Annotated in this window: 53 protein-coding genes and 1 pseudogene (2 of these 54 only partly in view); 41 read left to right on the top strand and 13 right to left on the bottom strand. The window is 65.0% G+C overall.

Annotated features, from left to right (window positions below):
* The 8 genes from smc to A6A04_RS15070 all read left to right on the top strand — a co-directional run.
* Positions 1-1705 carry the final stretch of a chromosome segregation protein SMC gene (gene smc / locus A6A04_RS15105; RefSeq protein WP_068494312.1) on the top strand. The gene continues 1763 nt to the left of window position 1, outside the view, so only the last 1705 of its 3468 coding nucleotides appear in the window; its start codon lies beyond the left edge, outside the window; it ends in the stop codon at positions 1703-1705.
* 206 nt (positions 1706-1911) lie between these two features.
* Positions 1912-2265: an AtpZ/AtpI family protein gene (locus A6A04_RS15100; protein WP_068494310.1), complete on the top strand. Its 354-nt coding sequence runs from the start codon at positions 1912-1914 to the stop codon at positions 2263-2265.
* A 12-nt stretch (positions 2266-2277) separates the two neighbouring features.
* Positions 2278-3021, top strand: a complete 744-nt coding sequence (locus A6A04_RS15095; RefSeq protein WP_068494308.1) for a F0F1 ATP synthase subunit A — start codon at positions 2278-2280, stop codon at positions 3019-3021.
* A gap of 48 nt (positions 3022-3069) precedes the next feature.
* Positions 3070-3294, top strand: coding sequence for an ATP synthase subunit C family protein (locus A6A04_RS15090; protein WP_068494305.1), 225 nt, complete (start codon positions 3070-3072; stop codon positions 3292-3294).
* 129 nt (positions 3295-3423) lie between these two features.
* On the top strand, positions 3424-3918 hold the full coding sequence (locus tag A6A04_RS15085; RefSeq protein WP_068494303.1) for a F0F1 ATP synthase subunit B family protein: 495 nt from the start codon (positions 3424-3426) through the stop codon (positions 3916-3918).
* A complete protein-coding gene (locus A6A04_RS15080; protein ID WP_172822788.1) occupies positions 3915-4448 on the top strand; it encodes a F0F1 ATP synthase subunit B family protein in 534 nt (177 codons plus the stop codon). The genes A6A04_RS15085 and A6A04_RS15080 overlap by 4 nt, the downstream gene beginning before the upstream one ends.
* Before the next feature lie 210 nt (positions 4449-4658).
* Positions 4659-5003, top strand: a complete 345-nt coding sequence (locus tag A6A04_RS15075; protein ID WP_068494301.1) for a flagellar biosynthesis regulator FlaF — start codon at positions 4659-4661, stop codon at positions 5001-5003.
* 117 nt (positions 5004-5120) lie between these two features.
* A complete protein-coding gene (locus A6A04_RS15070) occupies positions 5121-6503 on the top strand; it encodes a GNAT family N-acetyltransferase (protein WP_068494299.1) in 1383 nt (460 codons plus the stop codon).
* A gap of 6 nt (positions 6504-6509) precedes the next feature.
* On the opposite strand, the gene ubiG is transcribed toward A6A04_RS15070, so the two are convergent.
* Positions 6510-7247, bottom strand: a complete 738-nt coding sequence (ubiG, locus tag A6A04_RS15065; RefSeq protein WP_068494297.1) for a bifunctional 2-polyprenyl-6-hydroxyphenol methylase/3-demethylubiquinol 3-O-methyltransferase UbiG — start codon at positions 7245-7247, stop codon at positions 6510-6512.
* 174 nt (positions 7248-7421) lie between these two features.
* Here ubiG and A6A04_RS15060 point away from each other — a divergent pair, with 174 nt between their 5' ends.
* The 17 genes from A6A04_RS15060 (at position 7422) to A6A04_RS14980 (ending at position 25440) form a co-directional block, all read left to right on the top strand.
* Positions 7422-8642: an aspartate kinase gene (locus tag A6A04_RS15060; protein WP_068494295.1), complete on the top strand. Its 1221-nt coding sequence runs from the start codon at positions 7422-7424 to the stop codon at positions 8640-8642.
* A gap of 29 nt (positions 8643-8671) precedes the next feature.
* Positions 8672-9712, top strand: coding sequence for an NAD(P)H-dependent flavin oxidoreductase (locus tag A6A04_RS15055; protein WP_068494293.1), 1041 nt, complete (start codon positions 8672-8674; stop codon positions 9710-9712).
* Complete coding sequence (gene ptsP / locus A6A04_RS15050) at positions 9706-11973, top strand: phosphoenolpyruvate--protein phosphotransferase (RefSeq protein ID WP_068494291.1); 2268 nt, start codon at positions 9706-9708, stop codon at positions 11971-11973. Before A6A04_RS15055 ends, ptsP begins: the two co-directional genes overlap by 7 nt.
* A 98-nt stretch (positions 11974-12071) precedes the next feature.
* On the top strand, positions 12072-13232 hold the full coding sequence (locus tag A6A04_RS15045) for a helix-turn-helix domain-containing protein (protein WP_068494289.1): 1161 nt from the start codon (positions 12072-12074) through the stop codon (positions 13230-13232).
* A 130-nt stretch (positions 13233-13362) separates the two neighbouring features.
* On the top strand, positions 13363-14475 hold the full coding sequence (gene ispG / locus A6A04_RS15040) for a flavodoxin-dependent (E)-4-hydroxy-3-methylbut-2-enyl-diphosphate synthase (protein WP_068494287.1): 1113 nt from the start codon (positions 13363-13365) through the stop codon (positions 14473-14475).
* Between the two features lie 4 nt (positions 14476-14479).
* A complete protein-coding gene (gene hisS / locus A6A04_RS15035; RefSeq protein ID WP_068494285.1) occupies positions 14480-15718 on the top strand; it encodes a histidine--tRNA ligase in 1239 nt (412 codons plus the stop codon).
* A gap of 13 nt (positions 15719-15731) precedes the next feature.
* Positions 15732-16979, top strand: a complete 1248-nt coding sequence (gene hemA / locus A6A04_RS15030) for a glutamyl-tRNA reductase (RefSeq protein WP_068494284.1) — start codon at positions 15732-15734, stop codon at positions 16977-16979.
* A 131-nt stretch (positions 16980-17110) separates the two neighbouring features.
* Positions 17111-18175, top strand: coding sequence for a peptide chain release factor 1 (gene prfA, locus A6A04_RS15025; protein ID WP_068494282.1), 1065 nt, complete (start codon positions 17111-17113; stop codon positions 18173-18175).
* Positions 18172-19029, top strand: coding sequence for a peptide chain release factor N(5)-glutamine methyltransferase (gene prmC / locus A6A04_RS15020; protein WP_068494280.1), 858 nt, complete (start codon positions 18172-18174; stop codon positions 19027-19029). The genes prfA and prmC overlap by 4 nt, the downstream gene beginning before the upstream one ends.
* A gap of 199 nt (positions 19030-19228) precedes the next feature.
* Entirely contained in the window at positions 19229-19723 is a 495-nt protein-coding gene (locus A6A04_RS15015; RefSeq protein WP_068494512.1) for a DUF4167 domain-containing protein, read from the top strand.
* Between the two features lie 4 nt (positions 19724-19727).
* Positions 19728-20111 carry a YbaN family protein gene (locus A6A04_RS15010; RefSeq protein WP_068494278.1) on the top strand — a complete coding sequence of 128 codons (384 nt, stop codon included), beginning with the start codon at positions 19728-19730 and terminating at the stop codon, positions 20109-20111.
* Positions 20112-20172: 61 nt separating this feature from the next.
* A complete protein-coding gene (locus A6A04_RS15005; RefSeq protein ID WP_068494276.1) occupies positions 20173-20469 on the top strand; it encodes a YggT family protein in 297 nt (98 codons plus the stop codon).
* A gap of 2 nt (positions 20470-20471) precedes the next feature.
* A complete protein-coding gene (locus tag A6A04_RS15000; protein WP_068494274.1) occupies positions 20472-20801 on the top strand; it encodes a DUF167 family protein in 330 nt (109 codons plus the stop codon).
* Positions 20794-21681, top strand: a complete 888-nt coding sequence (folD, locus tag A6A04_RS14995) for a bifunctional methylenetetrahydrofolate dehydrogenase/methenyltetrahydrofolate cyclohydrolase FolD (protein ID WP_068494272.1) — start codon at positions 20794-20796, stop codon at positions 21679-21681. Before A6A04_RS15000 ends, folD begins: the two co-directional genes overlap by 8 nt.
* Positions 21682-21808: 127 nt before the next feature.
* Positions 21809-22513 carry an NnrU family protein gene (locus A6A04_RS14990; protein WP_245651221.1) on the top strand — a complete coding sequence of 235 codons (705 nt, stop codon included), beginning with the start codon at positions 21809-21811 and terminating at the stop codon, positions 22511-22513.
* 73 nt (positions 22514-22586) lie between these two features.
* Positions 22587-23939 (top strand): TldD/PmbA family protein, encoded by a 1353-nt coding sequence (locus A6A04_RS14985; protein WP_068494269.1) that lies wholly within the window; start codon positions 22587-22589, stop codon positions 23937-23939.
* Positions 23940-23952: 13 nt separating this feature from the next.
* Entirely contained in the window at positions 23953-25440 is a 1488-nt protein-coding gene (locus A6A04_RS14980) for a cobyric acid synthase (protein WP_068494267.1), read from the top strand.
* Here A6A04_RS14980 and mutS read toward each other — a convergent pair.
* Entirely contained in the window at positions 25416-28073 is a 2658-nt protein-coding gene (gene mutS, locus A6A04_RS14975; protein WP_068494265.1) for a DNA mismatch repair protein MutS, read from the bottom strand. The two genes, A6A04_RS14980 and mutS, sit on opposite strands and share 25 nt — an antisense overlap.
* Positions 28074-28235: 162 nt before the next feature.
* On the opposite strand from mutS, the gene A6A04_RS14970 reads away from it, so the two are divergent.
* The 5 genes from A6A04_RS14970 (at position 28236) to A6A04_RS14950 (ending at position 33159) form a co-directional block, all read left to right on the top strand.
* Positions 28236-28454, top strand: coding sequence for an AbrB/MazE/SpoVT family DNA-binding domain-containing protein (locus A6A04_RS14970; RefSeq protein ID WP_068494264.1), 219 nt, complete (start codon positions 28236-28238; stop codon positions 28452-28454).
* Positions 28454-28828, top strand: a complete 375-nt coding sequence (locus A6A04_RS14965) for a type II toxin-antitoxin system VapC family toxin (RefSeq protein WP_068494263.1) — start codon at positions 28454-28456, stop codon at positions 28826-28828. Before A6A04_RS14970 ends, A6A04_RS14965 begins: the two co-directional genes overlap by 1 nt.
* A 69-nt stretch (positions 28829-28897) precedes the next feature.
* The gene (locus A6A04_RS14960; protein WP_068494261.1) at positions 28898-29416 is read left to right on the top strand and encodes a hypothetical protein; all 519 of its coding nucleotides are present in this window, start codon (positions 28898-28900) and stop codon (positions 29414-29416) included.
* A gap of 33 nt (positions 29417-29449) precedes the next feature.
* Positions 29450-31750, top strand: coding sequence for an NADP-dependent malic enzyme (locus A6A04_RS14955; protein WP_068494259.1), 2301 nt, complete (start codon positions 29450-29452; stop codon positions 31748-31750).
* 2 nt (positions 31751-31752) lie between these two features.
* Positions 31753-33159, top strand: coding sequence for an ATP-binding protein (locus A6A04_RS14950; RefSeq protein WP_068494257.1), 1407 nt, complete (start codon positions 31753-31755; stop codon positions 33157-33159).
* Here the strand turns inward: A6A04_RS14950 and A6A04_RS14945 are convergent.
* Together A6A04_RS14945 and A6A04_RS14940 are read right to left on the bottom strand one after the other, a co-directional pair.
* The gene (locus A6A04_RS14945; RefSeq protein ID WP_068494255.1) at positions 33128-34339 is read right to left on the bottom strand and encodes a multidrug effflux MFS transporter; all 1212 of its coding nucleotides are present in this window, start codon (positions 34337-34339) and stop codon (positions 33128-33130) included. The two genes, A6A04_RS14950 and A6A04_RS14945, sit on opposite strands and share 32 nt — an antisense overlap.
* Positions 34336-35037, bottom strand: a complete 702-nt coding sequence (locus tag A6A04_RS14940; protein WP_068494253.1) for a M48 family metallopeptidase — start codon at positions 35035-35037, stop codon at positions 34336-34338. The genes A6A04_RS14945 and A6A04_RS14940 overlap by 4 nt, the downstream gene beginning before the upstream one ends.
* A 76-nt stretch (positions 35038-35113) precedes the next feature.
* Between A6A04_RS14940 and addA the strand changes: the two genes are divergently transcribed.
* Positions 35114-38575: a double-strand break repair helicase AddA gene (addA, locus tag A6A04_RS14935; RefSeq protein ID WP_068494510.1), complete on the top strand. Its 3462-nt coding sequence runs from the start codon at positions 35114-35116 to the stop codon at positions 38573-38575.
* A gap of 70 nt (positions 38576-38645) precedes the next feature.
* Positions 38646-39056: a PaaI family thioesterase gene (locus A6A04_RS14930; RefSeq protein WP_068494251.1), complete on the top strand. Its 411-nt coding sequence runs from the start codon at positions 38646-38648 to the stop codon at positions 39054-39056.
* Positions 39057-39059: 3 nt separating this feature from the next.
* On the opposite strand, the gene A6A04_RS14925 is transcribed toward A6A04_RS14930, so the two are convergent.
* The 6 genes from A6A04_RS14925 to A6A04_RS14900 form a co-directional block, all read right to left on the bottom strand.
* Positions 39060-41099 carry an ATP-binding protein gene (locus tag A6A04_RS14925; RefSeq protein WP_068494250.1) on the bottom strand — a complete coding sequence of 680 codons (2040 nt, stop codon included), beginning with the start codon at positions 41097-41099 and terminating at the stop codon, positions 39060-39062.
* A 425-nt stretch (positions 41100-41524) separates the two neighbouring features.
* Positions 41525-42298: a 3'(2'),5'-bisphosphate nucleotidase CysQ gene (cysQ, locus tag A6A04_RS14920; RefSeq protein WP_068494248.1), complete on the bottom strand. Its 774-nt coding sequence runs from the start codon at positions 42296-42298 to the stop codon at positions 41525-41527.
* A complete protein-coding gene (locus A6A04_RS14915; protein WP_068494246.1) occupies positions 42295-44517 on the bottom strand; it encodes a xanthine dehydrogenase family protein molybdopterin-binding subunit in 2223 nt (740 codons plus the stop codon). Before A6A04_RS14915 ends, cysQ begins: the two co-directional genes overlap by 4 nt.
* Positions 44514-45884: an AmmeMemoRadiSam system protein B gene (gene amrB, locus A6A04_RS14910; protein WP_068494244.1), complete on the bottom strand. Its 1371-nt coding sequence runs from the start codon at positions 45882-45884 to the stop codon at positions 44514-44516. Before amrB ends, A6A04_RS14915 begins: the two co-directional genes overlap by 4 nt.
* Positions 45885-45929: 45 nt before the next feature.
* Entirely contained in the window at positions 45930-46304 is a 375-nt protein-coding gene (locus A6A04_RS14905; protein ID WP_068494242.1) for a type II toxin-antitoxin system VapC family toxin, read from the bottom strand.
* Positions 46301-46546, bottom strand: coding sequence for a type II toxin-antitoxin system Phd/YefM family antitoxin (locus tag A6A04_RS14900; RefSeq protein WP_068494240.1), 246 nt, complete (start codon positions 46544-46546; stop codon positions 46301-46303). Before A6A04_RS14900 ends, A6A04_RS14905 begins: the two co-directional genes overlap by 4 nt.
* Positions 46547-46617: 71 nt before the next feature.
* On the opposite strand from A6A04_RS14900, the pseudogene A6A04_RS14895 reads away from it, so the two are divergent.
* Together A6A04_RS14895 and A6A04_RS14890 are read left to right on the top strand one after the other, a co-directional pair.
* Positions 46618-46911: pseudogene (locus tag A6A04_RS14895) on the top strand (AmmeMemoRadiSam system radical SAM enzyme); the annotation flags it as partial.
* 66 nt (positions 46912-46977) lie between these two features.
* Positions 46978-48684, top strand: coding sequence for a tyrosine-type recombinase/integrase (locus A6A04_RS14890; RefSeq protein WP_156612635.1), 1707 nt, complete (start codon positions 46978-46980; stop codon positions 48682-48684).
* Between the two features lie 288 nt (positions 48685-48972).
* Here A6A04_RS14890 and A6A04_RS14885 read toward each other — a convergent pair whose 3' ends face one another.
* Positions 48973-49299 (bottom strand): DUF3768 domain-containing protein, encoded by a 327-nt coding sequence (locus tag A6A04_RS14885; RefSeq protein ID WP_068494234.1) that lies wholly within the window; start codon positions 49297-49299, stop codon positions 48973-48975.
* A 47-nt stretch (positions 49300-49346) separates the two neighbouring features.
* Positions 49347-49802, bottom strand: a complete 456-nt coding sequence (locus tag A6A04_RS14880; RefSeq protein ID WP_068494232.1) for a hypothetical protein — start codon at positions 49800-49802, stop codon at positions 49347-49349.
* 327 nt (positions 49803-50129) lie between these two features.
* On the opposite strand from A6A04_RS14880, the gene A6A04_RS22725 reads away from it, so the two are divergent.
* Genes A6A04_RS22725 through A6A04_RS22435 form a run of 3 tightly spaced genes read left to right on the top strand, consistent with a single transcriptional unit; the run spans position 50130 to position 51365 of the window.
* Entirely contained in the window at positions 50130-50630 is a 501-nt protein-coding gene (locus A6A04_RS22725; protein ID WP_172822786.1) for a hypothetical protein, read from the top strand.
* The gene (locus A6A04_RS22440; RefSeq protein ID WP_156612634.1) at positions 50548-51093 is read left to right on the top strand and encodes a hypothetical protein; all 546 of its coding nucleotides are present in this window, start codon (positions 50548-50550) and stop codon (positions 51091-51093) included. Before A6A04_RS22725 ends, A6A04_RS22440 begins: the two co-directional genes overlap by 83 nt.
* Positions 51090-51365, top strand: coding sequence for a hypothetical protein (locus A6A04_RS22435; protein ID WP_156612633.1), 276 nt, complete (start codon positions 51090-51092; stop codon positions 51363-51365). The genes A6A04_RS22440 and A6A04_RS22435 overlap by 4 nt, the downstream gene beginning before the upstream one ends.
* Positions 51366-51386: 21 nt before the next feature.
* Here A6A04_RS22435 and A6A04_RS14875 read toward each other — a convergent pair whose 3' ends face one another.
* A complete protein-coding gene (locus A6A04_RS14875; protein ID WP_156612632.1) occupies positions 51387-51854 on the bottom strand; it encodes a hypothetical protein in 468 nt (155 codons plus the stop codon).
* A gap of 116 nt (positions 51855-51970) precedes the next feature.
* Between A6A04_RS14875 and A6A04_RS14870 the strand changes: the two genes are divergently transcribed.
* The 4 genes in view from A6A04_RS14870 to A6A04_RS14860 are tightly spaced (each overlapping or abutting the next) and all read left to right on the top strand, a layout consistent with a single transcriptional unit that may run on beyond the window.
* Positions 51971-54760 carry a class I SAM-dependent DNA methyltransferase gene (locus A6A04_RS14870; RefSeq protein WP_068494509.1) on the top strand — a complete coding sequence of 930 codons (2790 nt, stop codon included), beginning with the start codon at positions 51971-51973 and terminating at the stop codon, positions 54758-54760.
* Positions 54757-55818 carry an AlbA family DNA-binding domain-containing protein gene (locus A6A04_RS21815; protein WP_082914957.1) on the top strand — a complete coding sequence of 354 codons (1062 nt, stop codon included), beginning with the start codon at positions 54757-54759 and terminating at the stop codon, positions 55816-55818. The genes A6A04_RS14870 and A6A04_RS21815 overlap by 4 nt, the downstream gene beginning before the upstream one ends.
* The gene (locus A6A04_RS22430; protein WP_156612631.1) at positions 55808-56017 is read left to right on the top strand and encodes a hypothetical protein; all 210 of its coding nucleotides are present in this window, start codon (positions 55808-55810) and stop codon (positions 56015-56017) included. Before A6A04_RS21815 ends, A6A04_RS22430 begins: the two co-directional genes overlap by 11 nt.
* Positions 55998-56609 carry the start of a DEAD/DEAH box helicase gene (locus tag A6A04_RS14860; RefSeq protein WP_068494226.1) on the top strand. Its footprint extends 1449 nt past the window's final position, so the window shows 612 of its 2061 coding nt (coding positions 1-612); its start codon is at positions 55998-56000; its stop codon lies off the right edge, out of view. The genes A6A04_RS22430 and A6A04_RS14860 overlap by 20 nt, the downstream gene beginning before the upstream one ends.

Below are 56609 nucleotides of genomic sequence, written 5' to 3'. Positions count from 1 at the left end.
TGCCGCCTCGGGCGGCACCCAGCGCCACGCCCTGGCGGTGGGGCAAAGACTGGTCAGCCGCGACGGCGATCTGTGGCGCTGGGACGGCTATACCGCCCGCGCCGGGGCGCCCAGCCCCATGGCGCTGCGTCTCGCCCAGCGCAACCGCCTGCGCGAGCTGGACGCCAGGCTGGAAGACGCCGATCTGGGGGTGGAGGAGGCGGAGGAAGCCGCCGGTGCCGCCACCCTGGCCGCCGAGGCGGCGGTGGAGGCCGAACGCCGGGCCAAGGAGGCGGTGCGCCAGGCCGAGGCCGAGACCGCCAAGGCCCGTGACGCCCACGCCAAGCTGTCGCAACGCTTCGCCGCCTTTGAATCCCGCCTGGACGCGGCACTGGCGCAGGTGACGGCGGTGAGTGCCGAGCTCATTCTGGCCGAGGCGGAATTGGACGAGGCCCGCCAGGCCGTGGCCGCCTTCCCCCAATCCACCGATGGCCGCGACCGTGTCGCCCTGTTGCGCGCCACCCTGGCCGAGCGGCGCTCGGAACTGGTGGAGGCCCGCTCCGGGCTCGACCGGCTGATCCGCGAGGGCGAGGAACGTCGCCGCCGCCTCGACGCCCTGGACAATGACATCCGCTCGTGGCGCAACCGTACCGAATCCGCCCGCTCCCACCTGGAGGAGTTGGAGGAGCGGCGCGAGACCCTGATGGCCGAGGTGGAACGGCTGTCGAGCCTGCCCGACACCATCGCCCGGCGCCGCGCCGAGTTGCTGGACCGGCTGGAGGAAGCCGAGGCCGCCCGCAAGGCGGCGGGCGACGCATTGGTGGCGGCCGAGCAGGGGCAGGCCGAGGCCGACCGGACCATGCGCGCCGCCGAGGGCTTGCTGGCCAGTGCCCGCGAGGAGCGCATCCGCCGCGAGGCCGCCGTCTCTGCTGCCGACCAGGCCTGCCGCACCGTCGCCGCCCGTATCGGCGAGCGCCTGGAGATGACGCCGGAGCAGTTGCGCGATGTGGCTGGGCTGGTGGAGACCGAACGCCCCGACCCCGAGGAGATGCAGCGCAAGCTCGACCGCCTGATGCGCGAGCGCGACAATATGGGGCCGGTCAATCTGCGCGCCGAGCAGGAAGTGGAAGAACTCGATGCCCGCATCACCGGCATGGTGGCGGAAAAGAATGACCTGTTGGGCGCCATCGCCAAGCTGCGCCACGCCATCGGAGAACTGAACCGCGAGGGCCGCGAGCGACTGCTGGCCAGCTTCCAGGCGGTTGACCAGCATTTCCGCGACCTGTTCGTCAAGCTGTTCGGCGGCGGCCGCGCCCATCTGGCGCTGACCGAATCCGCCGATCCGCTGCAGGCAGGCCTGGAAATCATGGCCAGCCCGCCGGGCAAGCGGCTGCAGCAATTGTCGCTGCTGTCGGGCGGCGAACAGGCCCTGACCGCCCTGGCCCTGCTGTTCGCGGTGTTCATGACCAATCCCGCCCCCATCTGCGTGCTGGACGAGGTCGACGCGCCGCTGGACGACGCCAATGTCGACCGCTTCTGCTCGCTGGTGGAAGGCATCGCCCGGACCACCAAGACCCGCTTCCTCATCGTCACCCATCACCGCATGTCCATGGCCCGCATGGATCGCCTCTACGGCGTCACCATGGCAGAACGCGGCGTATCGCAACTGGTCTCGGTCGACCTCGCCCAGGCCGAGGCCATCCGGGATAAAGCCCCGCTTGTCTGAGGCTGCCACCCCTTCGGGGAGGACGGTTTTTCTGGTGCGCCGCAGCATGTCTCCGGGGGAGGGCGGCGCAAAGTCACGGGAAACCCTGCAAAACAGCGGGCTGGTCCGGCGGGATTCCCACCTTGACACGGGTGGGTGCAGACCTTATGGTGCCCGCGCTTTTGGCACCTCAGGGCCAGAAGGGGGAATTTCGAGGATGCACGCTTATGGCTGAGCCCGAGACGCCCCCGTCGCTGGACGATCTCGATGCTCGTTTGCGCGCCGCGCGCGCAAGGGAGGAAGAGGACTCCGGACGCGGACCGGAAAGCCGGGGACGGCCGACCGGGATGGGTCTGGGCTTCCGCATCGGGGCCGAACTGGTGGCTGGTGTTATGGTGGGCGTGGGAATTGGTTGGGCCTTGGATGCCTGGCTGAAGACCGCCCCCTGGCTGATGGTGGTGTTCTTGCTCCTGGGTGGAGCGGCTGGTGTCATGAATGTCTATCGCTTGATGCGGGGCATGGATGACACGGTCGGTCTGGGGCAGGCGAGCCGAAGAGCGGAGCAGGCAAGGGACCATTGAAAGAGGCGCGCAGTGGCTAATCCGATCGAGCAATTCAAGATCCAGCCGTTTGTTCCGCTCAAGGTGGGGGGGCTGGACATTTCGTTCACCAACTCCTCGGCCATGATGGTGCTCTCCGTCTGTCTGATCACCTTGTTCCTGACCCTGTCGGTGCGGTCGCGCGCCCTGGTGCCGGGCCGGTGGCAGTCCATGGCGGAAATCTTCTACGAATTCATCGCGGGAATGCTGCGCGACAACGTGGGAGCCGAGGGGCGTAAATACTTCCCCTTCATCTTCTCCCTGTTCATGTTCGTGCTGTTCGGCAACCTGCTGGGCATGCTGCCCATCCCGGTGATCGGCTTCACCTATACCAGCCACGTCATCGTGACCTTCGCCATGGCGCTGGTGGTGTTCGTGGGCGTGACCGTCATCGGCTTCGCCCGCCACGGCACCCATTACCTCCGGATGTTCTTCCCGCATGGCGCGCCCATCGCGACCGCGGTCATCCTGATCCCCATCGAGCTGATCTCCTACTTCTCGCGTCCCTTCAGCCTCGCCGTCCGTCTGTTCGCCAACATGACGGTGGGTCACATCATCTTGAAGGTGATGGGCGGCTTCGTGGTGTCGCTGGGCGCGTTCTACATCGTTCCGGGCATCGTACCCTTCGCTTTCCTGGGCGCCATCACGGTGCTGGAATTCGGTATCGCCCTGTTGCAGGCCTATGTGTTCACGATCCTGTCGTGCATCTATCTGCACGATGCGATCCACATGCACTGAGTTTGAGTTCTTCGTTACTTCCCGTTTTGTCCTGAAGGAGTTGAGTAAATGGAAGCGAGCGCTGCTAAGTTGATCGGTGCCGGTCTGGCTGCCATCGGCATGATCGGTTCGGGTATCGGCGTGGGCAACATCTGGGCGAACCTGATCGCCACCGTTGGCCGCAACCCCTCCGCCAAGGCCAATGTCGAGCTGTACGGCTGGATCGGCTTCGCGGTGACCGAGGCGATCGCGCTGTTCGCCCTGGTCGTCGCCCTGATGATCCTCTTCGCCTAATCACGAAGAGAGTCTCCTTCGGAAGCGGTCGGTGCCGCGATCTGGCCTTAATCAGGGCCAGGTCGCGGGTCACCGGCCCGACCGACTGATTTTTCGGGTCCGAGTTCCTACCCGTCCAGGAGTCCTGGGATGCCTCAATTCGATCCCACCTTTTTCACGCCGCAGCTGTTCTGGCTGTTGCTGACCTTCGTCACCTTGTATTTCGTGATGACGACGGTGGCGCTGCCCAAGATTGGTGCCGTCCTGGACGAGCGCCAGCGCAAGATCGACGACAATCTCGACAAGGCCGCCCAATTGAAGGCCGAGGCCGAGGCTGCCGTGGCGGCATACGAGAAGGCCCTGGCCGAATCCCGCGCCCATGCCCATTCCGTCATCAAGGAAGCGTCTGATCGCCTCGCCGCCCAGGCGGAGGAGCGCAACAAGGCGCTGTCCGCCAAGCTGGCCGAGCAGATCAAGTCCGGCGAAGCCCGCATCGCGGAAGCCAAGGACAAGGCGCTGGCCAATGTCCGTGACGTGGCCATCGAGGTGGCCGGTTCCGTCTTCGACCGCCTGGTCGGCGCCTCCGCCGATGCGGCCAAGCTGGAAGCCGCCGTCGCCTCCGCCCTCAAGGAGCACGGCAAATGATCATTTCGACCGCTTATGCCGCCGGTGCCGCCGCCGCGCATGGTCCGTTCTACATGGAAGCCCATTTCTGGGTGGACGTGGCCTTCCTGCTGGTGGTCGCCCTGGCCTGGAAGCCGGTCTCGCGCGCCATCGCCGCCGGTCTCGACGCCCGTGCCGCCAAGATCAAGTCCCGCCTCGACGAGGCCCACAAGCTGCGCGAGGAGGCCCAGGAAATGCTGGCCACCTATCAGCGCAAGCAGCGTGACGCCATGAAGGAAGCCGAGGAGATCATCGCCCACGCCAAGGCCGAGGCCGAGCGCCTGGCCCAGCAGGCGGCCAAGGATCTCGACGCCGCCATCAAGCGTCGGGAACAGATGGCCATGGACCGGATTGCCCAGGCCGAAGCCCAGGCGACCCGCGAAGTGCAGAACCTCGCCGTCGATGTCGCCATCGGCGCGGCCCAGAAGGTGATCGGCGAAAGCCTGTCGCCCGCCCAGACCACCGCTCTGGTGGACAAGGCCATCACCGGCCTGTCAGGCAAGCTGCACTGATCCACGTGACGTTCCGGCAAACCCCCGTCGACCCCGGTCGGCGGGGGTTTTGTCATTCTTGCGACAGGATTTCCCCCAGACTCATGGGGGAGGTTGAATGTATATCAGATCGGCAGTAGGCTGAATTGAAGGATTATCCGCCTGAGACGCGGAATTGTCCTACGCGCATTTCGACCTATCAATTCCGGCGAAGAATTATCAGGAGGAACCATGTCTCAGCAGACTTCCCTCTCTCTGGCTGAGGAGCAGGCCTTTCAGTTGTCCCAGGCCGCCATTCAGCTGGATCAGGCCCGGGCCGAACGTGAAAAGAATATCGGTCCTTTCGCCGCCGCGCTGAAGGCCAATCTGGATACTTGGGTCGCTCTGTGCACCATCATTTCCCATGACGAGTGCACCTTGTCCGACGACGTGAAGCGCAATCTGCGCCGTCTGGCCCAGTTCGTCGCCGACAAGACCCTGGCCGGGGTCGAGACCATCAGCAACGAGACCATCGATTCCTTCATCAATATCAATCTCCAGATCTCGGAAGGCCTGCTGGAAGGCGCCAAGAACTGAGACCCGTTTCCCCCTCCCGTCCATTGGGGACGGAAGGGGGAACAGGCTTTGGGAATTCATCCGGTCGTTGCCCGGCGGCCAGGGCGCCATGACCCGCGCCAGCGAGGGAGTTCTCCGATGCTGCGCGAGCGGCCCAAGCCGGTCAGCGAGACTGACGCGGCCATTCTCGACATAATCGAGCGAGACAACCCCAGCCCCCAAGGGATGACGGGGGGATACATCCCGCCCGACCTTGTCCGCGCGCTGCAGAGCCTGGCCGAACAGAGCAAGGAAGTCGCGCCGTGGACCGTGCTGGCTGAAACCTTGGCGGCTCAGGGATTGAACGCCTCGGCCGTCGCCGCCTATCGCCGCCTGTCGGTGCTGGGCGACGACCCGGGCGAGCGGGCGGCGGTCTATACCACCCTGGCGGCACTGGAACGGCGCCTGCGCCTCGACTGGTCGGCCCAGATTGACGAGCGGGTGGCAAACCGCCTGCGCGGCATTCCCAACGCCTCGGCCATCATGCCCGAATTGGAAGAGGACGAGCTTTACGCCGAGGCCGCCATCAACAACCCCGAGGCCTTCCTGGAAACCATCGGCCAGTTGGGCGACTACTCCTTGTTGCACGACCCATTCCGGGACCCCTATCTCGCCAAGGCCAATTTCCTGCGGCCACCGCCCCTGGATGGATCGTTGGCGGTGGACGATTGTTCGTTCTTCATCCGGGACGGTGACGGAACGGTCCTGTTGCAGGTGGAGGCCGATGCCTATGGCGGCCGCCACCTGGGGTGTCGCGAAGCCGGCATCATCCTGACCCGGCTGGTGGACAGCCATCCGCGAATGGAGGTGGCGGAATACCTGGCGGTTCGCCAATTGCGGCTGGCGACGGAATGGGCGGGCTGTCCGGCGGCGCTGTTCGAGCGGCGGGAAAATGTCGCTTTGGCGCCGCCCCTGGCCATCTGGATCAACGACAGCAATGCCCACCCCATTCCCATCACCGCCGCCTGGATCGATCTGTCGTTGTCGCCCGATGAGATCGAGCGGGGCTATCGCGATGCCCATCGCCAAAGCCTGCGTTGGGGCAGGCGCAATATGCGGGTGGAATCTACCAAGGTGCCTGACCCGCGCATGATCGAGCTGTACAGCCAAGTCTATCTGGCCTGCTTCCGCACCCCCGGCACATTGGTGTCGGAGCTGGTGCATTTCATGGAAAAGGGGCTGTTCACCCTGTATATCGGCTGGCTGGGCGAGGATCCGGTGGTGGCGTTGCTGGCATCGCGACACGGCCGCACCACCTATTACTGGTCAAGCAGCAAGAAGATCGTCGGCAACAAGCCCCTGGGGCATGTGGTGCTGCATCAGGCGATCATGGATGCCCAGGCCGAGGGACAGAGCCGTTTCGACCTGGGTCATCTTCACACGGCCGACAGCTTCAATTCCAAGCTGCAGAATATCGCCCTCTACAAGAGGGGCTTCGCCAGCCATACCGAACAGATCTACCTGCATCCGGTTCGGCTGTGACCCATCCTACCCCTTGATCCCCAGAAGCATGTAGTTGACGTCCAGGCTCGGGGTTTCTCGCCAGCTGTCGGTCAGCGGCGAATAGGCCATGCCCGCCATCTGGCGGACCTCGATGCCTTCGTCGCGCAGCAGGGCGGCGAATTCGGACGGGCGCAGGAACTTCTTCCAGTCATGGGTGCCCTTGGGCAGCCAGCCCAGGACATATTCGGCCCCCACCACCGCCAGGGCATAGGCCTTCAGCGTGCGGTTCAGGGTGGCGCCCAGGAAGACGCCGCCCGGCTTCAGCCGCGCGGCGGCCTGATGCAGGAACTCGCCCACATCGGGGACGTGTTCCACCACTTCCATGCTCAGTACCACATCGAAACGGTCGGACTCCGGCATCTGTTCCGGGGTGGCGACGCGGTAATCCACATCCGCGCCAGTCTGCTCGGCATGCAGGCGGGCCACGGCGATGTTCTTGGCCCCGGCATCGATACCGGTGACGGCGAAGCCCATGCGCGACAGCGGTTCCGACAGCAAGCCGCCGCCGCAGCCAACATCCAGCAGCCGCAGGCCCTGGAAGGGCGCCATCTCCCGGGGATCGCGGCCGAAATGGGCGCATAGGTGGCGGCGCATGAAGTCGAGGCGCACGGGATTGAAGCGGTGCAGCGGCTTGAACTTGCCTTCCGGGTCCCACCAGGCCTCGGCCATGGCGGTGAAGCGGGCCACTTCCTCGGCCGATGCGGTGCCCTGATCTGAGTGCATGAAACCCTCTTTGTGGACGCGGCCCCCAAAGGGTGGGCCGCTCTTGCTTCCAAACTGGCGACAGAGTATGAATACGCGCCCTTCCGGCGGCAACCGGACATGCAATAGAATTTCGGAACCGACCGCAAGCGTCCTTCCTCCAGCGTCGGGCGCCCGGTCCAACAGGGTTTACTCATGGCTCGCATCGTTATGAAATTCGGCGGCACGTCCGTCGCCGATATCGAGCGGATCAAGAACGTCGCCAATCGCGTCAAGCGCGAGGTCGAGGCTGGCAACGAGGTGGCGGTGGTGGTTTCGGCCATGTCCGGCGCCACCAACCAGCTGGTGGCCTGGTGCTCGCAGATCGCGCCGTTGCATGATGCCCGCGAATATGACGCCGTGGTCGCCACCGGCGAACAGGTGACCATCGGCCTGCTGGCCATCGCGCTGCAGGAACTGGGGCAATCCGCCCGCTCCTGGTGCGGTTGGCAGTTGCCCATCCACACCGACGGTGTCCACGGCAAGGCCCGCATCATGTCCATCGAGACGGACGAGATGATCGCGCGCATGGCCAAGGGCGAGGTTGCGGTGGTGGCCGGGTTCCAGGGGCTTGGCCCCGACAACCGGATTTCGACCCTGGGCCGTGGCGGTTCGGATACCTCGGCGGTGGCGCTGGCGGCGGCCTTGAAGGCTGATCGTTGCGACATCTATACCGATGTGGACGGGGTCTATACCACCGACCCCCGGATCGTTGCCAAGGCGAAGAAGCTCGACAAGATCACCTATGAGGAAATGCTGGAGCTGGCCTCGGTTGGCGCCAAGGTGCTTCAGACCCGCTCGGTCGAGATGGCCATGAAGCACAGCGTGCGGGTGCAGGTTCTGTCCAGCTTCGAGGACAAGCCCGGGACTCTGGTTTGCGATGAGGATGAGATCGTGGAAAAGGAACTGGTAAGCGGTATCGCCTACAGCCGCGACGAGGCGAAGGTGACCCTGGTGCGCGTGTCGGACCGGCCCGGCGTGGCCGCCGCCATTTTCGGCCCGCTGGCCGAGGCCGCCGTCAATGTGGACATGATCGTCCAGAACGTGTCCGAGGACGGCAAGTCCACCGACCTGACCTTCACCGTCGGCAATGCCGACCTGGAGCGGGCCAAGAAGGTGCTGGACCAGCACAAGGCGACCCTAGGCTACGAGAAGCTGATCGCCGATCCCAACGTGGTCAAGGTTTCGGTCATCGGCGTGGGCATGCGCTCGCACGCGGGCATCGCCCAGAAGATGTTCCAGACCCTGGCGTCCGAGGGCATCAATATCCAGGTGATCTCTACCTCCGAGATCAAGATCAGCGTTCTGATCGAGGAGAAGTACACCGAATTGGCGCTCCGGGCTCTTCATACCGCCTACGGCCTCGACGCCGCCTGACCGCCCGGTCGCGCATTACAGGGGTATTTATGGACAAGGCCAGGCAAAGGCTTGAACACCTGTGGCGGCGGGGACGGGATTTTCTCGGCACCGAACTCGCCATCATGGGCGGGGCCATGTCTTGGATCTCCGAACGCCACCTTGTGGCCGCCATCTCCAATGGCGGCGGTTTCGGCGTGCTGGCCTGCGGCTCCATGTCGCCCGAACTGCTGGCCGAGGAAATCCACGCCACCCAGGAACGCACCTCCAAGCCGTTCGGCGTCAATCTGATCACGCTGCATCCCGAGCTGGATGCCCTGATCGATGTCTGCGGCGAGATGCAGGTGGGGCATATCGTGCTGGCCGGCGGCCTGCCCTCGGGCTCGGCCATCAAGCGGGCCAAGGATACCGGCGCCAAGGTAGTGTGCTTCGCCCCCGCCCTGGTGGCGGCCAAGAAGCTGCTGCGCTCGGGGGTTGACGCCCTGGTGATCGAGGGAACCGAGGCGGGCGGCCATATCGGCTCGGTCGCCACCAGCGTGCTGGCCCAGGAAATCCTGCCGGTGGTGGATCAGGTGCCGGTCTTCGTGGCGGGCGGCATCGGCCGCGGCGAGGCCATGCTGTCCTATCTGGAGATGGGGGCGGCGGGGTGCCAGTTGGGCACCCGCTTCGTCTGCGCCACCGAATGCATCGCGCACCCCAATTTCAAGCAGTCCTTCATCAAGGCCGCCGCCCGTGACGCGGTGCCATCGGTCCAGGTCGATCCGCAATTCCCGGTGATTCCGGTCCGCGCCCTCACCAACGCGGCGACCCGGAAATTCGTGCTGTTCCAGATGGACGTGATCGAAAAGGTCCGCTCCAGCCAACTGGACCAGAAGGAAGCGCAGCTTCAGATCGAGCATTACTGGGCGGGCGCGTTGCGCCGCGCCGTCATCGACGGTGATATCGAGAATGGCTCGCTGATGGCGGGCCAGAGCGTCGGCATGGTGACGCGCGAGCAGAGCACCGCCGAAATTCTGGGCGAACTGCTGGATCAGGCCCTGGCCGCCCTGGCGGCGCGGGACGAGTCCCGTTCGACGATGGCGCAATGCTGACGGCTGGGACTACCTCGGTTTCCCGGCGCCTGCTGGGGCGTCTGCGCGACGTCATGGCCGGGGGCGGATCGGCCCAGGAACGCCTGGACAAGGTGGTGACCCTGATCGCCGCCGACATGGTGGCCGAGGTGTGCTCGTGCTATGTCATGCGCGCGGGCGATATCCTGGAACTGTTCTCCACCGAGGGCCTGCGCAAGGACGCGGTGCACCAGACCCGGCTGCGGGTGGGCGAGGGCCTGGTGGGCGACATCGCCGCCCATGCCCGGCCCCTGGCCCTGGCCGATGCCCAATCCCATCCCAATTTCGCCTATCGCCCGGAAACCGGCGAAGAGATTTTCCATTCGCTGATGGGCGTGCCCATCATCCGGGGATCGCGCGTGGTCGGCGTCCTGGTGGTGCAGAACCGCACCATGCGCCACTACACCGACGAGGAGATCGAGACCCTCGAGACCGTCGCCATGGTGCTGGCGGAACTGGTGGCCTCGGGCGAGTTGGTCAACAAGTCCGAACTGGTGCCGGTGGACGGCAACGCCCTGCTGCCGCTCCGGCTCGAGGGGGTGCGGCTCAATGCCGGGGTGGGGCTTGGCGTCGCCGTGCTGCATCGCCCGCGCATCACCATCCGCAGGCTGGTGGCCGAGGACCCTGACGTGGAGACCGAGCGCCTGAAGAAGGCGCTGACCGGCATCAAGACCGCGCTGGAAGAGCTGTTCTCGCGTCCCGAGATGCGCGATGGCGAGCACCGCGACGTGCTCGAGACCTATCGCATGTTCACCGAGGACAAGGGCTGGATCAACCGCATCGGCGAGGCCATCCGTACCGGCCTCACCGCCGAGGCGGCGGTGCAGAAGGTCCACGACGACACCCGCGCCCGCATGAGCCAGATCACCGATCCGTATTTGCGCGAGCGCATGCATGATTTCGAGGATCTGGCCAACCGGCTGCTGCAATACCTGTCGGAAGGCGAGGGCGAGTCGGTGCGCGCCGAACTGCCCGAGAACGCCATCCTGATCGGCCGCAACATGGGGCCGATGGAACTGTTCGACTACGATCCCAAGCGCCTGCGTGGCCTGGTGCTGGAAGAAGGCTCGGCCACCGCCCATGTGGCCATCGTGGCCCGCGCCCTGGATATCCCGGTGGTGGGCCGCGTCAAGGATGTGCTCGACAAGATCGAGCCGCTGGACCCGGTGATCTGCGACGGCGACAACGGCCAAGTCTTCATCCGTCCGCCCGATGATATCCGGGAAAGCTTTGTCGAGGCCCTGTCCCAGCGGCAGTTGCGCCTGGCGGTCTATGCCCGGCTGCGCGACCTGCCCGCGGTGACCCGCGACGGGGTCAGGATTGCCATCCACATGAATGCGGGCCTGCTGCTGGATTTGCAGCATCTGCACGAGTCCGGCGCCGATGGGATCGGGCTGTATCGCACCGAGCTGCCGTTCATGGCCCGGTCCTCCCTGCCCGACGTGGCGGCCCAGACCCTGCTCTACAAGAAGATCCTGGATCAGGCCGAGGGCAAGCCGGTGGTGTTCCGCACCCTGGATGTGGGCGGCGACAAGGTTCTGCCCTACTGGAATCCCTATGAGGAAGACAACCCGGCCATGGGCTGGCGCTCCATCCGCATCACCCTGGACCGTCCGGCGGTGATGCGTCACCAACTGCGCGCCCTGCTGCGGGCGGCGGCGGGCCGCGAGCTGTCGGTGATGTTCCCCATGGTGGCCGAGGTGGCGGAACTGATCCATGCCCGCCAGATCCTGGACATGGAGATCGAGCGAGAAACCCGCTCCGGCCATCCCATGCCCACTCGGGTCAAGGTCGGTACCATGCTGGAAGTGCCCGCCCTGGCGCTGCAGCTCGATGCCTTGCTGCCCCGGGTCGATTTCGTCTCGGTGGGCACCAACGACCTGATGCAGTTCCTGTTCGCGGTGGACCGCGGCAATCCCCGTATCGCCGAGCGTTACGACCCCCTGGCCCCGACCATGATGCGCTTCATCCGCTATGTGGCGGCCAAGTGCCGGGAATACGATGTCCATCTGTCGGTGTGCGGCGAAATGGCCGGGCGGCCGCTGGAGGCCCTGGGCCTGATCGGTGTCGGCATCCGCTCGCTGTCGGTGTCGGCGCCCGCCATCGGGCCGGTCAAGACCATGCTGCGCAGTCTGGACGTGGCCGAGTTGCAGGCCTACATGGAATCGCTGCTGGAATCGCCCGATCATAGCCTGCGCCACAAACTGCGGTACTTTGCCCTCGACCACGGCGTCGCGCTCTGACCAGCCATCGGGCCGAGGTTGCCACCCGCCCGACGGATTTGATACACAGGGATGGCCTCTGACGGGGCGATCCGGTTTGCAGGAAAGGTTCACCCGCCGTGGATACCCCAGGCTCCGAGCCCAAGGCCGAAATCCCGGCCGACGACATCCCCGCCGCGCCCGCCGTGGAAGCGGCGCCGGAACCGTCCGCGCCGCCCCAGGCTCCGGCTCAGGAACCGGTGGCGCCGCTCGTCGAGCATGTGGCCCAGCCCTTCGGCGTCGGGCCGACGCTCCGCGCCGCCCGTGAACGCATGGGCAAGTCCCTGCCCGATTGCTCCAAGCAATTGCGCATCCGCCAGCCCTTCCTGGAAGCGCTGGAGGATGGCCGTCACCGCGACCTGCCGGGCGGCACCTATGCCGCCGGTTTCCTGCGCACCTATGCCGAATTCCTGCAGTTGGACGGCGAGGAAATGGTCCGCCGCTTCCGCCAGGAAGGGGCGGGGGGCTTCGCCACCCGCGCCGAGCTGTCCTTTCCCTCGCCGGTGACCGAGGGGCGGGTGCCCGGCGGCGCGGTGATCTTCCTGGGTATCCTGCTGGCCGCCGTGGCCTATGGCGGCTGGTATCTGCTGTCCACCCGCGAGTCCAAGGTGGCCGAGATCGTGCCGCCGCTGCCCGATCGCCTCTCCACCATCCTCAATCGCCAGGCGACCCTGACCGGCGACGCCAAGGATGCCGCCAAGCCGGGGGAAGAGCCGGTCAAGGCCAAGGAGGACGTGGTTCCGCCCCAGGAGACCGAGGAGGAAAAGCCCGCGCCGACCGCCGCCGCTCCCGCCGCGCCGCCCGAGCCGCCCAAGCCGGCGGAGCCCGCCAAGATCGCAGAGGCCTCCAAGCCCGAGCCGGTCAAGGTCGAGGCGCCCAAGCCGGTGGAACCGCCCAAGGTCGCCGAACCCGCCAAACCCGAACCCGCCAAGGTGGACATGGGCAATGACGGCAAGGTGTTCGGCACCGAACACGCCGATTCCCGCGTAGTGTTGAAGGCCGCCGGGGACGACTGCTGGATCCAGGTGCGCGAGATGGACGGATCGCTGCTCATGAGCCGTCTGCTGCGCAAGGGTGACAGCTATCGGGTCCCCAATCGGCCCGGTCTCAACCTGATGGTGGGAAATGCCGGATCGCTGGACGTCTCGGTGGATGGCCACAAGGCTCCCGCCCTGGGGGCGGTGGGACAGGTGCGCCGCGATATCCGCCTCGACCCCGACAAGCTGTCTTCGGGCGGCTGAGCGTTTCCCGCATAAGCCCCTGAAAAATGTGTCGCTTTCGGAGCTGCCGCCGGATGCGCTATAAACCCTCGCCGATGCCGGGACTGTCCCCGGTTTCGGCGAACCCGGTCCTGCCAGAGAGAGCATGTCCATGAGCCTGCGCCCTTATCGCGAAATCACCCGCCGCAAGTCCCGCCAGATTCATGTCGGTTCGGTGGCCGTTGGCGGCGACGCGCCCATTTCGGTGCAGACCATGACCAACACCCTGACCACGGATGTGGAGGGCACCCTGGCCCAGATCCGCCGCGCCGCCGACGCTGGCGCCGATCTGGTGCGGGTATCGTGCCCGGACGAGGACTCCACGGCGGCCTTCAAGGCCATCGCCAAGGGCTCGCCGGTGCCGCTGATCGCCGATATCCATTTCCACTACAAGCGCGCCATCGAGGCCGCCGCCGCCGGTGCCGCCTGCCTGCGCATCAATCCCGGCAATATCGGCTCGCACGAGCGGGTCAAGGAAGTGGTCAAGGCCGCCAAGGATCACGGCTGCTCCATGCGCATCGGCGTCAATGCCGGGTCGCTGGACAAGCATCTGCTGGACAAATACGGCGAACCCTGCCCGGAGGCGCTGGTGGAAAGCGCGCTGGAGCACGCCAAGCTTCTGGAAGACAACGACTTCTTCGAGTTCAAGATCGCGGTCAAGGCCTCGGACGTCTTCCTGGCGGTGGCGGCCTATCAGGGTCTGGCCAAGGCCTGCGACTATCCCCTGCATCTGGGTATCACCGAGGCGGGCGGCCTGATCGGCGGCACCGTGAAGTCGTCCATCGGCATCGGTTCGCTGTTGTGGCAGGGCATCGGCGATACCCTGCGGGTGTCCCTGTCGGCCGATGTGGCGGAAGAGGTCAAGGTCGGCTTCGAGATGCTGAAGGCCCTGGACCTGCGTCATCGCGGCGTTCGCATCGTGTCGTGCCCGTCCTGCGCCCGGCAGGGTTTCGACGTCATCAAGACGGTGGAGACCCTGGAAAATCGCCTGTCCCATATCCGCACCCCGGTGACGCTGTCCATCCTGGGCTGCGTGGTCAACGGCCCCGGTGAGGCGCGCGAGACCATGGTGGGCATCACCGGCGGCGGCAGCGACACTCACAAGGTCTATATCGGCGGCTCGCCCGACCACAATGTGGACGGCGGATCCATGATCGATCACATCGTCGAGCTGGTCGAGGCGCGCGCCGCCGAGATCGAGGCCGCCAAGCAGAAGGAAGGTTGATCCCGTGTCTTCGCTCCAGCCGGTACGCGGCACCCACGACCTGCTTCCCGAGGAATCCCGGCGTCATCGCTGGGTGGAGGAAGCCGCCTTCGCCGCCGCCCGGCGCTATGGCTTCGGCGAAGTGATGACCCCCATCTTCGAATTCACCGAGGTCTTCGCCCGCACCCTGGGCGAGACCTCGGACGTGGTCACCAAGGAGATGTACACCTTCGCCGACCGCTCGGGCGAGTCCATCACGCTCAGGCCCGAGGGCACCGCCGGGGTGGCGCGGGCCTTCATCTCGGGCGGGCTGGCGCAATCGCTGCCCCTGAAGCTGTTCTATCGTGGCCCCATGTTCCGCCACGAGCGCCCCCAAAAGGGGCGGCTGCGCCAGTTTCATCAGGTGGGCGTCGAGCTGCTGGGGGTGGAAAGCCCCCTGGCCGATATCGAGGTCATCGCCCTGGCCTGGCGGGTGCTGAGCGAGTTGGGGCTGGCGGGCAAGGTCCGCCTGGAGATCAATACCCTGGGCGATGCCGAAAGCCGCGAGGCCTACCGCAATACGCTCACCGCCTATCTGTCGCAGTTCCGCCTGTCGCTGTCCGAGGACAGCCGCAACCGGCTGGAGCGCAATCCGCTGCGCATCCTGGATTCCAAGGACGAGGGCGACAAGCGCATCGTCGAGGGCGCGCCGGTGATGACCGATTCGCTGACCCCGGCCGCGCGTGAATTCTTCCAGACCGTCACCAACGGCCTGGGCATGCTGGGCATTCCCTTCATCATCAATCCCCGGCTGGTGCGCGGCCTCGACTACTACTGCCATACCGCCTTCGAGTTCACCACCACCTCGCTCGGCGCCCAGGGCACCGTGCTGGCGGGCGGGCGCTATGACGAGCTGATCGCCACCATGGGCGGCCCGCGCACGCCCGGCATCGGCTGGGCGGCGGGGGTGGAACGGCTGTCCATGCTGGTGGACGAGCCCCCGGCCGCGGTGCGCCCCGTCGCCGTCATTCCCATGGGTGACGAGTTGGCGGCCATGCATGTGGCCGAACGCCTGCGCCGGGCGGGCCAGACGGTGGAGATGGGCTTTTCTGGCAATATGAAGAAGCGCATGGCGCGGGCCAACAAGGCCAATGCCCGCTTCGCCGTGATCCTGGGCGAGGAGGAGGCGCAGCGTCGCGCCGTCACCATCCGCGACCTGGATGGGGGCTCCCAGGAAGAGGTGCCGCTGGCGTCGCTGGAGGAACACCTCGGCCGCCTGCTGTAGCCGAGCCGAAGCCGTGGCGGCGTCCCATCACCGGCTGGTCATGGTCGGGGCCAATCACAAATCGGCCTCGCTGACCCTGCGTGACGCCCTGTTCGTGGACGATGCCGCCGCGCCCGCCTTCCTGGAAGGCTTGAAGCGGGCCGGTCTGGCCGAGGCCCTGGTGCTGTCCACCTGCGACCGGGTCGAGGTCTGGGCCATGGCCGGGGATGCCGACCATGCCGCCCAATTGGTGTGCGACGCCTGGGCCGCCCGCGCCGGTCTGGAGCCTGCCGCGGTGGCGGCCAATCTCACCACCCTGACGGGGGAGGACGCGGCGCGCCACGGCTTCGCCGTCACCGCCGCCCTCGACTCCCTGGTGATCGGCGAACCCCATGTGGCAGGTCAGGTCAAGGCCGCCCATCGTCTGGCCCGCGATGCCGGAACCCTGGGCAGTGGGCTTGACGCCTATGTCCAGGCCGCCTTCTCGGTGGCCAAGCGGGTCCGCACCGAGACCGCCATCGGCGAAGGTCCGGTCAGCATCGCCGCCGCCGCCGTGCAGGTGGCGCGCGACCTGCACGGTGATCCCGCCCGCCTGAAGGCGCTGCTGGTGGGGACCGGCGAGATGGGGGAACTGGTGGCGGAAAGCCTGCTGGCCGCCGGACTGAAGGACCTGTCGGTCACGGCGCCGCGCAGCAGCCGGGCCGAATCCCTGGCCAAGTCGCTGGGCTGCCACGTCCTGGCCTTCGAGGACATGAAGGAAGCCCTGGCCAGTGCCGATGTGGTGCTGACCTGTGTCGGCGGCCGCAATGTGGTGGTGGGGGCCGACGCCGTCGCCAACGCCATTCGGAAGCGCCGCCGCCGCCCCATCCTGCTGGTGGACGCGGGCATTCCCGGCGATGTGGAAACGGCGGTCAACCGGGTCGATGGCGCCTTCCTCTATGATCTGGCCGACCTGGAGAAGGTGGCCCTGGCCGGGCGCGCCACCCGCGAGACGGCGGCCCGTGCCGCCCGCGCCCTGGTCGAGGAGGAACTGGTCGCCTTTCTGCGGGGCCGGGCGGAGCGGGCGGCGGTGCCCGCCATCGTCGCGCTGCGCGCCCGTTTCGACGAGGCCCGCGAGGCGGTGCTGGCCGAACAGGGCCATGATGCCGCCGAGGCCACAAGGCTGCTGGTCAACCGGTTGCTGCACGCGCCTTCCGAGGTGCTGAAGGACAGCGCCGCCGACAGCCCCGACTGGCGCGCCATGGAAAAGACGCTGCGGACCCTGTTCCGCCTGGAGGACTAGAGTTTTTCCTTGTCATTCCGAGCAGAGCGAGGAATCTCCGCTTGGTGCCAAGGCATTGGTAATGGAACGACGGATCAGGACGAGATCCCTCCTCCCGATGATTGTCGGGATGACACTGTAAAGGCGGATTTATGAATCTCGACGCCCAATTCGACAAGGTGCTCTATCGCCACGACGAGATCGGAGCGCAACTGGCCTCGGGGGACGGCATCGACTCCCAGACCTTCCAGCGCCTGTCCAAGGAACTGGCCGAACTGGACCCGGTGGTGGCCGCCGTCCAGGCCTTCCGCAAGGCCCGGGAAGACATGGGCCAGGCCGCTGAGATGATGGCCGATCCCGACATGAAGGATCTGGCGGAAGAGGAATTCTACGCCCTGAAGGAACAGTTGCCGCTGCTGGAACGCCAGGTCCAGTTGATGCTGCTGCCCAAGGACGAAGCCGACGAGAAGAACGCCATCCTGGAAGTGCGCGCCGGGACCGGCGGCGACGAGGCCGCCCTGTTCGCCGCCGAGCTGTTCCGCATGTATGAGCGCTATGCCGGGCTGCATGGCTGGCGGTTCGAGGTGATGGACGTCAACGACACCGGCATCGGCGGCGTCAAGGAGGCCAGCGCCACCATCACGGGGCGCAACGTCTTCGCCCGCCTGAAATTCGAATCCGGCGTCCACCGGGTGCAGCGGGTGCCCGCCACCGAAAGCCAGGGCCGCATCCATACCTCGGCCGCCACCGTGGCCATCATGCCCGAGGCCGAGGAGGTGGACATCCAGATCGACGAGAAGGATCTGCGGGTCGATGTCTACCGCTCGCAGGGTTCGGGTGGCCAGAGCGTCAACACCACCGATTCGGCGGTGCGGGTCACTCATATTCCCACCGGCCTCGCCGTGGCCTGCCAGCAGGAAAAAAGCCAGCACAAGAACAAGGCCACCGCCATGAAGCTGCTGCGCGCCCGGCTCTACGAGCGGGAACGCTCGGCCAAGGACGCCGAGCGCGCCGCCAACCGCAAGAGCCAGGTCGGCTCCGGCGACCGCTCCGAACGCATCCGCACCTATAACTTCCCCCAGGGCCGCGTCACCGACCACCGCATCAATCTGACGCTGTACAAGATCGACGCGGTGATGACCGGCGATGCCCTGGACGAGGTGATCGAGGCGCTGATCGCTGCCCATCAGGCCGAGCGGCTGGCGGAAATGGAATGACGTTAACAGTTGGATCGGCCCTGCACCGGGCGGCCGAGCGGCTGGCGGCGGTGGGCATCGACACCGCCCGGCTCGACGCCCGGCTGCTGCTGGCCGAGGTGGTGGGGCTGTCGCCACAGGCGCTGTTCTCCAAGCCGCATCTGGAACTGACCGTCGGCGAGATCGAGCGCTTCGAAGGCCTGATGGCCCGGCGCGAAGCCCGCGAACCGGTGTCGCATCTGCTGGGGCGGCGCGGCTTCTGGACCCTGGACCTGACGGTCAGCGCCGCCGTGCTGGACCCGCGCCCCGATACCGAGACCCTGGTGGAGGCGGTGCTGGCCATGGTCCCCGACCGCGCCCGGCCGCTGCGGATCGTGGATTTCGGCACTGGATCGGGCTGCATCCTGCTGGCACTGCTGTCGGAATTGCGCTTCGCCACCGGCCTGGGCATCGACCGCAGTCCGGCGGCGCTGGCGGTGGCGCAGGCCAATGCCCATGCCGCCGGTCTCGCCGAACGGGCGGAGTTCCGCCAAGGCGATTGGGGGGAAGGACTGGACGGCAGCTTCGACGTGGTGGTGTCCAATCCGCCCTATATCCCCGAGGACGAGATCGACGGACTGGAACCCGAGGTCGCCCGGTTCGAGCCGCGTCTGGCCCTGGCGGGCGGCCCCGATGGGCTGGACTGCTACCGTGCCCTGGCGCCGCACATCTCTCGGCTGCTGGCGGCGGATGGGGTTGCCGCCCTGGAAGTGGGCATGGGACAGGCGGCGGATGTGGCCGCCATCCTGTCCGGGGCAGGGCTGGTGAATCAGGGTGTCCACCGCGATCTGGCGGGGGTGGAACGCTGCGTCTTGGCCGGTTCGCGAAAAAAGTAGTTGGAAAGAGGCGCTCGCCCGACTAGGGTGCAGGCCACACGCGCCATTTGAGCCGGGGATTCGCGTCGAGCCATTGGCTCCGCCTCGCGATCATGGGCCGTGACATCCCCCATCGCCGCCCGTCAGTCTGGCAGCGGATAGGCCGCACGATGGTGTCGGCGAACAGGATATTTCAACCATGCACATGAAGGCAGGTCCCGTGAATCCGAAGCAGCGCTCCCGCGGTCGTGGTCCCAATGGTGGTGGTGGTGGTGGCAAGAAGCACGGCGGTGGCGGCGGTGGTGGTGGTGGCGGAATTCCGCGCCCCAATCAGGTGTTCGATAGCAATGGCCCGGAAGGGCGCATTCGCGGCAATGCCCATCAGGTGCTGGAAAAGTACCTGTCCCTGGCCCGCGACGCCTCGTCCCAGGGCGACCGGGTGGCGGCCGAGAACTACTATCAGCACGCCGAGCACTATTTCCGGGTGATCAACGCCCAGAACCAGAACAACGGCCGCCCGCGCCAGCAACTGCCGACTCCCGCCGACGAACAGGGCATGTCCATGGACGGCGAGGACGGCAACAGCGGTGGCGGCGAGCACCAGGACCAGGATCAGGACCAGTCGGAGCAGTCGGATCAATCGGAACAGCCCCGGGCGGCGTCCGAGATGCCCGGCGAGGGACCGCAGCCGGTGATCGAACCGCAGGACGCCTGAGCCCATGCTGACCGGCCCGGCCCGTCTCGCGCTGCTGGGGCTGGGCTGGGTGTTCTTCGGCCTGGGCATGGTCGGCGTCTTCCTGCCGGTGATGCCCACCACGCCCTTCATGCTGGTGGCGCTGTGGTGCTTCGCCAAGAGCTCCGAGCGCTTCCACGCCTGGCTGTTCCATCATCGACTGTTCGGTCCGCCGCTGCGCCAGTGGGAACGGCACCGGGTGATCCCGCTTTACGCCAAGCTGGCGGCGCTGGGCTCCATGGCGGCCAGCATGGTCTATGTCATCGGCTTCACCGAGACCGCATGGCCGCTGCTGGCGGTGATGGCCACCAGTTGCACGGCGGGCGCCGTCTTCATCCTGACCAAGCCCAGCCGCGTGCGTGACCCTTGAAGCGCGACGCCTCTGCCGCTAGGTTTGGGGCGCCCGCTTGAACAACCCATAAGGTCCGACGATGCACGCAATCCTGTCCTCGCTGATCGACGTCGTGCTGCTGGCGTTGGAGATTTACTGGTACGTCATCCTGGCCTCGGTGATCATGAGCTGGCTGGTGACCTTCGGGGTCATCAACACCTACAACGCCACCGTGCGGACCATCATGGACGTGATCTACCGCCTGACCGAACCGGCGCTGCGCCCCATCCGGCGGGTGCTGCCCGATTTCGGCGCGGTTGACCTGTCGCCCATCGCGCTGTGGCTGATCATCTATTTCGCCATCAGCGTCCTGACCAAATTCAAATACGCCATTTGACCATGGTGACGGCCTCGCCCTTCGCCATCGCCGAGGGTGGGCTGCGGGTGATGGTGCGCCTGACGCCCAAGGCGTCGCGCGATCGCATCCAGGGGCTGGCAGATGAAGCCGACGGCAACAAGGTGGTCAAGGCCCAGGTGACGGCGGTGCCCGAGGATGGCAAGGCCAACGCGGCCCTGATCAAGCTGCTGTCCAAGCAGTGGCGGGTCCCCAAGACCGACATGGCGGTGGTGCAGGGCGCCGCCGACCGCCGCAAGGTGATTTTCATTTCCGGCGACGGGGCGGCCCTGGCCCTGCGCCTTGAGCAGTGGATGACGAGCAATCATGACTGACGCCCGCCTGATCGACGGCAACGCCTTTTCCGCCCGCCTGCGCGACACCATCGCCACCCATGTCCAGACCCTGCGCGACGAACACCACGTGGTGCCCGGCCTCGCCGTGGTGCTGGTGGGCGAGGACCCGGCCAGCCAGGTCTATGTGCGCACCAAGCACAAGCGCACCGTCGAGACGGGGATGAAGTCGTTCGAGCACAAGCTGCCCGCCGACACCCCGGAACGCGAGGTCCTGACCCTGATCGAGGGCCTGAACGACGATCCAGAGGTCCACGGCATCCTGGTGCAACTGCCGCTGCCCGGCCATATCGACAGCCAGAAGGTGATCGAGGCCATCGACCCGGCCAAGGATGTGGACGGTTTCCACCCGGTCAATGTGGGGCGGCTGTCCGCCGGTCTCGACGCCATGGTGCCCTGTACGCCGCTGGGCTCGCTGATGCTGCTGAAGGACGTTCTGGGCAAGCTCGACGGGTTGGACGCCGTGGTGGTGGGCCGCTCCAATATCGTCGGCAAGCCCATGGCGCAGCTGCTGATCAAGGAAAGCTGCACTGTCACCGTCGCCCATTCCCGCACCCGCGACCTGCCCGACGTGGTGCGCCGCGCCGATATCGTGGTGGCGGCGGTGGGACGGCCCGAGATGATCCGGGGCGACTGGCTGAAGCCGGGCTGCACCGTCATCGATGTGGGCATCAACCGGATCGAGGCCGCCGATGGCACCAAGAAGCTGGTGGGCGACGTCAATTTCGCCGAGGCGGTCAAGGTGGCGGGCGCCATCACTCCGGTGCCGGGCGGGGTCGGCCCCATGACCATCGCCTGCCTGCTGCGCAATACCCTGGTGGCCTGCGCCCGCCAGCACCGGCTGCCGGTGCCGCCGGTGTGAGGGACATCGCCGCCTGCTTGTCGTCATTCCCGCGCAAGCGGGAATCCACGTTGGAGGCAGGATCCATGGGTATCGGTAGCACCTCGTTGGGAAGTCCCATGGATCCCCGCATGCGCGGGGGTGACGGGTGGATAGAGATGTCGCGGCTTTCGCCATGACTCTGACCGGGACATACGGCCATCTGGTGGCGGCGGTGGTGGTGTTCCTGGTGGCCCACTCCCTGACCAATATCCGGCCCCTGCGCGAGGCGTCGCTGGCCCGGCTGGGCAAGGGCGGCTTCTACGGCGTCTATTCCGTCATCTCCACCGCCCTGCTGGTCTGGGTGGTGGCCGCCGCCCTGGCCGCCCCCATCATCCAGGTCTGGGAGCAGGCGCCCTGGATGCGCTGGGCGCCGTCCCTGGTCATGCCCTTGGCCTGCCTGCTGTGGGTGGCGGGCATGACCACTCCCAATCCGTTTTCCATCGGCCCCGGCGGCGCCCGGTTCGAGCCCGGCCGGCCGGGCATCCTGCGCCTGACCCGCCACCCCATCATCTGGGGGCTGGGGCTGTGGAGCGGCGCCCATCTGATTCCCAACGGCACCGTCGCCGGATTGCTGCTGTTCCTGCCGCTGTTCCTGCTGTGCCTGGTGGGCGGCCGGGTACTGGACGCCAAGCGCCAGCGCCAGTTGGGGCCCGAGCGCTGGCGGGAATTGGCCGAGGGGCTGGCCGGGCCGCTGGCCTGGACCCGGCTGCTGGCCGAGTTGGGGCCGTGGCGGATATTGGCCGGTCTGGGGCTGGTGCCGGTGCTGATGGCACTGCACCCCGTTGTGATCGGTCTGTCGCCCTACCCCTGATCCCCTCTTGTCCTGAGTCCGACTTCCGGGCTAGCCTTCTTGTCCCCTCAGGGCTGCTCAAGGAGCCTCCGCCATGCCCGGCCCGACTTCCCCTTCGCCGCTCGACCTCCTGGGCGATCTGGTCGCCAAGGCGCGCAAGGCCGGTGCCGAGGCCGCCGACGCGGTGCTGATCGATTCGGTGTCGCTGTCGGTGGGCATGCGGCTCGGCGAGCTGGAACGCCTGGAACGGGCCGAGGCCGGGGATGTGGGCCTTCGGGTGCTGATGGGCAAGCGCCAGGCCTTCGTCTCGTCGTCGGACCGTTCGCCCAAGGCCCTGGACGAGTTGGTGGAACGCTGCGTCGCCATGGCCCGCATCGTTCCCGAGGACCCCTGGTGCGGCCTGGCCGATCCCTCGCAACTGGCCACCGGCCTGCCCGATCTCGATGTCTGCGATCCCTCGGAACCCAGTGCCGACTGTCTGATCGACATGGTGCGGCGGGGCGAGGACGCCGCCCGCGCCGTTTCCGGCGTCACCAATTCCGATGGGTCGGAAGCGGGCTGGGGCCGCTCGGGCGTCGCCATCGTCGGCTCCAACGGCCAGTCCTTCAGCTATGGCGTCACCAGTTCCTCGCTGTCGGTGTCGGTGCTGGCGGGCGGCGGCAATCAGGGCATGGAACGCGATCACGACTATACCAGCGCCGTCTATCTGTCCGATCTGCGTCCCCCGGAGGATGTGGGGCACGAGGCGGGGCGCCGCGCCGTCCACCGGCTGGGCGGGCGCAAGGTGGCGACGCGCTCGGTGCCGGTGGTACTCGATCCCCGGGTGGCGCGCGGCCTGCTGTCCAGCCTGGCCGGGGCTATCAACGGCGCCGCCATCGCGCGCGGCACCAGCTTCCTCAAGGACCGCCTGGGCCAGCCGGTCTTCGCCAAGGGGGTGCGGGTGGTGGACGATCCCCACCGGCCGCGCGGCCTGCGCTCGCGCCCCTGCGACGGCGAGGGCCTCGCCACCATGCGCCGCGCCATCATCGAGGACGGGGTGCTGACCACCTGGCTGATGGATCTGCGCTCGGCCCGCCAACTGGGCCTGGCCTCCACCGGCCATGCCAGCCGCAGCACCGGCTCGCCGCCCTCGCCCTCGGCCAGCAATTTCTATCTGGAGGCGGGCGTGGTCACCCCGGCCGAGATGATCCACGACATCCCCGACGGCTTCTACATCACCGACCTGTTCGGCCAGGGCGTCAACGGCGTCACCGGCGACTATTCCCGGGGCGCCGCTGGATTCTGGATATCGGGGGGAGAGATCGCCTTCCCGGTGTCCGAGGTGACGGTGGCGGGCAATCTCAAGGACATGTTCCTCAACCTGACCCCGGCCAGCGACCTGGAACTGCGCCACGGCCTCGACAGCCCCACCGTGCGCATCGACGGCCTGACCGTGGCGGGGCGGTGATCGTTTCTCGTCGATGACTGATCCCACTCCCGCCGTGATGCTGCAAGGCACCGGCTCCGATGTCGGCAAGTCGTTGCTGGCCGCCGGGCTGTGCCGCCTGTTCGCCCGCCGCGGCCTCGCGGTGCGGCCGTTCAAGCCGCAGAACATGTCCAACAACGCCGCCGTGACCACGGACGGCGGCGAGATCGGTCGAGCCCAGGCGCTGCAGGCGCGCGCCTGCGGCGTGGCGGCCTGCTCCGACATGAATCCGGTGCTGCTCAAGCCGCAAAGCGAGACCGGCGCCCAGGTGGTGGTGCAGGGCAAGGTGCTGGCCAATGCCACGGCGCGGGATTACCACGCTCTGAAGCCAACCTTGCTGCCCCGGGTGCTGGAGAGCTATCGCCGCCTCGCCGCCGGGGCCGACCTGATGGTGGTGGAAGGGGCGGGCAGCGCTGCCGAGGTCAATCTGCGCGCCGCCGACATCGCCAATATGGGCTTCGCCGAGGCCGCCGACCTGCCGGTGGTGCTGGTGGCCGATATCGACCGGGGCGGCGTCATCGCCTCCGTCGTCGGGACGCACGCCCTGCTGCCCGAGGCCGAGCGGGCGCGTCTGGCCGGTTATGTCATCAACCGCTTTCGCGGCGACCCCGCCCTGTTCACTCCGGCCCTGGAGATCATCAAGGCCCATACCGGGCTCGACTGCCTGGGTATCGTGCCCTGGTTCGCCGATGCCGCGCTGCTGCCCGCCGAGGATGCCGCCTCGCTTAAGGGCCGGGCCAGTGCGGGCGAGGGCGTCAAGATCGCGGTGCCGCGGCTGTCGCGTATCGCCAATTTCGACGATTTCGACCCGCTGGCGGCGGAAAGTGATGTGCGGTTAGAGATGGTGGCGCCGGGACGCCCGCTGCCCGGCGATGCCGATCTGATCATCCTGCCCGGTTCGAAATCCACCATCGCCGATCTGGCCTTTCTGCGCGCCCAGGGCTGGGACATCGACATCCTGGCCCACTGGCGCCGGGGCGGCCGGGTGCTGGGCATCTGCGCCGGATACCAGATGCTGGGCAAGAGTGTCTCCGACCCGTTGGGGGTGGAGGGACCGGCGGGCGGCGTCGCCCCCGGCCTGGGGCTGCTCGACATCGAGACGGTGATGGCGGGCGACAAGGTGCTGACCGAGATCAGCGGCACCGACGCGGGCGGTTTGCCGGTGGCGGGCTATGAGATGCATATGGGCCGCACCACCGGCCCCGACACGGCGCGGCCCTTCCTGAGTCTGGACGGCCAGCCCGACGGCGCCGTGTCCGCCGATGGGCGGGTGATGGGCTGCTACCTGCACGGGCTGTTCGCCTCCGATCCCTTCCGCGCCGGGTTGCTGGAGAGCCTGCGGGCCGGGCGTGGGGCGGGTATCGCCTACGAGGCCCAGGTGGAGTCGGTGTTGGACCGCCTCGCCGACCATCTGTCGGCTCATCTGGACGTGGAGCGGCTGTGGCGGGTGGCGATCCGTCAAACCAGCCGCTTCAGCTCGTAGATCAGGTCCAGCGCCTGGCGGGCGGTGAGGTCGTCGGGATTGACGCCTTTCAGAGCGTCCTCCACCGCCGAGGGCTTGGGCGCGCTGGCCGGGGCGGGCTTGGGCCGGGGCGCCATGGCGGCGAACAACGGCAGATCGTCGGCGAGCCGCGCCATGCCCGAGGCCTGATCCGACTTTTCCAGGATGGCCAGCACCTCCTCGGCGCGGCCGACCACGGCGGGCGGCAGACCGGCGAGGCGGGCGACATGGATGCCGTAGGAGCGGTCGGCGGCGCCCGATCCCACCTCGTGCAGGAAGACCACGTCGCCCTGCCATTCCTTCACCTTCATCATGTGGCAGGACAGCGAGGGCAGCTTGGCCGAAAGGCGGGTCAGTTCGTGGTAATGGGTGGCGAACAGGGCGCGGCAGCGATTGACCTCGTGCAGGTGCTCCACCACCGCCCAGGCGATGGACAAGCCGTCGAAGGTGGCGGTGCCGCGCCCGATCTCGTCCAGGATCACCAGGGCGCGCGGGCCGGACTGGTTGAGGATGGCGGCGGTCTCTACCATCTCCACCATGAAGGTGGACCGCCCGCGCGCCAGATCGTCGGCGGCGCCGACCCGGGAGAACAGCCGGTCGACCACGCCGATGCGCGCCGACTCGGCGGGGACGTAGGAGCCCATCTGGGCCAGGATGGCCATGACGGCGTTCTGGCGCAGGAAGGTGCTCTTACCCGCCATGTTGGGGCCGGTGACCAGCCACAGCCGTTGGGCATCCGACAGGTCGCAGTCATTGGCGACGAAGGGGCCGGAACGAGCCGCCTCCAGCGCCGCTTCCACCACCGGATGGCGGCCGCCCCGGATGTCGAAGGCGTCGGTCTCGTCCACCTGGGGCCGGGTCCAGCGCTTCTCCTCCGCCAGATGGGCCAGCGACGCCGCCAGATCGAGCCGGGCCAGCGCCTCGGCCGTCCGGGCGATCTCGGGGGCGCGGGCCACCACCTCCTCCACCAGATCCTTGAACAGCTCGGCTTCCAGGGCCAGGGCGCGATCGGCGGCGCCGGTGATGCGCCCGGCCAGCTCGATCAGCTCCGGGGTGGTGTAGCGGGCGGATGTCGCCATGGTCTGGCGGTGGATGAAGCCGTCACCCAGCTTGTCGGCCTGCTTGCTCGGCACCTCGATGTGATAGCCGATGATGTTGTTATGGGCGATCTTCAGGTTGGTGACGCCGGTTTCCTCGGCGTAGCGCAGTTGCAGCCGGGCCAGCACGCCCTTGGTCTCCGAGCGCAGGCTCCGGGTCTCGTCCAGACCGGCGTGATAGCCCTCGGCGATGAAGCCGCCGTCCCTGGCCAGCAGCGGCAGGTCGGGGGCCAGGGCGCGGGCGAGGCGATCGGTCAGGGCCGAATGCTCGCCCAGATCGCGGGCGCAGTCGCCCAGGCCCGGCGGCGCGTCCAGGGCGGGCTCCGCCAGCAGGTTGCGCAAGCCCGGCACCTCGGCCAGGGCGTCCCGGATATTGGCGAGGTCGCGCGGCCCGCCGCGGCCCAAGGTCAGCCTTGAGAGGGCGCGTTCCACGTCGGGGCAGCGCTTCAGGGTCTCGCGCAGGGTCTCGCGCACGCCGTCGTGCTCCACCAGGAAGGACACCATGTCCAGGCGGTGGTCGATCTCGGCCGGGATGGTCAGCGGCGCCGCCAGATGGGCGGCCAGCAGTCGGGCGCCTGCCCCGGTGACGGTGCGGTCTATGGTGGCCAGCAGCGAGCCCCGGCGTTCGCCGGTCAGGGTCTCGGCCAGTTCCAGGTTGCGCCTCGTGGCGGCGTCGATCTCCATCACCGCGCCCTCGGCCAGGCGCTTTGGCGACGACAGGCGGGGCAGCCTGCCCTTCTGGGTCAGTTCGATGTAATCCACCAGGGCGCCACCGGCGGCCAGTTCCGGCCGGGTGAAGGCGCCGAACCCGTCCAGCGAGCCGACGCCGTACAGCGCCTCCAGCCGTCTGCGGCCATTCTCAGAATCGAAGCGGGCCGAGGGCAGCGGCGACAGCACCGGTTTCCACTCGGCCCAGACCTCGAACAGCGATTCGGTGCCCAGCAGGCGGTCGCCCGCCAGCAACTCACCGGGAGACAGCCGCGCCAGGGCGGCGCCCAGGGTCTTGGCGGCCACCGGCTGCATCCAGAACTCGCCGGTGGAGACGTCGACCCAGGCCAGGCCCAGCGCGCCTTGTGCCTCGGCCACCGCCGCCAGGTAGTTATGGGACCGTGCGTCGAGCAGGGTATCCTCGGTCAGGGTGCCGGCGGTGATGACCCGCACCACGTCCCGGGCCACCACCGATTTCGAGCCGCGCTTCTTGGCCTCGGCCGGGTCTTCCATCTGCTCGCCGATGGCGACCTTGAAGCCCTTGCGCACCAGCTTGGCCAGATAGGCCTCGTAGGCCCGCACCGGCACGCCGCACATGGAGATGTCCTCGCCCAGATGCTTGCCACGCTTGGTCAGGGCGATGTCCAGCGCCGCCGAGGCCTTGACCGCATCGTCGAAGAACAACTCGTAGAAATCGCCCATGCGGTAGAACAGCAGGCAGTCGGGATGGGCGTGCTTGATGGCCAGATACTGGGCCATCATGGGCGTGGCGTCGTCGGGAATGGAAGGCGGCTCGGCGGTCACGGACATTCGGGCACGGGCATTCGGGCGCGGGAATGAGGAAGCGGGCACAGTATCATGGGCGGCACTGGGCGCAAGGGCATCCATAGGCGTGTCCTCTGATCGGATGCAGACCATCGCGCCGAGCTCATGCTATATTCTTACGCAATACCTATCGATCAGGAGGCCGTAATGTCCGTCAAGGATACCGCCACGCTGTCCTCGAAGTTCCAGATTTCCATCCCCAAGGCGGTGAGAACCGCCAAGCAGTGGCAGGCCGGTCAGGTTTTCGCCTTCCTGCCCAAAGGGGATGGAGTCCTGCTGGTGCCGGTTCCCAGGCTGGAGGACCTGTCGGGATTGGCGCGCGGCGCCCGGGCCGAGGATTACCGCGACCGGACGGATAGGGTCTGATGCGGCTGGTGGATAGCTCGGCCTGGATCGAGTGGCTGATCGCCTCTCCCACCGGGCTAGGTCTGGCGCCCCACCTGCCCGAGCGCGACCAGTGGCTGGTGCCGACCATGGTGCAGTTGGAACTGGCCAAATGGTTGACCCGCGAGGTCGGCGAGGACAAGGCCGATCAGGTGATCGCCTTTACCCAGACCTGCGTCGTCGCCGATCTCGACACCGCCATCTCCCTTTCGGCGGCCGAGCTATGCGCCCGGCACAAGCTGGCGACCGCCGACGCCGTCATTTATGCGACCGCCCTGGCCTTCGGCGCCGACTTGCTGACCTGCGACAGCCATTTCGCCGGACTGCCCCGGGTCCATCTGATGCGCAAGGGCTGACACTGCCCCTAGCCAGACTCCCGGCCTTGGCGCACAATCACGGGCAGAGGATTTGTTCAGGAGACCATCATGACCGCCCAGACCAACCCGCACCCCGCCGCCCTGCGAGAGGTGGTGGGAACCTTCGCCGATCGCGGCCAGTTCGAGGCCGGGGTCAGCGCCCTGCTGGAGGCCGGTTTCGACCGGGGCCGCCTGTCGGTGCTGGCCTCCCATGACTCGCTGGATGCCGCCGGGGGCAAGGCCCAGAAGTGGCGCGACGGCCTGATCGCCCTGGTGGGCGAGGCCAAGTTCGAGGGGCCGCTGGTGGCCGCCGGGCTGATCGCCCTGGCCGCCGGGCCGGTGGGTGCCGTCATCGCCGGGCTGATCGCCGCCGGAGTGGGCGGCGTGGCGGTGAAGGAACTTCTGGACGAGGTGGCCGCCATTCCCGACACCGAGGATTTCACCCGTGCCCTGGCGGCGGGCAGCGTCATTCTTTGGGTCAGCGTCGAGACCCCCGCCGAGGAAGACCGGGCCAAGGCCGCCCTGGCCCAGGCTGGCGGGGCCAATATCCATATCTTCGAGCGGGCCAAGGGCAAGCGGCACGCCTGATAATCAAGAAACCAGGACAGGGATAGAAACGACATGGCTTCCACGTTCAATACCCCCGCCGCCCCTGGCGACGATGGCAAGGGTGTCAGCGCGCTCGAGCGCGACACCCTGCTGATGCATTCGTCGGGACGCCCCGGCAAGATCGAGATCGTCCCCACCAAGCCGCTGGCCACCCAGCGCGATCTGTCGCTGGCCTATTCGCCGGGCGTCGCCTTTCCTTGCCTGCACATCGCCCGCGATCCCTCGCTGGCCTATGACTATACCGCCAAGGGCAATCTGGTGGCGGTGATCTCCAACGGCACCGCCGTGCTGGGGCTGGGCGATCTCGGCGCCCTGGCCGGCAAGCCGGTGATGGAGGGCAAGGCGGTGCTGTTCAAGCGCTTCGCCGACGTGGATTCCATCGACCTGGAAGTGGATACCCGCGATGTCGAGGAATTCATCGGCGCGGTGCGCTATCTGGGGCCGAGCTTCGGCGGCATCAACCTGGAAGACATCAAGGCGCCGGAATGCTTCATCATCGAGCAGCGCCTGCGCGAGCTGATGCCGATCCCGGTCTTCCATGACGACCAACACGGCACCGCCATCATTTCCGCCGCCGGTCTGATCAACGCCCTGGAACTGACGGGCCGCGAGATGTCCAAGGTCAAGGTGGTGGTCAACGGCGCCGGGGCGGCGGGCATCGCCTGTATCGAGCTGGCCAAGTCCATGGGCGTGCGCCACGAGAACGTCATCCTGTGCGACACCAAGGGCGTCATCTTCCAGGGCCGCACCGAGGGCATGAACCAGTGGAAGTCGGCCCATGCCGTTCCCACCAAGGCCCGCACCCTGGCCGAGGCGCTGGACGGCGCCGACGTGTTTTACGGCCTGTCGGTCAAGGGGGCGGTGACGGCCGAGATGGTGGCCTCCATGGCGCCCAGGCCCATCATCTTCGCCATGGCCAATCCCGATCCGGAAATCACTCCCGAGGAGGTGAAGTCGGTGCGCGCCGACGCCATCGTCGCCACCGGCCGGTCCGACTATCCCAACCAGATCAACAATGTGCTGGGCTTCCCCTATATCTTCCGCGGCGCGCTGGACGTGCGGGCGTCGACCATCAACGACGCCATGAAGATCGCCGCCGCCCGGGCCATTGCCGCCCTGGCGCGGGAAGACGTGCCCGACGAGGTGGATGCCGCCTATTCCGGCCGCCGCCTGCGCTACGGCCCCGACTACATCATTCCGGTGCCGTTCGATCCCCGCCTGATTTCGTCGATTCCGCCCGCCGTGGCCAAGGCCGCCATGGACAGCGGCGTGGCCAGGAAGCCCATCATCGACATGGGCGCCTATAAGCGTGAACTGGCCGCCCGGCTCGATCCGGCTTCCGCCTCCATGGAGGCCATCACCGAGGCGGTGAAGGCCAACCCCAAGCGGGTGGTCTTCGCCGAGGGCGAGGAGGAAAAGCAGATCAGGGCCGCCGTCGCCTTCTCCAATGCCGGGCTGGGCCATCCTATCCTGATCGGCCGGGAAGAGCGCATCCGCGCCACCATGAAGAATATCGGCCTGCCCGCCGCCGAATCCCTGGAGATCATCAATTCCCGGCTGTCGCCGCGCACCGCCCATTACACCGAGATGCTGTACCAGCGCATGCAGCGCAAGGGCGCGCTGCTCCGCGATGCCCAGCGTCTGGTGAACCAAGAGCGCAATATCTTCGGCGCCCTGATGGTGCAGGCGGGCGACGCCGACGCCATGGTCACCGGCCTGACCCGCAACTACTGGCAGGCCTTCGAGGAAATCCAGAAGGTGATCGACCCCAAGCCGGGCGAGCTGATGTTCGGCATGACGGTGTTCATCGCCAAGGGCCGGGTGGTCTTCGTCGCCGATACCACGGTGATGGAGACGCCGACGCCGGAGCACCTGGCCGATATCGCGGTGCAGACCGCCCACAAGGCCCGCCAGATGGGCCACGAGCCCCGGGTGGCTATGATCAGCTATTCCACCTTCGGCAATCCCAGCAATGACCGCGCCGAGCGGGTGCGGGAAGCGGTCGAGATCCTGGATCACCGCAAGGTGGATTTCGTCTATGACGGCGAGATGGGCGCCGACGTGGCGCTGGACCCGGAACTGCTGGGGCATTATCCATTCTGTCGCCTGAAGGAACCCGCCAATGTGCTGGTGATGCCGGGCCTCTATTCCGCCACCATCGGCTCCAAGCTGTTGCAGAAACTGGGCGGCGCCAGTGTCATCGGTCCCATCCTGGTGGGCATGTCCAAGCCGGTGCAGATCACCTCCATGGACGCCTCGGCCAACGACATCGTCAACATGGCCGTTCTCGCCTGCTATGACGCGTTGAAGTAGAGATGCCCAAGCGCGCGGCCATCGCCCTCGGCCGGATCGTCTCGGTCACGGTCCTGTTGTCGGCCCCCACGGGGGTGGTGTTCATGATCCTGGCCGCCACCGGGCGGCTGGGGGCCGCCATGGCCTTTGGCGGCTGGGCGGTGGTGTCGTTCGCCCTGGCGGTGATCGTCCGCAACCATCTCGCCGATCTCGACGATCTCGCCGCCTGGATTCGCTCGCTGTCGCTGGGGGGCGAGGCGGGGCCGCCGCCGGGGCGCGACAATGCCGCCCTGGCCGAGACCGTGGCCTCGGTGGGCGGGCTTCGCCGGGCCTGGCAGCAGAAATCCACCGAACTGGCCGAATCCGCCCGGCGCAACGAAAGCCTGCTCGACAACCTGCCCGATCCGCTGCTGCTGCTCGATACCAGCCGCCGGGTGGTGCGGGCCAATCTGGCGGCTACCCGGCTGTTCGGCTCCGCCACGCCGGGGCGCGACCTGGCGTCCTTCCTGCGCGATCCCCAGGTGCTGGACGCGGTCCAGGCGGTGCTGGGCGGCGAGAAGGGGGCGCGGGAATGCGAATTCAGCGTCATGGTGCCGCTGGAACGGGTGTTCCTGGCCCGGGTCGAACGCCTGGACGGCCAGCCCAGCGAAGGCGGCACCGTTCTGCTGACCCTGCACGACCTCACCACCATCAAGCGCATGGAGCGCATGCGCGCCGACTTCGTCGCCAATGCCAGTCATGAGTTACGCACGCCGCTGGCGGCGCTGTCCGGCTTCATCGAGACCTTGCAAGGCCCCGCCCGCGACGACGACGAGGCGCGCGAGCGTTTCCTGGCCATCATGGCGGAACAGGCGGGACGCATGGGCCGTCTGGTGGCCGATCTGCTGTCGCTGTCGCGCATCGAACTGAACGAGCACACCCCGCCCAGCGAACGGGTGGATCTGGGCCATCTGCTGCGGCGGGCCGCCGCCGCCTTGAAGCCGCTGGCCCAGGCGCGCGGCATGGACATCACGGTCGAGGTCGTCGACGGCCTGCCCGAGGTGCTGGCCCAGCCCGACGAACTGGCCCAGTTGTTCCAGAACCTGATGGACAACGCCGTCAAATACGGCCGCGATGGCACCCAGGTGGAGGTCGCGGCCACCCTGGCCGGGACGCTGCCGCCCGCCGCCGGGCCTGCCTTGCGACGGGGCGGCGCCATTCGGGTCGCGGTGCGTGATCACGGCGAGGGCATCGCGCCCGAGCATCTGCCCCGGCTGACCGAGCGCTTCTACCGGGTGGACACCGCCCGGTCGCGCAAGATGGGCGGCACCGGGCTGGGACTGGCCATCGTCAAGCACATCGTCAATCGCCATCGCGGTTTGCTGACCATCGACAGCACGGTGGGCGAGGGTACCACCTTCACGGTTTGGCTGCCCTACGCACCAGAATGAGGAACAAGGCCCAAGCGGTCAGCCCCAGCACCGCCATGGCGGTGGCCATGGGCCGCGCCGTGCCGTCGAAGGCCAATCCGGCCAGCCAGCCGATACCCGCTCCCCCCGCCATCTGGGTGAAGCCGATACCGGCCGAGGCGGCGCCCGCCATGCGCGGAAACGGCGCGATGGCCCCGGCGGTAGCGTTGGGCAGGACCATGGCGGCGAAGACGAAGAAGATCAGCAAGGGGCCGAGCAGGGCGGCCAGCCCCAGCGGCCCCGGCGCCACCACGCCGGTCCAGGCCAGGGCCGCCATGACGGCTCCGGCTGCGGTACAGCCCATGGTGCCGATGCCGACCATGCGCTCGATGCCGACCCGGTGGGTGAGGCGCGCCGCCATGAAGCCACCGATGATATAGCCCACCGAGGCCATGGAGAAGGCGAAGCCGAAATGGCGCGGCTCCAGCTTCATGGTCTCGATCAGAAGGAACGAGGACGAGGACAGGTAGACGAACACCCCCGCGAAGATGACGGTCAGGGTCATGGTATAGCCGACGAATACCCGGTCCTTCAGCAAGGTGACGTAGTTGGCGAGCATGCGGCCGGGATCCAGGGCGGTGGGATCGGGATGCTGGTTGGTTTCCTCCAGCAAGCGCCAGACCATGGCCAGCAGGCCGACACCGAACAGGGCCAGCAGGATGAAGTTGGAGCGCCAGCCGAACCAGGTGTGGAACCAGCCACCGATGGTGGGCGCCACCAGCGGCGCCAGGGCCATGGCGCTGGCCATGTAGCTCATGACCTTGGCCGCCTGTTCGCGCGGATATATGTCGCGGACCACGGCCCGGCCGACCACCGGGCCGCAGCAGGCGCCGAGCGCCTGGACGAAGCGGCCGACGATCAGCGCCTCGATGCTGGGCGCGACGACGCAGAACAGGCTGGCCGCCACATAGACCACGATGCCGCCCACCAGGGTCCGCCTGCGGCCGAAGCGATCCGACAATGGCCCATAGCCCAGTTGCATCACCGCGAAACCGGCGACGAAGGCGGCCAGGGTCATCTGTACCTTGGCGGTGGTGGTGCCGAAATCGCGGGCCATGTCGGGCCAGGACGCCAGATAGAGATCGGTGCAGACCGGGCCGAAGGCCACCAGCAGGGTCAGCAGCACCGCCAGGGTGCGGGTGGGCTGGACGGGATGGGTCATGGCGCCGTCCCATAGCGGTGCAGTTCGGGACCATGGCGCTTCAGCCAGGATTTCGGCGTCTTGATGTCGGGAACCATGGCCTCCACCTGCCGCCAGAAATCGGGGCCGTGATTCATCTCGGCCAGATGGGCGACTTCGTGCGCCACCACATAGTCCAGCACGAAGCCCGGCGCCAGGATCAGCCGCCATGAAAACGACAGGCGGCCGTCGCTGGTGCAACTGCCCCAGCGCGACTTGGTGTCGCGCACCGTCACCGCCGCCACCTTGCGGCCGATGGCCCCGGCCAGGTCGCGGGCACGCTGGGCCAGCACCAGACGGGCCTCGGCGCGCAGGAATTCCTCGACCCGGCGGGGCACATGCTCCTCGCGCCCCGAGACGTTGATCTCGCCCGCCTCGGCCCAGACGCCGCGCCGTGCCTGGGGCTGGTGGCGGATGACATGGGGCAGGCCCATCAGCGGCACCGTGATTCCGGGCGACAGGGCGACGCGGCCGGGCAGGGCGCGCAGGCGCCCGGCGATCCAGGCCTCCTGGCTGCGGGCGAAGCGTTCGGCCTCGGCTTCCGGCACGCCGACGGGCAGCACCACCACCACGCCGCCATTGGGGGCCAGGCGCAGGCTCATGCGCGCCGCCGTCGCCGACCGCCGGACGGCGAGCGACAGGTCCTGCCCGGCGAGATGGAGAAGACGCGGCGTGCCCATGCCCCAGGTCATAGCGCGACGGCGGGCGAAAGTGAAGGAATTGACGGCTTGGTCTTGATGCTGTCATTGGTTGAGCATGACCGCGACACTCCTCACCCAGGACGCCGATCTCCGCCAGCGCCGCGCCGCCGACCCGACCGCCAGCGTCTGGGTGGCGGCCAGCGCCGGGACCGGCAAGACCAAGGTGCTGACCGACCGGGTGTTGACCCTGCTGCTGGCGGGGACGCCGCCCCACAAGATTCTGTGCCTGACCTTCACCAAGGCGGCGGCGGCCGAGATGTCCAACCGCATCCAGGGCCGCCTCGCCCGCTGGGCCATCGCCAGCGAGGAAAAGCTGGCCGGGGAACTGGCGGAGCTGCTGGGCCGGGCCCCAGAGGCGCCCGAAGCCTTGCGGGCGCGGCGCCTGTTCGCCCTGGTGCTGGATGCGGCGGGCGGCGCCATGCGCATCGAGACCATCCACGCCTTCTGCCAGTCGCTGCTGCGCCGCTTTCCCCTGGAAGCCGGGATCGCGCCGCATTTCCAGGTGATGGACGACCGCGACGCCGCCGAACTGCTCGACGCCGCCAAGCTGGAAACCCTGGCGCGTGCCCGCGACGGCGTCGATCCCGCCCTGGCCGACGCCCTGGCACTGGTCACCGGCCGGGTGCATGAAACCGCCTTTCCCGAGCTGATGGCCGAACTGGCCAGCGCGCGCGGCCGGTTGGACCGCCTGCTGATCCGCCATGGCGGCCTTGGCGGCGTGGAGGCGGCGTTGAGACGGCGGCTCGACCTCGCGCCCGACGACTCCGCGGCGTCCATCCTGGCCTGGGCCTGCGACGAGGCCCATTTCGACGGAGCCGGATTGCGGGCGGCGGCCTCGGCCCTGCTGGCGGGCGCCAAGACCGATCAGGAACGCGGCGGCCTGCTGGCGGCCTGGCTGGCCGATCTGGCCGGGCGCCCGGCCGGGTTCGCCGCCTGGCGGGCGGCCTTCTTGACCAAGGAGGGCGAGCCGCGCAAGACGCTCTGCACCAAGGCGGTGCGCGACGGCAGCCCGGGGGTGGAGGACGCGCTGCGGGCCGAGGCGGAGCGGTTGGTGCGGGTGTCCGAGCGTCTGAAATCGGCCAAGGTCGCGGAGGCCACCGAGGCGTTGCTGTGTCTGGGCTCGGCGCTTCTGGCCTCCTATAAGCGGGCCAAGGCCGCCCGCGCCCTGATGGATTACGACGACCTGATCCTGGCGGCCCGCGACCTGCTGGCGCGGCCCGGCACCGCACCCTGGGTGCTGTTCAAGCTGGACGGCGGCATCGACCATGTGCTGATCGACGAGGCCCAGGACACCAATCCCGACCAGTGGGCGGTGGTGGAGGCCCTGACCGGAGAGTTCTTCGCCGGGCGCGGCGCCCGCGAACTGGTGCGCACCGTCTTCGCGGTGGGCGACGCCAAGCAGTCCATCTACAGCTTCCAGCGCGCCGATCCGCGCGAGTTCGAGCGCATGCGCGCCAGCTTCGCCGAGCATGTCCCGGATTCGGGCGGGCGCTGGGAGGAAATCGCCCTCAACCTGTCCTTCCGCTCCACCCGCGCCGTGCTGGACGCGGTCAACGCCGTCTTCGCGCCGGGCCGCCCCGCCCGTGACGGCGTGGCCGGTCCCACGGACGACATCACCCATCTGGCCCATCGCTCCGGGGCGGCGGGGCGGGTGGAGGTGTGGCCGGTGGTGGAGCCCCGCGCCGCCGACGATGCGCCGCCCTGGAAGCCGCCGGTGGAGCGCATCCGGGGCGATTCGCCCCAGACCCGGCTGGCCCGGCTGGTGGCGGGGCGCATCCGCGCCATGATCTACACCGAGCGGCTGGAGTCCAAGGACCGGCCGGTGCGGGCGGGGGACGTGCTGGTGCTGGTGCGCCGCCGGGGCGGCTTCGTCGAGGATCTGGTGCGCGAACTGAAGACCCGCAAGGTCGAGGTGGCGGGTGCCGACCGCATGGTGCTGGCCGACCAGATGGCGGTGATGGACCTGATGGCGCTGGGCAATTTCCTGCTGCTGCCCGACGACGACCTGACCCTGGCGACAGTGCTGAAGGGGCCGCTGCTGGGCCTGTCGGAAGACCAACTCTTCGCCCTGGCCCATGGAAGGGGCGAGGCCGGGCTGTGGGAGACCCTGAAGCGCCGCATCCTGGATGATCCTGATTTCGAGCGCGCCTATCTGGAATTGTCCGACCTGCTGGGCCAGGTCGATCATCTGTCGCCCCACGGCCTGTATGCCCGGGTTCTGGGGCCGCTGGGGGGGCGGCGTCGTCTGCTGGCCCGCCTGGGCATGGAGGCCGAGGATCCCATCGACGAGTTCATGGCGCTGTCGCTGGCCTATGAGCGTGCCCATCCGCCCTCGCTGCAAGGCTTCCTGCACTGGCTGGAGGCGGGCGATGTGGAGATCAAGCGCGACCTGGAACAGGGCGGCCGCGACGCGGTGCGCATCATGACGGTGCATGGGTCAAAGGGATTGCAGGCGCCCGTGGTCTTCCTGCCCGACACCATGGCGGTGCCGACCCGGGCGCCGCGCCTGATGTGGCTGGGCGAAGGCGAGGAGGAACTGCCGGTATGGCCGCCGCGCACCGAGGACATGGACCGCCATTGCCGCGACGGCGCCGAAGCCCGCAAGCAGGCCACAAGGCGGGAATATCACCGCTTGCTGTATGTGGCCATGACCCGGGCCGAGGACCGGCTGGTGGTATGCGGTTGGAGTGGGCGCAAGGCGCCGCCCGAGGGCTGTTGGCACCAATTGGTCGGCGATGCCCTGGCGCCCCTGGCCGAGACGGTGGAGGACCCGGTGCTGGCCCAGGCCAAGGAGACCGCCGAGCCCGCCATCCTGCGCCTGAGCTCGCCCCAGACGGCTTCGCCCGAGTCTGCCCGCCAGCATGACGCCGCCCTGCCGCCGCCCACCGCCCTGCCGCCCTGGGTCTGGCGGCCCGCCCCCGACGAGCCTTCGCCGCCGCGTCCGCTGGCCCCGTCGCGGCCCGATGGCGAGGAGCCGCCGGTACGCTCGCCCCTGGCCGAAGGCGACGGCGAGCGGCGTTGGCAGCGGGGCAAGCTGATCCACCGCCTGCTCCAGACCATGCCCGACCTTCCCCCGGCCGAGCGGTCCAAGGCCATGCTGCGCTATCTGCGCCGCCCCGCCTGGGGGCTGGAAACCGCCGAGCAGTTGGCCATCGCCAACGAGGTCTCCGACATCCTGGACCATCCCGGCCTGGCGGGGCTGTTCGGTCCCGGCGCCCGCGCCGAGGTGCCGCTGGTGGGACGTATCGGCGACCGCATCGTCTCGGGCCGGGTCGACCGGCTGGTGGTGACCGAGGCCGAGGTCGTGGTGGTGGACTACAAGACCAACCGCCGCCCACCCACCGACGCGGCAGGCATTCCCGACCTCTATATCCGCCAGATGGCGGCCTATCGCCTGGCCCTGGCCTGCATCTATCCCCGCCACCGCATCCGCTGCCTGCTGGTGTGGACCGATGGTCCGCGTCTGATGGAAATCGAGGCGGCCCGCCTGGACGACGCCCTGGCCGGAATGGCTTAAGGCTTTAGCCCGCTTGCCGTTCCCGGCGATTTTCGCGACACTGGTCAGACCACTCTGCCCCGGAGACGCCATGCCCGCCATCACCGCCGAAGCCTTCAACGCCCTTTTGGTGGAAAAGCTGCCCATGGGGGTGGCGCTGGGCATCCGCGCCGAAACCATCGGCAAGGGCAGCGCCCGGCTGATCATGCCCTTCGGTCCCCATCTGACCCGGCCGGTGGATGTGGTCTGCGGTCCCGCCCTGATGACCCTGGCCGATGTGGCGCTTTACGCCGCCGTGCTGTCGGCCATCGGCCTGCAGGAAATGGCGGTGACCAGCAATCTCAACATCAGTTTCCTGCGCAAGGCGGAACGCTGCGACATTGTCGCCGAGGCCAGCCTGTTGAAGCAGGGCCGCCGCCTGGCCATGGGGGCGGTGGAACTGATCAATGCGGAGACCGACGAACTGGTCTCCCATGTCACCGCCACTTACGCCATTCCCTGACGCTCAATTCGGGGCGGCGTGAAGGGTGAAGGTGAAGGTGGTGCCCAGGCCGGGGGCGGAGTCCAGCCAGATGCCGCCGCCGAAGCGATGCACGATGCGGCGGCATAAGGTGAGGCCGATGCCGGTTCCGTCAGGATGGGATGACGGGTCCAGGCGCTGGAAGATCTCGAAGATCTTGTCGTGATACTCCGCCGCGATGCCGATGCCGTTATCCTTGACCGCGAAGCGCCACATCCCGTCTTGATCGGGTTCTGCCGTCACCGAGATCATCGGCTTGCGGCTGGGGTCGCGATATTTCAGGGCATTGCCCACCAGATTCTGGAACAGGCTGACCAGATGGGTCGGCTCGCCCATCACCACCGGCAATTGGCCCACGGAAATCTCGGCCCCGGAATCCTTGATTTCCGCCGTCAGATTGTCGATGGCCAGGGCCATGGCCTCGGCGGCCGAACACGGCTGCCACGGGGCGGACTGGTTGGATACGCGGGAATATTCCAGCAGATCGCCGATCAGGCAGGTCATCCGCTTGGAATTGTCGACGATGAAGCCGATAAAATCGTCGGCATCCTGGTCCAGCCGGTTCTTGTAGCGCCGTTCCAGCAGTTGGGCATAGCTGACGATGTTGCGCAGCGGCGTCTGAAGATCGTGGGACGCCACATAGGCGAACTGTTCCAGCTCCCGGTTGGAGGCATCGAGGTCGCGAACCAGGCGTCGCTGGGTTTCGCGGAACTCGACCCAGTCGGTGATGTCGCGGCCCACGGCCTGAACCTCGAAGATACGACCGTCCATGCCGTGGATGGCGCACCCCTCCCACGACACCCAGCGGATTGTGCCCGGCATGTTCATCCGGGATTCCACCTTGGCGCGATAGGCCGGGCCGACCATGGTCTGGGCGATGGCCTGGGCCGTGGTGGCGATATCGGCCTCGTGAACATAGTCTTGCCAGGGCTGGCCGATCACCTCGTTCGCGCCATGGCCGAAGGCACGGGCAAAGGCGTCGTTGACGAAAGTGAACCGGTGATCGGGGGCGATGCGGACCACCAGGTCGCTTTGGGTTTCGATCAGGCCGCGATAGCGCTGTTCGCCCTCGCGCAGGGCCCTCAAACGGCGCAGGGCCAGGGCGGTCAGGCCGATGACCGCCAGGGCCAGGGTGGCCACCACCAGGGACTGGATCAGGGCCTCGGCCCGCCATGGGGCCAGGACCCCATCCAGGGGACGGCCGACGATCACCACCAGCGGCGGCAGCGACGGGTCCGCCAGGGTGCGGACCGCCGAAAGCTTCATCTTGCCATCGGTGACGGTGAGATGGGTATGGATGCTGCTGGGACTTCCCGCCTCGCGGTGCAGGGCAAAGGCGCCGCCCTTGGATATGTTCTTGCCCACATAATGCTCGGGCGCGGGATCGCGGCCGATGATATCGCCCTCCGGCGTCACCAGCAGGGCCCCGGCCCCATCTTCGCCGGAATGGACCGAGCGCAGCAGGGTCTGGAAGTAGCTGAGCTCCAATGACACCACCAAAGCTCCCTGAAAGCGCCCCCGGGAATCGTGGAGTGGCATGGACGCAATGGTGATCAGGGCTCCATCCTTGCCGATGGGCAAGGGCTTGGTGACGTGGAGATCGCGTCCGGGAGGCAGTGACCGGGCGCCGACGAAATAGGGGCGCTCGGCCACCTGCAGTCCTTCCACCTGGGGATAGGTGGAGACGACGATCCGGCCATCCTCATCCACGATCAGGGCCTGGCGCGTTTCCGGCAATGCCTTGAGCCGCTGGGCCATGAACTCCCGGAACGCCGCCTTGTCGCCCTGGGGGGCCTCGGCGAAGGCCTTCAGCATCAGCCGCACCACGCGCAGGCTGCCTTGCACCTGTTCCTCGGTGACGCGGGCGGTGTCGGCCAGATTGGCGGCGGCGACGGCGATGGCCCGATCATATCCGGCGCGAAGCTGCACCGCCGTCAAGGCCCCCAGCAGCAGCAGGAAAATGAGGCACAGCGTCCAGGCGCCGAAGGGGGAGAGCGTCGCTTGCCGGGACTTGGGGGGCTGCATGGGCTGATGTGTTTCCGCTGATGTCGCCTGATCACCCGCAAGGACCGTAATCCGAAACCGCAGGTTCCTTCGTGAAGGCGGCTATGCTACCTGAAAATAATTAAAATGTAGTGCTTCGTGACATACTTTCGGGGGTTGGACGCTCCAATGACCGAACGGGCCCGGACACGAAAAGGCCGCCGGATTGGGGCCGGCGGCCTTTTTGACGCGTGATCCGGAAAAGCCCCCGAGGGACGGCGCGAACACCGTCACAACCACTCAAGGTTGCGGGTCAGTCCCGAGTCGCCGTACGTGCATTACGGCGGCTGTTGGGTGGCCGAAGCCTCGACCACAGAAAAAGTTTGGCGCAATTCCTGGATAAAATCAAGCTTTTTCACCCGGCAGGCGCCGGATCGGAGAGTGGATATCCGGCAATCAATGCGTGTTTATTGGGGGCCGCGAGCGATGAACCCGGGGTTGCGGAATCTCGGCTTGGCATAGGCGAAGACGCCGCCATCCAGGGTGGTCATGCTGCCCCCGGCATTGATCAGAATGGCCCCGGCGGCTGCGGTATCCCATTCCGAGGTGGGGCCGAAGCGGGGATAGAGATCGGCCACGCCCTCGGCCACCCGGCAGAATTTCAGCGACGACCCGGCGAAGTCCAGGGTGGCGCCGGGATAGGCCTTCATCCACTCCGCCAGTTGCTCGGGATCGCGGTGGGAGCGGCTGGTCAGCACCACCGCGCCATGGGCGGGCAGCCTGCGGCAGCGGATGGGGCGGCGGCCCTGCCCATCCTCGCGGAAGGCGGCGCCGTCGGCGCCCGACCACAAGATGCCCTGGGCCGGGGCCAGCACCACGCCGATCGCCGGGACGCCGTCCTTGATCAGACCGATATTGACGGTGAACTCGCCGTTGCGCTTGACGAATTCCTTGGTGCCGTCCAGCGGGTCCACCAGCCAGAACGGCCCTTTGCCCACCTCGGGGATGCGTCCAGCGGCGGCGGCTTCCTCGGCCACCACCGGGATGCCGGGGGTCAGGGCCTCCAGGCCGGGCAGGATGATGGCCTCGGCCCGCTGGTCGGCGGCGGTGACGGGCGAATTGTCGTCCTTGCGTTCCACCGCGAAGTCGGAATTGTAGACTTCCATGATCACGGAACCGGCCTTGCGGGCCAAGTCTTCCAGGGCGGGCAGCAGGGAACGGAGGTCTTGGGGCAGGCTCATGCGGCTGACTTTCGCAAGTGGGTCCAGAGGGCCAGCGGCGTGGCGGGCATGTCCATATGGCGGATATCCAGGGCATTGCAAAGGGCGTTGATGACGGCGGGCGCCGCGCCGATGGTGCCGGCCTCGCCCGCGCCCTTGATCCCCAGCGGATGGGTGCGGCAGGGAATTTCCACGGTGGAGAAGTCGATGGTGGGGATATGCGCGGCCCTTGGCATGGCGTAGTCGACGAAGCTCGAGGTCAGCGGCTGGGCGCTGTCGGGATCGTAGAGCGCGTGCTCCAGCAGGGCCTGGCCGATGCCCTGCGCCGCGCCGCCGATGATCTGGCCCTTCAGCAGCATGGGATTCAGCACCGTTCCCACATCGTCGACGATGGTATAGCGGAGAATTGCGGGCTCGCCGGTATCGGGGTCCACCTCCACCTCGCAGACATGGCAGCCATTGGGGAAGGTGGCGGCGGCGGGCTTGAAGCGCAAAGTCTCGGTCAGCGCCGCGCCATGCTCGCGCAGCACCTCGGCGAAGGCCACCGAGCCGGTTCCGGCGCGGTAGGTTCCGGCCGCGAACCTCACCTCGGACGCCTCCGCCTGCAACAGCCCGGCCGCCAGCGGCTTCAATCGCTCCACCACCGTGTCCACGGCGCAAGCGATGGCGCCGCCCTGCTGCGACAGCGAGCGCGAGCCCCCGGTGCCGCCGCCCTCCGCGATGCGGCGGGTATCGCCCTGGACGAAGGAAATGGCCGCCAGGTCCAGGCCCAGCTCGGCGGCGATCATCTGGGGAAAAGCGGTCTCGTGTCCCTGGCCCGACGACTGGGTGCCCACCATCACTTCCGCCGACCCATCGGGCGCCAGGGTCAGGGTGACGTCCTCGCCGCCGGTGCCGCCGCAGATTTCCACGTAGGTGGCCAGGCCGATGCCGCGCAACCGGCCCCGAGCGGCTGACTGGGCCTTGCGGGCCTCGAATCCGGCCCAGTCGGCCCGGGCCAGCGCCTGGGTCATCACCCGGTTGAACTCGCCGGAATCATAGGTATGGCGCCCGGCCGTCGCATAGGGAAAGGCCTCGGGCGGAATGAAATTGCGCCGCCGCAACTCCACCGGCGAGACGCCGATCTCGCGCGCCGCCACATCCACCAGCCGCTCGATCAGATAGGCGGCCTCGGGCCGTCCGGCACCGCGATAGGCATCCACCGGGGTGGTGTGGGTGTGGACGCAACGCACGCGGGCATGGAAGGCGGCAATGTCATAGACGCCGGTCAGCATGCCGGTCCCCGCCAGGGTGGGAACGAACGCTCCATAGAGCGAGGCATAGGCGCCGATATCGGCGGTGGTCTCCACCGCCAGGGCCAGGAAGCGGCCCTGGCCGTCCAGGGCGAGGCGGGCATGGCTTTCATGGCCGCGGCCATGGGTGTCGGACAGGAAGGATTCGGTGCGATCCGCCGTCCATTTCACCGCCCGGCCCAGCCGCCGCGCCGCCGCCAGCACCAGCACCTGCTCGGCGAAGGGGCTGATCTTGAGGCCGAAGCCGCCGCCCACATCGGGGGTGATGACGTCGAGATCGGCGGGGTCCAGCCCCATGATGGCGGCGACGCCGTCCCGGATTTCGTGGACACCCTGGCTGCCCGCCATCAGTTCCAGCCACCCATCGGCCAAGGGGCGGGCGAGGCAGGCGCGCGGTTCCAGCGCGGTGGGGGCGAGGCGGTTGTTGATCAGGTCAAGCTCGACCACGCGCGCGGCGCGGGCGAAGGCGGCCTCGACCTCGGCCTTGTCGCCCATCTCCCAGTCCAGCGCCGTCTCGGTGGCGGCTTTGATGGTCCCGGCGGCGGGTAGCGGGGTGTAGTCCACCCACACCGCCTCGGCGGCGTCGCGGGCCTGTTCGGCGGTCTCGGCCACCACGAAGGCCAGGGGCTCGCCCGCGTGGCGGGTGCGGGGACCGGCCAGCACCGGCCGGGGCAGGGGATCGGGCTGGCCCTTGGGCCAGTAGCCGCAGCGCATGGGGCCGATGCCATCGGCCGCCAGATCCCCGGCGGTGAGGATCAGCAGCACGCCGGGCATGCTCCGCGCCGCCTCGGTGTTCACCACTACATCGGCATGGGGATGCAGCGAGCGCACCACCCAGCCGAAGGCCTGGCCGGGATGGTTGAGATCGTCGGTATAGATTCCGGCACCGGTCAGGAAGCGTTGGTCTTCCACCCGCTTCACCGACTGGCCGAAGCCGAAACGCTTCACTTGCCGATCTCCACCGCCTGGAAGGTGGAGGCCTTGAAGCTGGGCGACCAGTGGTTTTGCGCCATGCCCGCCTTGGCCTTGAGATGGGCGATGAACTGGGCCTTGTCGGGCAACTGCTCCCAGACCGAGGGCAGGAACAGGGCGCGTTTGCCCTGATCCTCGATGATCAGGCCGTCGATGCGCACCCGCAATTGGGCCAGCAGGTCGGCCTCGTCCTTGAAGCGCATGGGCACCGGCGGCGTCAGCACCGACAGCGACAGTTCCAGCCCGTCCAACTCGTCCCGGGTGAGCGGCGGGAAGCGCGGGTCCTTGAAGGCGGCCTTGAAGGCGTTGTCCAGCACGTCCTCGGCCAGTCCCCGCCACGCCACCGGCGAGCCGATGCAGCCCCGCAGGCGACCGTGGCGGTTCAGGGTGACGAAGACCGCGCCCGGCTTGCCGAACACCTTGGGTGCGTCGGCCTCGATGCGGGCATGGGGGGCGAAGCCGTTGTCGAGGCCGTGGCGGATGGAGGCCCAGGCGGCATCCACCAGGGCGGGGCCGACGGCGCGGATGGCGGCCTCGCCCCCATCCGATTCGTACAGCGCCCACGAGCCATAGCCCACCACCCGGTCCTTGGGTCCGGCGGTGTCGCCGGAATTGCGCACGTCCAGGGTGACGATCTCCAGGCCCCGCTGCTTGGCGCAGAGCAGCAGGCCGCCCACCGGCACCCGGCCGCAGGCGCCCTCGCGGCCGATTCCCGCCGGGTCCAGTCCCTCGATGGCGGCGACGGTGGTCTGGTCCAGGCGGCGGCACTCGTCATAGCCCAGATAGTGGGACAGGTCGGTGGACACCACGATCAGGGTTTCCGGCCCGCCCCAGGCGGCGTCGATCACGCCCGCCACCAGATCGGCGGGGGCGTCGCCCACCACGATGGGCAGCAGCTTGAACTCGCCCAGCACCGCCTGCAGGAAGGGGACATGCACCTCCAGCGAATGCTCCTGGGCATGGGCCTGGTCCAGCACGCCGACGCCGGGCAGGGCTTTCAGTGCCTCGGCACCCTCGCGGTCCAGGCTCACCGGCCCCAGGGGCGAGGCCCATTGGTCGGCGTCGGACAAAGCGAGGCCGCGAAAGGCCACCCGGTGGCTGGGACCTAGCAGCACCACCCGCCGGATAGTGCCCCTGAGCGGCAGCAGAAGCACATAGGCGCTGGCCGCCACCGCGCCGGAATAGACCCAACCGGCATGGGGCGCGATCAGCGCCTTGGGCGTTCTGGAATCACCAGGTCGGGATTTGGCCTCTTCGAGAAAGGCGGTGAGCTGCCGGTTGGCCTCGGCGAAATCGGCGGGATAGAACATGCCTGCGACGGCGGCGGGACGGATCGCGGTCATGGCTGCATCTCCGAACAGGGACTCCAGGATAGCAAAGCGGCCGCGCTAAATCGACGCTACCGCGTAAAGACCAATGGTCTGGTCCACCGTGGCGATGGTCAGTCCTTCGTGCTGGGCCTGGGCCACCAGCATGCGGTCGAACGGGTCGGAGTGATGCCGGGGCAGGGCGCCTGCCCGGCGGGCGTGCTCAATGGTGATGGGCAGTTCCGAGAAACCGCCATCGGCCAGCACCGCCGTCAGTTCGTCCACCGGAAAGTCGAGCTTGCCCAGGGCCTGCTTGATGGCGATCTCCCAGGCGGTGGCGGCGCTGACGAAGGCCTCGGTTCCCGGATCGGCGATGGCGGCCCTGATGATCGGCGGCAGCGCCGGGTCGTCGGCCAGCCACCACAGCAGCACATGGGTATCGAGCAGCAGCCTCATGGGGCCTCGCCCCGGAAGGCGGCGGCCATGTCCTCGGGCAACGGGGCGTCGAAATCCTCGGCGATGCGGATGCGTCCCTTGAGGCCGCCCGGCCGTCGTGACGCCGCCGCCGGAGCCAAGGGCATCAGGCGGGCGACGGGACGGCCCGCCTTGGCGATGATAATCTCCTCGCCCGCGGCGGCGCGCTCCACCAGCTGCGACAGATGGGTCTTGGCCTCGTAAAGATTGATCGCCCGGCTCATGGGGGGGGCTTCTCCTTGACCAACTTGGTCAAGCGTATCATGGGGACGGGGTTTCGTGCTAGAATTCCGCCATGACCACGACCCTCGAAGGCTCGCATTTTCCCGGACGCCATTGGCATCGGCTGGACGACGGCCGGGTGCAATGCGATGTCTGCCCGCGCGAATGCAGGCTGCATGACGGCCAGCGCGGCCTGTGCTTCGTGCGCGCCGCCTGGGACGGGGCCATGGTGCTGACCACCTATGGCCGCTCGTCGGGGTTCTGCATCGACCCTATCGAGAAGAAGCCGCTCAACCATTTCCTGCCCGGCACCCCCGTCCTGTCCTTCGGCACGGCGGGCTGCAACCTGACCTGCAAGTTCTGCCAGAAAATCCTGGCAGATGATTACTGACATATAAAATCCATTAATATCAGCGTGTTATAAAATTTGTGTGTGGATGAAAATTTCAACGCACAGTTTTACGCACAGATTTATCTTTGCAAATTCAGTCAGATCCAATATGCTCGTTTTGCGCCAACACAGTTTTTGACACAGGTGTGCGGGACGGGGATGGAGCAGGTCGTTCTAAGCGATGGTGAGATAACGCTTTACAGGCGTCCGGATGCTAGTAAGCGCGGCGTATGGCAGTGCAAGCTTCGCTTAAAGGGTGGGGTCTCATTGCGGCGCTCCACTAAGTCTAGTGACATTGATGTCGCCAAGGCATTCGCTCTTGAGCTTTACAGTTTTGAAGTTCTGGCTGAGCACCAAGTCGTATCCCCGGAAAAACATTCATTCGAAAATGGCGACATACTGCTCTACCGGCGCACCGATACGGTGAACGGGCCGTGGCAAGCTCGGATTAAAACTCCCAAAGGGGATTGGCTTGTAAAAAGTACGCGCCACAATGATCTGGCTGAGGCTTTAAGTGCGGCAAGGGACTTAAAGCGAGAAGTGGAGGTCAAAGAGAGACACGGCATCCCTTACGGGAGGCACAAATTCAGCCGAATCTGGAAGAAATGGCTGGATGAGCGAGGTGTGTACTATACGCAAAATAGGATTAAAACATTCGAGGGATTTGCTCGGAGGTATTTCTTCGAGTATTTCGATGAAAGGGCATTCGATCTCATTGATGACCTGTATGTGGAAAAATATTGGAGCTGGAGGATTAATTACTGGCGCAGTCATTCGGACGAACTTCAGCGTCTTTCAGGTAAGGTTGCGGTCGAGCCATCCTCGGCATTGCTGTATGCCGAAAAAGATGCGCTTTCCCAATTTTTCAAGTGGGCGGAGCGCAATAAGTTTATTGCCCGCAAGCCACAGCTTGAGGTCCCGGTAAAGCTGGAAAGAAATCGCCGCCCAGCTCTGGAACACCAGCAGTGGGTCAAATTTCTAAAGAAAGCCAAAGAATGGGAGCGGGAATCGCCTCGCCCACAGCACTTTGTCCCCCGCACGATGGCTCGCCTTTTTTGTGAGTTGCTAGTGCATAGCGGGCTTCGTCCGCTAGAGGCCAAGACCTTGCGGTGGAGGGACTTTTCCGCATTTAAGGACGAAAGCGGCCAAAATCAACTTGTCATACACGTCAATCCCGCGAGAAAGACCGGTGAGAGGGATACCGTCCCAATGCCTGTGTGCTGGAGTGTGGTTGAGGAATTGATCCGATTTCAAAAGAAACATCAATTGCCTTGTGAGCCAGATTCATGGGTGTTTTGCAATTTTAACGGAACGCAGTTAGGCGCAATAGAGAGGCCTGTCGAAAAAGCTTTTGAGTTTTCGAAAATAACCCATGACAGATTCGGCAGGAAATTTTCAGCCTATTCCTTCAGGCACACCTACGCGACCTTCCGCCTATTGTATGGGGATAATGTGGATGCTTACACGCTGGCAAAAAACATGGGAACCAGCGTGGAGATGATCGAGAAGCACTATGGTCATGTCTCTAATATGCAAAAAGCCACTGTGCTCACTTCCGTAAGGAAGAATATCCCGGAAGGCTTGGATAGCTTCCAGGCACGCATGATCACACGGGTCAATAAAGAGAAAACTGCACCGGTGCTAGTCAGGCTGCAAAAGGTGGACAAGAAGGCTGGAGGTTCACCGAGGGATGGCGAGTACTTCATTCGAATCGAAAATGACGTTCCAGATGTCCGGACCCGAAAATAAGTGCAGCAGCTTTGCAAGTGCCTGGCATTTGCCTTGATGCCTCATCGCTAGCTGGCGCCCCGCAGATTTCGAGTTCGCGCGTTTTAACGCTCATACAGCGACATCGGCTATCGAAGATGGATTGGCAGCGGGCCCTCCGCAAATCGCGTTGTATGAGCGTTAAAACGCGCTTTTGAGCGAGGCTGTGCGGCAGGGATGCCCTGTCCGGTGAAAACACAAAACGCCGCAACAGCGGCGCTTCATGAATTTTAAGTATTAAAATTTTCTGATCTGCTCTTTTGGCACTATTCAATATTCATCGGCGAGCATGATCGTGAGCACGCGAACGGTTTTTTGCAGATCAGCAGGATCATCGCTGGCGTAGGTAATCGACGGATCGTAGTAGTCGATTTTCCACATGGCCTTTGTACCTGCTACATCCACCGCACCCATGTCATGCTCGCCATATGGATCGTTGCTTTGATCGAATTGATCGAACTCACGGACGGTGGTGATAATGGCGCGGCCTAGCCACTCATCAAGGGCCTGTATGCCGGATGTGATGTAGACCTTGCCGCCGATGCCATACTGTCGGAGCTGATCATTCAATTCGCGGATGATTCGGATGCGTTGCATGCGATGGCTCCAAAAAGAAAAGGGGGCCGAAGCCCCCTATGGTTCCTCTACTTCTTAGTCATTCGCTTACGAGCGGTGATTGCCTGAGCTTCGAGCACATCATCCAGCTCACCTGCTTCAGCGGCGGCCTTGACGGTGTTTAGCGTGGCGGCCACATCGGACAGGCTCTTGCCGCACACCACTGTGGGCTTGGACTTGTTCGCACCGAGCGTCAGCGGCTGATTGGCGTACTTGGGAGCCAGATAGAAAACATCACCCTGGAGGAACCACCAGGGACGCACCTGCACATCATGGCTCACCTGACGGTGCGATCCATCTTCATCGGTAGTGCGCCGCATCTTGGTGACGACGAAGCTCTTACCCGAAATCGCCGCCTCAACGGCACCGATCTGATTGACCACGGCGGCGATGAACTTGGAGCGGGCACGGGTCTTGGTATTCATCGCATTCCGCGAAACCTTGGGCGGAGCAATGGTGGAAAATTCGAGGTTCTTGATGGACATGATTGCCTCCAGGGCGTGATTGCACTGGAGCTAACGTCACCCAATTGGATTCATGGGTCTCCCCTGAAAGGGAATTATCTTCATGCGTGAAGATAATTTTAGAGATATCAGCCTAACTGGCTTCATACATGGGTTCAAAGGTGGCCAATTGGCCACCATTTTCCCGAAATCCCAAAAAAATGCTGACCATGGCGAATTCAATTGGCCTGATTCACGTATCGAAAGCTAAATATAAATGTAGGTCAATGCGGTTCAGTCGACGTGCCTTTAAGGGATGTCTAGTGTTGAATATCGCGCATTGACCTGCTTGATTAACTGGATAAGGAAATGAATTTAATTTATTTCAAAGAGCAATTTATGTCAGGTGTTCAGTCGCGTGTTCGTCATGTGTTGAACAGGGCGGAAGCCCAAAGTCGGGTGTTTGGAGCCCACCACTCTGCCTTGGTGCAGGCCTGGGCCTCATGGATAAACACACGACGACAAACACATGACGCTTCCCTACGGGATGTTCCTTCGGAACACATGACAGGAACACGCGACGGGAACACAGGACGTGAATGTGTAGGGGAAATAGGTGTTGATAAAATTTCAGCTCAACCCGCAGATTTCATGCATGCGGAATTGCATCCACAGATAAATACAAGTGCCAGCAAGGCCAGTTTCATTGCCTGCCAGTTAATCAAAACAAGGGCGACGTTTCCAGCGTCGCCCTTTTCCACGTTTGAATTACAAGGAGGCAATTTCAATGAAACAAATATTCAAACTTTGGTACAACACGAACCCCAAGAAGGGTTCAAAATTCCACAAGGGCTACAGCATATCCGTTGAGGTTGATAGCGTTGAAGCTTTTTATCTAAACTTCCACACGCCGGATCATTGGTATCTACAAACCTATGCGCCCGCCCACATCACAGCGGAGCTGATGGCCTGCATGCCAAGCATCAATAAGGAGCGAAGCAGCGATCACATGGTGATAGCTGATTTCAAACCCAAGCTGTATGGCATGGAGGCTCCACCTTGGACTTGCTTGCTCGATCCAGCAAGGAGCTGCCCGGAACTGATTTTCATCCACTGGGAAGATGATGACTGGCGAATATCATGGTTTATGCACAAGGAGTTAAACAAGAGCGGCAATCGTCGGCACACACATGTATGGCAGGATGATTACAACGCTTTGGGAATCAGCGGTGTTCGCAAGCAGCAGGCAGCGCAGGTTGGTGGGATTGTATCCAATAAATTTCAAGCTGAACGTGGCTCCCAAGCTGCACCATATGGGAGGGTGCCACTATGAAATCCAGGGAAAGTTACGGTTATCTTATTGAATTTACCCCAGTACGCTCCCACAAGGAGTTCATGGATGAAGTGGTTCCTCGCGGATACAAGAAAACGTGGTGTCCAATTTATAAGCGAGAGCTAATGGGGATGTTCGGTCATGAGGTTGATCCCGACCAATATGCCAACAGCAGCTATTACCTGGGCCATTTGCCCGAGAAAAACATCCTGCTCCTCAAAATGCGCCATTTGGGCATCAAGCGGATTTGGCGAGTGGACGTGACGGTTTGACATGCAACGAAAAGGACGGCCTCAAACCGTCCTTTTCACATAACGCATAGCCATGTCGTCCAGCTTGGCCTGTAGTTTTTCACGTCGAGATATGCGGGATTGCATGTCACCAAGTTCAAGTTGCTCGGCTTGTGCATGTCCCCCATACATCAATCCACGAAATGCAGTCAGCTTTTGCTGCGCTTCCAGGTAGCGACGACGCAACAGCTTCATTCTGTGGACGTGCTTCAATGTCAGCTTTGGTGGCTGGTTGGCTATGGCCACGACACGTCCATTTTCGTGATCGACAGACCGGCTCGGCTTCTTACGCACTTTCAGCCTGTTGAATTTCACGTCGTAGGACAGATCGGCTGATAATGGTGTTTGGATGATTTCGTAAAGACGCATGTTGATACCCTCGGTGTAAGGGTATTTATCGAATTCATTAGTAGACGATACTCGCAATAGTAATTGTGTGCGTTCAGACATATCCCACAGCCCCCCGTCCATTCTTCGCTCACCGCAAATCCGGTTGATGACGGAATTCCCCGGCTCTTGTACAAACAATAAGCGCACTTGAAGCCTTTCGTGCGCCCTGAGAGCCGTTGGATTGGGAGCCGTCGCCTGTGAACGCCGTTGAGATCGAACAAGCCATCTCCGAACTGGCCGAGCAGCCTTTCGACCCTGCGGAATTTCCTTTCGCCTTCCTGGAAGCGTTCGGCAACAAGGACGCGACGCTAAAGCGTCTGCGCACAGGCGCGACCAACGGCTCTGACGTGGCAGGCGGCGTATGCCAGCGCAGCAACATCCACCTCGCCACCTGCGCCGCCGGAACCGTTTCGGCGACGCTGACCAAACTGAAGGACAGCCCGGCCACCACCAAGAACAAGGTGAAATTCATCCTCGCTACCGATGGCGACGAATTTCAGGCCGAGGATATGGCGTCGGGTGAGGTGGTGGCCTGCACCTATCCCGACTTCCCCAATCATTTCGGTTTTTTCCTGCCGCTGGCCGGGATCACCACGGTCAAGCAAATCCGCGAAAACGCCTTCGACATCCGGGCGACCAGCCGCCTGAACCGGCTGTATGTGGAACTGCTGAAGGACAATCCCGATTGGGCGGCGGCGGATCGGCGCAGCGACATGAACCATTTCATGGCCCGCCTGATCTTCTGCTTCTTTGCCGAAGACACCGACATCTTCAACGGTTCCGGCCTGTTCACCGCCACCGTCGATCAGATGAGCGCCAAGGACAGCAGCAACACCCACGAGGTGATCAGCGCCATCTTCCGCGCCATGAACACCAAGTTCTCGACCCCGGAACGGGCCGAACTGCCGCGTTGGGCAGGGGTGTTCCCCTATGTCAATGGTGGCCTGTTTTCCGGCAGCACCGATGTGCCGCGCTTCAGCAAGATTGCCCGGTCCTACCTGCTGACCATCGGCAATCTGGATTGGCGGCAGATCAACCCGGATATTTTCGGGTCCATGATCCAGGCCGTGGCCGATGACGAGGAACGTGGTGCGCTGGGAATGCACTACACCAGCGTTCCCAACATCTTGAAGGTGCTGAACCCGCTGTTCCTGGATGATTTGCGGGCAAAGTTGGAAGAGGCGGGCGATAATCCGCGTTCGCTGCTGAACCTACGCAAGCGCCTGTCGAAAATCCGTGTCTTCGATCCGGCTTGCGGGTCGGGCAATTTCCTGGTCATCGCCTACAAGCAGATGCGGGCCATTGAGGCGGAAATCAACATTCGGCGGTGCGAGGCTGACCGCAGCAGCGAAATTCCCCTGACCAATTTTCGCGGCATTGAACTGCGCGAATTTCCGGCGGAAATCGCCCGCCTTGCCCTGATCATCGCCGAGTTCCAATGCGATATTCTATATCGCGGGCAGAAGCTGGCCTTGGCCGAATTTCTGCCGCTGGATTCCCAGAACTGGATCACCTGCGGCAATGCGTTGCGGTTGGATTGGCTGAGCATCTGCCCGCCCACCGGAACGGGCGTGAAGCTCCATGCCGAAGATCTGTTCCACACGCCGCACAATCAGGCGCAGATCGATTTCGAAAATGAAGGTGGTGAGACATACATTTGCGGGAACCCACCATACAAAGGAAGCAAGTACCAGACGCCTGCACAGAGGGGGGACCTTGAGGCCGTTTTTGATGAAGTTACGGATGGCTGGAAGCTCTTGGATTATGTGGCGGGCTGGATAATGAAGGCAGCGCTGTACGGGGGTAAAGTCGAATGCATCAGCGCATTCGTTTGCACAAATTCAATATGCCAAGGCGTTCAGGTTCCGACACTTTGGCCGTATGTTTTTAAACAAAATCGGCAGATTCTGTTCGCATACAATTCATTTAAATGGTCCAACCTTGCGAGCCACAATGCTGGCGTGACAGTTGTCATCATTGGGCTATCGTCGAATGAAATCGCACGCCAAAAGAAGTTGATCGAAACTACTCGCGACGGTGCGTCAGTCGTTCGGCTTGTCTCCGATATTAACGCCTATCTTGTTCCATCCAGAAGCATTATTGTAGAGAAGAGGGGCGGTCGCAGGGACAATATCGGCGAGATGGATTTTGGGAATAAAGCTGTCGATGGGGGATATTTATATCTAACTCGCGACGAAAAAGAGGAGCTTGAGCACCAATATCCGATTGCAGCAAAATATGTTCGTCGTGTTTTTGGTGCTACTGAGCTTGTGCGAGGCATCGAGCGGTATTGTCTTTGGATTCAGGACAGTGATGTTGAAGAAGCTGCCAATATAGAGCCAATTTCAATTCGACTGGATGCAGTCCGGAGGATGAGGTCGGAAAGCAAGAAGGCCCCCACTCGTGCGGGTGCAAATCAACCTCATAAATTCGAGGAGAGGCGGCAAGTTGGAAATGAGAACATCATCGCATTGCCCCGCATCACGTCAGAAAATCGCGACTACATGCCCGCCAGCTTGCTGCCTGCGGGGACGATCATCAGCAGCCAGCTATTCGGTTTCTATAATAAGGAAGTGTTCCTCTTTTCCCTCTTAGTTTCCAGATTGCACTGGGTATGGATGGGGACTGTTTGCGCGAGAATGCGTACAGATTTTTCTTACTCCAACACCCTTGGCTGGAATACCTTTCCCATTCCTCCGCTCACAGAGAAGAACAAGGCCGACCTGACCCGTTGCGCCGAAGACATCCTGTTGGCGCGTGAAGCGCATTTCCCGGCCACCATTGCCGACCTCTACGACCCGGAAACCATGCCCGACAACCTACGGGCCGCCCATGAACGCAATGACGAGGTGTTGGAGCGCATCTATATCGGTCGCCGGTTCAGGAATGACACGGAGCGGCTGGAAAAGCTGTTCGAGATGTATAGCCAGATGGTTGACGGATTGAAAAAATCAACACCAAGTAGCGCTAAGGCATCAACGCGATGAGCGAGCTTCTTGAGCTGAATATTGACCACGACACCCTTCGTGTCACGAACAGAGAAAGTGAGCACAGGGAGTTCAAGCTATCTTTTGACATGGATAAAATTTGGAAATACGCCCAAACGATTGCGGCGTTTGCAAATAGGGATGGAGGTGTAATTTTCTTTGGAATCAAGAATTCACCTAAAGAGCTTGTTGGCGTGTCGGGGGCTGAACCGGAAGATTTAGTGGTGGCAAATTTTCTTAAGGAATATTTTGAGCCAGAAATACAATTTATTATTGGAAGTAAAGTGCTGCACGATAGAAAGGTTCTGTACATTCTCGTTAGCCCATCCGGAGATAAGCCGGTAATTTGCAAGAAAAAGAAGGTTCAGCAATTCAGGGAAAAGGGCAAGGCAGATCAGGAGCTATTGCGTGAAGGGGCCGTGTACTATCGATATTCATCGTCAAATGGCGAGATAAAGCATCCTGAGTTAAGGAAGATATTGGATGAAAGAGTGCAGAGGGTTTTCCATTCACTTGTTGATAATATCACGCTGATCAATAAAGTCGGGCATGATCGAGTAGCTATTGTTGATGCTGCTGGGCTGAGTGGGGACGATAAAACTGCAACCGTCTATATAACGACAGAAACTGCTAAAAATATGAACTGGATACGCAAGGGTCGTTTCTCCGAGACCGAAAACGAAGCCGAAAAAGCATTCTATGTTGTTAGAGAGGTTGAGATTAAGCATGGGGTCGAAATTGAGAAGCCCATCCCCACCGATCCAGCAATAACGCACCCATTAACGAAAACGGCTCTCATAAAAGCAGTAGGAATTGGGTCTAATTATATAGATGCCATTTTATGGAAATTGGGCTTATCTGACAATAAGGCATATCATTTTAAACAAAGTCATGGAAAGTCTATGTTCCACAAATTCACAGAAAACGCTCGGGATGAAATTCTTAAAATATACCCGCTAAACATGAGCGACAGGAAAAATGCTATAAAGAAAACACATGTTGAGTATTCTGCATATAAAGCCAATACGATGGCAGAGGAAGGGGCGCATGAGCGATAGCCTGACTTCACCGCCTGCGGGTTATGCCATCGACCAGCTGGCGACGGCCCTAGGTGCGGCCATCCCGGACATGAAGGGGGCGCCAAATATCAGTTGGCCCGATCGCTGCCTGCCGAACTTGAAACCAGTCTGCCCAGCATTGAACAAATCGAGCATGAATTGGCGAAGGATGATGAGCGATGACCCGTTTCGCCGATAAGGGCGCGATCCCCTCGGTTTCCGTCACCTATGCCCAGACCGGCAAATCGGCCAAGGCCAACGAGCTGGGCATGCGGCCCATGCAGGAACGCGTTTATGAAAAGCGGGGCGAACAATACCTGCTGATCAAGTCGCCGCCCGCATCGGGCAAAAGCCGGGCGCTGATGTTCGTCGCCTTGGACAAGCTGCAAAAGCAGGGCCTGCAACAGGCCATCATCGTTGTGCCGGAACGGTCCATCGGGTCCAGCTTCAATGACGAGCCGCTGTCCAAGTTCGGCTTTTGGGCCGATTGGGTGGTGGTGCCCAAATGGAATTTGTGCAACGCCCCTGGCGATGATGGCGGCAAGGTCAATTCGGTCAAGACGTTCCTGGAAAGCGGCGACAAGGTGCTAATCTGCACCCATGCCACCTTTCGCTTCGCCGTTGACCGCTTCGGGATCGAGGTTTTCGATAACCGGCTGATCGCCGTGGATGAATTCCACCATGTCAGCGCCAGTCAGGACAACAAGCTTGGCGCACATCTGGGCCAGTTCATCGCCCGCGACAAGGTGCATCTGGTCGCCATGACCGGATCGTATTTCCGGGGTGATGCC

This window comes from Paramagnetospirillum marisnigri (assembly GCF_001650715.1).
GTDB lineage: Bacteria > Pseudomonadota > Alphaproteobacteria > Rhodospirillales > Magnetospirillaceae > Phaeospirillum > Phaeospirillum marisnigri.
This window is presented reverse-complemented; position numbering and strand designations above follow the sequence as displayed.

What these genes read in the sequence shown, in the direction of transcription:
- A6A04_RS15100 (WP_068494310.1), top strand. Translation starts at nt 1,912, where the DNA reads ATGGCTGAGCCCGAGACGCCCCCGTCGCTGGACGATCTCGATGCTCGT.
- A6A04_RS15090 (WP_068494305.1), top strand. Translation starts at nt 3,070, where the DNA reads ATGGAAGCGAGCGCTGCTAAGTTGATCGGTGCCGGTCTGGCTGCCATC.
- A6A04_RS15085 (WP_068494303.1), top strand. Translation starts at nt 3,424, where the DNA reads ATGCCTCAATTCGATCCCACCTTTTTCACGCCGCAGCTGTTCTGGCTG.
- A6A04_RS15080 (WP_172822788.1), top strand. Translation starts at nt 3,915, where the DNA reads ATGATCATTTCGACCGCTTATGCCGCCGGTGCCGCCGCCGCGCATGGT.
- A6A04_RS15075 (WP_068494301.1), top strand. Translation starts at nt 4,659, where the DNA reads ATGTCTCAGCAGACTTCCCTCTCTCTGGCTGAGGAGCAGGCCTTTCAG.
- A6A04_RS15070 (WP_068494299.1), top strand. Translation starts at nt 5,121, where the DNA reads ATGCTGCGCGAGCGGCCCAAGCCGGTCAGCGAGACTGACGCGGCCATT.
- ubiG (WP_068494297.1), bottom strand. Translation starts at nt 7,247, where the DNA reads ATGCACTCAGATCAGGGCACCGCATCGGCCGAGGAAGTGGCCCGCTTC.
- A6A04_RS15060 (WP_068494295.1), top strand. Translation starts at nt 7,422, where the DNA reads ATGGCTCGCATCGTTATGAAATTCGGCGGCACGTCCGTCGCCGATATC.
- A6A04_RS15055 (WP_068494293.1), top strand. Translation starts at nt 8,672, where the DNA reads ATGGACAAGGCCAGGCAAAGGCTTGAACACCTGTGGCGGCGGGGACGG.
- ptsP (WP_068494291.1), top strand. Translation starts at nt 9,706, where the DNA reads ATGCTGACGGCTGGGACTACCTCGGTTTCCCGGCGCCTGCTGGGGCGT.
- ispG (WP_068494287.1), top strand. Translation starts at nt 13,363, where the DNA reads ATGAGCCTGCGCCCTTATCGCGAAATCACCCGCCGCAAGTCCCGCCAG.
- prfA (WP_068494282.1), top strand. Translation starts at nt 17,111, where the DNA reads ATGAATCTCGACGCCCAATTCGACAAGGTGCTCTATCGCCACGACGAG.
- prmC (WP_068494280.1), top strand. Translation starts at nt 18,172, where the DNA reads ATGACGTTAACAGTTGGATCGGCCCTGCACCGGGCGGCCGAGCGGCTG.
- A6A04_RS15010 (WP_068494278.1), top strand. Translation starts at nt 19,728, where the DNA reads ATGCTGACCGGCCCGGCCCGTCTCGCGCTGCTGGGGCTGGGCTGGGTG.
- A6A04_RS15005 (WP_068494276.1), top strand. Translation starts at nt 20,173, where the DNA reads ATGCACGCAATCCTGTCCTCGCTGATCGACGTCGTGCTGCTGGCGTTG.
- A6A04_RS15000 (WP_068494274.1), top strand. Translation starts at nt 20,472, where the DNA reads ATGGTGACGGCCTCGCCCTTCGCCATCGCCGAGGGTGGGCTGCGGGTG.
- folD (WP_068494272.1), top strand. Translation starts at nt 20,794, where the DNA reads ATGACTGACGCCCGCCTGATCGACGGCAACGCCTTTTCCGCCCGCCTG.
- A6A04_RS14985 (WP_068494269.1), top strand. Translation starts at nt 22,587, where the DNA reads ATGCCCGGCCCGACTTCCCCTTCGCCGCTCGACCTCCTGGGCGATCTG.
- A6A04_RS14980 (WP_068494267.1), top strand. Translation starts at nt 23,953, where the DNA reads ATGACTGATCCCACTCCCGCCGTGATGCTGCAAGGCACCGGCTCCGAT.
- mutS (WP_068494265.1), bottom strand. Translation starts at nt 28,073, where the DNA reads ATGTCCGTGACCGCCGAGCCGCCTTCCATTCCCGACGACGCCACGCCC.
- A6A04_RS14970 (WP_068494264.1), top strand. Translation starts at nt 28,236, where the DNA reads ATGTCCGTCAAGGATACCGCCACGCTGTCCTCGAAGTTCCAGATTTCC.
- A6A04_RS14965 (WP_068494263.1), top strand. Translation starts at nt 28,454, where the DNA reads ATGCGGCTGGTGGATAGCTCGGCCTGGATCGAGTGGCTGATCGCCTCT.
- A6A04_RS14960 (WP_068494261.1), top strand. Translation starts at nt 28,898, where the DNA reads ATGACCGCCCAGACCAACCCGCACCCCGCCGCCCTGCGAGAGGTGGTG.
- A6A04_RS14955 (WP_068494259.1), top strand. Translation starts at nt 29,450, where the DNA reads ATGGCTTCCACGTTCAATACCCCCGCCGCCCCTGGCGACGATGGCAAG.
- A6A04_RS14950 (WP_068494257.1), top strand. Translation starts at nt 31,753, where the DNA reads ATGCCCAAGCGCGCGGCCATCGCCCTCGGCCGGATCGTCTCGGTCACG.
- A6A04_RS14945 (WP_068494255.1), bottom strand. Translation starts at nt 34,339, where the DNA reads ATGACCCATCCCGTCCAGCCCACCCGCACCCTGGCGGTGCTGCTGACC.
- A6A04_RS14940 (WP_068494253.1), bottom strand. Translation starts at nt 35,037, where the DNA reads ATGGGCACGCCGCGTCTTCTCCATCTCGCCGGGCAGGACCTGTCGCTC.
- addA (WP_068494510.1), top strand. Translation starts at nt 35,114, where the DNA reads ATGACCGCGACACTCCTCACCCAGGACGCCGATCTCCGCCAGCGCCGC.
- A6A04_RS14930 (WP_068494251.1), top strand. Translation starts at nt 38,646, where the DNA reads ATGCCCGCCATCACCGCCGAAGCCTTCAACGCCCTTTTGGTGGAAAAG.
- A6A04_RS14925 (WP_068494250.1), bottom strand. Translation starts at nt 41,099, where the DNA reads ATGCAGCCCCCCAAGTCCCGGCAAGCGACGCTCTCCCCCTTCGGCGCC.
- cysQ (WP_068494248.1), bottom strand. Translation starts at nt 42,298, where the DNA reads ATGAGCCTGCCCCAAGACCTCCGTTCCCTGCTGCCCGCCCTGGAAGAC.
- amrB (WP_068494244.1), bottom strand. Translation starts at nt 45,884, where the DNA reads ATGACCGCGATCCGTCCCGCCGCCGTCGCAGGCATGTTCTATCCCGCC.
- A6A04_RS14905 (WP_068494242.1), bottom strand. Translation starts at nt 46,304, where the DNA reads ATGAGGCTGCTGCTCGATACCCATGTGCTGCTGTGGTGGCTGGCCGAC.
- A6A04_RS14900 (WP_068494240.1), bottom strand. Translation starts at nt 46,546, where the DNA reads ATGAGCCGGGCGATCAATCTTTACGAGGCCAAGACCCATCTGTCGCAG.
- A6A04_RS14885 (WP_068494234.1), bottom strand. Translation starts at nt 49,299, where the DNA reads ATGCAACGCATCCGAATCATCCGCGAATTGAATGATCAGCTCCGACAG.
- A6A04_RS14880 (WP_068494232.1), bottom strand. Translation starts at nt 49,802, where the DNA reads ATGTCCATCAAGAACCTCGAATTTTCCACCATTGCTCCGCCCAAGGTT.
- A6A04_RS22725 (WP_172822786.1), top strand. Translation starts at nt 50,130, where the DNA reads ATGAATTTAATTTATTTCAAAGAGCAATTTATGTCAGGTGTTCAGTCG.
- A6A04_RS22440 (WP_156612634.1), top strand. Translation starts at nt 50,548, where the DNA reads ATGAAACAAATATTCAAACTTTGGTACAACACGAACCCCAAGAAGGGT.
- A6A04_RS22435 (WP_156612633.1), top strand. Translation starts at nt 51,090, where the DNA reads ATGAAATCCAGGGAAAGTTACGGTTATCTTATTGAATTTACCCCAGTA.
- A6A04_RS14875 (WP_156612632.1), bottom strand. Translation starts at nt 51,854, where the DNA reads ATGGACGGGGGGCTGTGGGATATGTCTGAACGCACACAATTACTATTG.
- A6A04_RS21815 (WP_082914957.1), top strand. Translation starts at nt 54,757, where the DNA reads ATGAGCGAGCTTCTTGAGCTGAATATTGACCACGACACCCTTCGTGTC.
- A6A04_RS22430 (WP_156612631.1), top strand. Translation starts at nt 55,808, where the DNA reads ATGAGCGATAGCCTGACTTCACCGCCTGCGGGTTATGCCATCGACCAG.